Source organism: Mammaliicoccus sp. K-M42, assembly GCF_022386375.1.
Taxonomy (GTDB): domain Bacteria; phylum Bacillota; class Bacilli; order Staphylococcales; family Staphylococcaceae; genus Mammaliicoccus; species Mammaliicoccus fleurettii.
In genome coordinates, this window is record NZ_JAJNIS010000011.1 from 1 (window position 1) to 57,671 (window position 57,671).

The 57,671-nt window shown below is 31.4% G+C and carries 56 protein-coding genes (1 of these 56 running past the window's edge); 40 read left to right on the forward strand and 16 right to left on the reverse strand.

Annotated elements, in window-relative coordinates; genetic code table 11:
- Positions 1 to 663 precede the first annotated feature (663 nt).
- From LQ668_RS07455 to LQ668_RS07470, 4 genes are all read left to right on the forward strand, one after another.
- Positions 664 to 1,992 carry an amino acid permease gene (locus LQ668_RS07455; RefSeq protein ID WP_237687662.1) on the forward strand — a complete coding sequence of 443 codons (1,329 nt, stop codon included), beginning with the start codon at positions 664 to 666 and terminating at the stop codon, positions 1,990 to 1,992.
- Positions 1,976 to 2,881 carry a homocysteine S-methyltransferase gene (gene mmuM / locus LQ668_RS07460; RefSeq protein WP_107510140.1) on the forward strand — a complete coding sequence of 302 codons (906 nt, stop codon included), beginning with the start codon at positions 1,976 to 1,978 and terminating at the stop codon, positions 2,879 to 2,881. Before LQ668_RS07455 ends, mmuM begins: the two co-directional genes overlap by 17 nt.
- A 196-nt stretch (positions 2,882 to 3,077) precedes the next feature.
- Complete coding sequence (gene pruA / locus LQ668_RS07465) at positions 3,078 to 4,628, forward strand: L-glutamate gamma-semialdehyde dehydrogenase (protein ID WP_078358396.1); 1,551 nt, start codon at positions 3,078 to 3,080, stop codon at positions 4,626 to 4,628.
- A 177-nt stretch (positions 4,629 to 4,805) separates the two neighbouring features.
- The gene (locus tag LQ668_RS07470) at positions 4,806 to 6,017 is read left to right on the forward strand and encodes a CynX/NimT family MFS transporter (RefSeq protein ID WP_174221862.1); all 1,212 of its coding nucleotides are present in this window, start codon (positions 4,806 to 4,808) and stop codon (positions 6,015 to 6,017) included.
- Positions 6,018 to 6,367: 350 nt separating this feature from the next.
- On the opposite strand, the gene LQ668_RS07475 is transcribed toward LQ668_RS07470, so the two are convergent.
- Positions 6,368 to 7,372, reverse strand: a complete 1,005-nt coding sequence (locus LQ668_RS07475; RefSeq protein ID WP_107510139.1) for an LLM class flavin-dependent oxidoreductase — start codon at positions 7,370 to 7,372, stop codon at positions 6,368 to 6,370.
- 281 nt (positions 7,373 to 7,653) lie between these two features.
- Between LQ668_RS07475 and LQ668_RS07480 the strand changes: the two genes are divergently transcribed.
- The 5 genes from LQ668_RS07480 to LQ668_RS07500 are packed head-to-tail and all read left to right on the forward strand — an operon-like array spanning position 7,654 to position 12,822.
- Positions 7,654 to 9,738, forward strand: coding sequence for a BglG family transcription antiterminator (locus tag LQ668_RS07480; protein WP_160149110.1), 2,085 nt, complete (start codon positions 7,654 to 7,656; stop codon positions 9,736 to 9,738).
- The gene (locus LQ668_RS07485) at positions 9,735 to 10,040 is read left to right on the forward strand and encodes a PTS sugar transporter subunit IIB (RefSeq protein ID WP_078358058.1); all 306 of its coding nucleotides are present in this window, start codon (positions 9,735 to 9,737) and stop codon (positions 10,038 to 10,040) included. The genes LQ668_RS07480 and LQ668_RS07485 overlap by 4 nt, the downstream gene beginning before the upstream one ends.
- 15 nt (positions 10,041 to 10,055) lie before the next feature.
- The gene (locus LQ668_RS07490; RefSeq protein ID WP_239775956.1) at positions 10,056 to 11,345 is read left to right on the forward strand and encodes a PTS sugar transporter subunit IIC; all 1,290 of its coding nucleotides are present in this window, start codon (positions 10,056 to 10,058) and stop codon (positions 11,343 to 11,345) included.
- A gap of 14 nt (positions 11,346 to 11,359) precedes the next feature.
- Complete coding sequence (locus LQ668_RS07495) at positions 11,360 to 12,217, forward strand: class II fructose-bisphosphate aldolase (protein WP_078358060.1); 858 nt, start codon at positions 11,360 to 11,362, stop codon at positions 12,215 to 12,217.
- Entirely contained in the window at positions 12,214 to 12,822 is a 609-nt protein-coding gene (locus LQ668_RS07500; RefSeq protein ID WP_107509460.1) for an AAA family ATPase, read from the forward strand. The genes LQ668_RS07495 and LQ668_RS07500 overlap by 4 nt, the downstream gene beginning before the upstream one ends.
- 48 nt (positions 12,823 to 12,870) lie before the next feature.
- Here the strand turns inward: LQ668_RS07500 and LQ668_RS07505 are convergent, their stop codons facing one another.
- The 3 genes from LQ668_RS07505 to LQ668_RS07515 all read right to left on the reverse strand — a co-directional run bounded on the left by LQ668_RS07505 (position 12,871) and on the right by LQ668_RS07515 (position 15,587).
- Positions 12,871 to 13,521, reverse strand: a complete 651-nt coding sequence (locus LQ668_RS07505; RefSeq protein ID WP_107509459.1) for an SDR family oxidoreductase — start codon at positions 13,519 to 13,521, stop codon at positions 12,871 to 12,873.
- Between the two features lie 113 nt (positions 13,522 to 13,634).
- The gene (locus LQ668_RS07510) at positions 13,635 to 14,003 is read right to left on the reverse strand and encodes a transcriptional regulator, SarA/Rot family (RefSeq protein ID WP_078358063.1); all 369 of its coding nucleotides are present in this window, start codon (positions 14,001 to 14,003) and stop codon (positions 13,635 to 13,637) included.
- Between the two features lie 750 nt (positions 14,004 to 14,753).
- Entirely contained in the window at positions 14,754 to 15,587 is an 834-nt protein-coding gene (locus LQ668_RS07515) for an aldo/keto reductase (RefSeq protein WP_107509458.1), read from the reverse strand.
- 181 nt (positions 15,588 to 15,768) lie between these two features.
- On the opposite strand from LQ668_RS07515, the gene panD reads away from it, so the two are divergent.
- The 7 genes from panD (at position 15,769) to LQ668_RS07550 (ending at position 23,870) form a co-directional block, all read left to right on the forward strand.
- Positions 15,769 to 16,152, forward strand: a complete 384-nt coding sequence (panD, locus tag LQ668_RS07520; protein WP_078358065.1) for an aspartate 1-decarboxylase — start codon at positions 15,769 to 15,771, stop codon at positions 16,150 to 16,152.
- Positions 16,153 to 16,164: 12 nt separating this feature from the next.
- Positions 16,165 to 16,524 (forward strand): DUF1304 domain-containing protein, encoded by a 360-nt coding sequence (locus tag LQ668_RS07525; protein ID WP_107509457.1) that lies wholly within the window; start codon positions 16,165 to 16,167, stop codon positions 16,522 to 16,524.
- A gap of 185 nt (positions 16,525 to 16,709) precedes the next feature.
- Positions 16,710 to 19,121, forward strand: a complete 2,412-nt coding sequence (locus LQ668_RS07530) for an MMPL family transporter (protein WP_107509456.1) — start codon at positions 16,710 to 16,712, stop codon at positions 19,119 to 19,121.
- Between the two features lie 501 nt (positions 19,122 to 19,622).
- Positions 19,623 to 20,672, forward strand: coding sequence for a MupG family TIM beta-alpha barrel fold protein (locus LQ668_RS07535; protein WP_107509455.1), 1,050 nt, complete (start codon positions 19,623 to 19,625; stop codon positions 20,670 to 20,672).
- A complete protein-coding gene (gene murQ, locus LQ668_RS07540) occupies positions 20,673 to 21,557 on the forward strand; it encodes an N-acetylmuramic acid 6-phosphate etherase (protein WP_107509454.1) in 885 nt (294 codons plus the stop codon). It abuts the gene before it with no gap.
- 19 nt (positions 21,558 to 21,576) lie between these two features.
- Positions 21,577 to 23,013 (forward strand): PTS transporter subunit EIIC, encoded by a 1,437-nt coding sequence (locus LQ668_RS07545; protein ID WP_107509453.1) that lies wholly within the window; start codon positions 21,577 to 21,579, stop codon positions 23,011 to 23,013.
- A 5-nt stretch (positions 23,014 to 23,018) separates the two neighbouring features.
- Positions 23,019 to 23,870 carry a MurR/RpiR family transcriptional regulator gene (locus tag LQ668_RS07550; protein ID WP_107509452.1) on the forward strand — a complete coding sequence of 284 codons (852 nt, stop codon included), beginning with the start codon at positions 23,019 to 23,021 and terminating at the stop codon, positions 23,868 to 23,870.
- 108 nt (positions 23,871 to 23,978) lie between these two features.
- On the opposite strand, the gene LQ668_RS07555 is transcribed toward LQ668_RS07550, so the two are convergent.
- On the reverse strand, positions 23,979 to 24,935 hold the full coding sequence (locus LQ668_RS07555; protein WP_107509451.1) for an ornithine cyclodeaminase family protein: 957 nt from the start codon (positions 24,933 to 24,935) through the stop codon (positions 23,979 to 23,981).
- A 114-nt stretch (positions 24,936 to 25,049) separates the two neighbouring features.
- Here LQ668_RS07555 and LQ668_RS07560 point away from each other — a divergent pair, with 114 nt between their 5' ends.
- The 3 genes from LQ668_RS07560 (at position 25,050) to LQ668_RS07570 (ending at position 27,029) form a co-directional block, all read left to right on the forward strand.
- Positions 25,050 to 25,469 (forward strand): HTH domain-containing protein, encoded by a 420-nt coding sequence (locus tag LQ668_RS07560; protein WP_078358073.1) that lies wholly within the window; start codon positions 25,050 to 25,052, stop codon positions 25,467 to 25,469.
- A gap of 55 nt (positions 25,470 to 25,524) precedes the next feature.
- Complete coding sequence (locus LQ668_RS07565) at positions 25,525 to 25,821, forward strand: hypothetical protein (protein WP_078358074.1); 297 nt, start codon at positions 25,525 to 25,527, stop codon at positions 25,819 to 25,821.
- A 245-nt stretch (positions 25,822 to 26,066) separates the two neighbouring features.
- Positions 26,067 to 27,029 (forward strand): LCP family protein, encoded by a 963-nt coding sequence (locus tag LQ668_RS07570; protein ID WP_078358075.1) that lies wholly within the window; start codon positions 26,067 to 26,069, stop codon positions 27,027 to 27,029.
- A gap of 53 nt (positions 27,030 to 27,082) precedes the next feature.
- Here the strand turns inward: LQ668_RS07570 and LQ668_RS07575 are convergent, their stop codons facing one another.
- Complete coding sequence (locus LQ668_RS07575; RefSeq protein WP_107509450.1) at positions 27,083 to 29,263, reverse strand: AraC family transcriptional regulator; 2,181 nt, start codon at positions 29,261 to 29,263, stop codon at positions 27,083 to 27,085.
- A 262-nt stretch (positions 29,264 to 29,525) separates the two neighbouring features.
- Here LQ668_RS07575 and LQ668_RS07580 point away from each other — a divergent pair, with 262 nt between their 5' ends.
- Positions 29,526 to 29,855 (forward strand): MarR family transcriptional regulator, encoded by a 330-nt coding sequence (locus LQ668_RS07580; protein WP_078358077.1) that lies wholly within the window; start codon positions 29,526 to 29,528, stop codon positions 29,853 to 29,855.
- A gap of 566 nt (positions 29,856 to 30,421) precedes the next feature.
- Here LQ668_RS07580 and LQ668_RS07585 read toward each other — a convergent pair.
- Together LQ668_RS07585 and LQ668_RS07590 are read right to left on the reverse strand one after the other, a co-directional pair.
- Positions 30,422 to 30,637 carry a DUF2922 domain-containing protein gene (locus tag LQ668_RS07585; RefSeq protein WP_078358078.1) on the reverse strand — a complete coding sequence of 72 codons (216 nt, stop codon included), beginning with the start codon at positions 30,635 to 30,637 and terminating at the stop codon, positions 30,422 to 30,424.
- Positions 30,638 to 30,669: 32 nt separating this feature from the next.
- Complete coding sequence (locus LQ668_RS07590; protein WP_078358079.1) at positions 30,670 to 30,879, reverse strand: DUF1659 domain-containing protein; 210 nt, start codon at positions 30,877 to 30,879, stop codon at positions 30,670 to 30,672.
- A 136-nt stretch (positions 30,880 to 31,015) separates the two neighbouring features.
- Here LQ668_RS07590 and LQ668_RS07595 point away from each other — a divergent pair, with 136 nt between their 5' ends.
- Genes LQ668_RS07595 through LQ668_RS07630 form a run of 8 tightly spaced genes read left to right on the forward strand, consistent with a single transcriptional unit; the run spans position 31,016 to position 37,477 of the window.
- On the forward strand, positions 31,016 to 31,567 hold the full coding sequence (locus tag LQ668_RS07595) for a tyrosine-type recombinase/integrase (protein ID WP_107509449.1): 552 nt from the start codon (positions 31,016 to 31,018) through the stop codon (positions 31,565 to 31,567).
- An 18-nt stretch (positions 31,568 to 31,585) separates the two neighbouring features.
- The gene (locus LQ668_RS07600) at positions 31,586 to 33,985 is read left to right on the forward strand and encodes a DUF4040 family protein (RefSeq protein WP_239775957.1); all 2,400 of its coding nucleotides are present in this window, start codon (positions 31,586 to 31,588) and stop codon (positions 33,983 to 33,985) included.
- Positions 33,972 to 34,397: a monovalent cation/H+ antiporter subunit B gene (locus LQ668_RS07605; protein ID WP_078358082.1), complete on the forward strand. Its 426-nt coding sequence runs from the start codon at positions 33,972 to 33,974 to the stop codon at positions 34,395 to 34,397. Before LQ668_RS07600 ends, LQ668_RS07605 begins: the two co-directional genes overlap by 14 nt.
- Positions 34,394 to 34,741 carry a Na(+)/H(+) antiporter subunit C gene (locus tag LQ668_RS07610; RefSeq protein ID WP_078358083.1) on the forward strand — a complete coding sequence of 116 codons (348 nt, stop codon included), beginning with the start codon at positions 34,394 to 34,396 and terminating at the stop codon, positions 34,739 to 34,741. Before LQ668_RS07605 ends, LQ668_RS07610 begins: the two co-directional genes overlap by 4 nt.
- Positions 34,734 to 36,230: a Na+/H+ antiporter subunit D gene (locus LQ668_RS07615; RefSeq protein ID WP_078358084.1), complete on the forward strand. Its 1,497-nt coding sequence runs from the start codon at positions 34,734 to 34,736 to the stop codon at positions 36,228 to 36,230. Before LQ668_RS07610 ends, LQ668_RS07615 begins: the two co-directional genes overlap by 8 nt.
- A 2-nt stretch (positions 36,231 to 36,232) precedes the next feature.
- Positions 36,233 to 36,715: a Na+/H+ antiporter subunit E gene (locus tag LQ668_RS07620; RefSeq protein WP_078358085.1), complete on the forward strand. Its 483-nt coding sequence runs from the start codon at positions 36,233 to 36,235 to the stop codon at positions 36,713 to 36,715.
- Positions 36,715 to 37,008 carry a monovalent cation/H+ antiporter complex subunit F gene (locus LQ668_RS07625; protein ID WP_078358086.1) on the forward strand — a complete coding sequence of 98 codons (294 nt, stop codon included), beginning with the start codon at positions 36,715 to 36,717 and terminating at the stop codon, positions 37,006 to 37,008. Before LQ668_RS07620 ends, LQ668_RS07625 begins: the two co-directional genes overlap by 1 nt.
- Entirely contained in the window at positions 36,986 to 37,477 is a 492-nt protein-coding gene (locus tag LQ668_RS07630) for a Na+/H+ antiporter subunit G (RefSeq protein WP_078358087.1), read from the forward strand. The genes LQ668_RS07625 and LQ668_RS07630 overlap by 23 nt, the downstream gene beginning before the upstream one ends.
- A 502-nt stretch (positions 37,478 to 37,979) precedes the next feature.
- Here LQ668_RS07630 and mntC read toward each other — a convergent pair.
- From mntC to LQ668_RS07645, 3 genes are read right to left on the reverse strand one after another with little or no spacing between them, the layout of a single operon-like run.
- Complete coding sequence (mntC, locus tag LQ668_RS07635) at positions 37,980 to 38,897, reverse strand: manganese ABC transporter substrate-binding lipoprotein MntC (RefSeq protein WP_107509447.1); 918 nt, start codon at positions 38,895 to 38,897, stop codon at positions 37,980 to 37,982.
- A 10-nt stretch (positions 38,898 to 38,907) separates the two neighbouring features.
- Positions 38,908 to 39,732 (reverse strand): metal ABC transporter permease, encoded by an 825-nt coding sequence (locus LQ668_RS07640; protein ID WP_107509446.1) that lies wholly within the window; start codon positions 39,730 to 39,732, stop codon positions 38,908 to 38,910.
- Positions 39,729 to 40,442: a metal ABC transporter ATP-binding protein gene (locus LQ668_RS07645; protein ID WP_078358089.1), complete on the reverse strand. Its 714-nt coding sequence runs from the start codon at positions 40,440 to 40,442 to the stop codon at positions 39,729 to 39,731. Before LQ668_RS07645 ends, LQ668_RS07640 begins: the two co-directional genes overlap by 4 nt.
- A 145-nt stretch (positions 40,443 to 40,587) precedes the next feature.
- Between LQ668_RS07645 and LQ668_RS07650 the strand changes: the two genes are divergently transcribed.
- Positions 40,588 to 41,235: a metal-dependent transcriptional regulator gene (locus LQ668_RS07650; protein ID WP_107509445.1), complete on the forward strand. Its 648-nt coding sequence runs from the start codon at positions 40,588 to 40,590 to the stop codon at positions 41,233 to 41,235.
- A 41-nt stretch (positions 41,236 to 41,276) separates the two neighbouring features.
- Here the strand turns inward: LQ668_RS07650 and LQ668_RS07655 are convergent, their stop codons facing one another.
- Entirely contained in the window at positions 41,277 to 42,026 is a 750-nt protein-coding gene (locus tag LQ668_RS07655) for a M50 family metallopeptidase (protein ID WP_107509444.1), read from the reverse strand.
- Between the two features lie 81 nt (positions 42,027 to 42,107).
- The gene (gene pbp4, locus LQ668_RS07660; protein ID WP_107509443.1) at positions 42,108 to 43,481 is read right to left on the reverse strand and encodes a penicillin-binding protein PBP4; all 1,374 of its coding nucleotides are present in this window, start codon (positions 43,479 to 43,481) and stop codon (positions 42,108 to 42,110) included.
- A 190-nt stretch (positions 43,482 to 43,671) separates the two neighbouring features.
- Here pbp4 and LQ668_RS07665 point away from each other — a divergent pair, with 190 nt between their 5' ends.
- From LQ668_RS07665 to LQ668_RS07710, 10 genes are all read left to right on the forward strand, one after another.
- The gene (locus LQ668_RS07665; protein WP_107509442.1) at positions 43,672 to 45,393 is read left to right on the forward strand and encodes an ABC transporter ATP-binding protein; all 1,722 of its coding nucleotides are present in this window, start codon (positions 43,672 to 43,674) and stop codon (positions 45,391 to 45,393) included.
- Between the two features lie 471 nt (positions 45,394 to 45,864).
- Positions 45,865 to 47,463, forward strand: a complete 1,599-nt coding sequence (locus LQ668_RS07670; protein ID WP_107509441.1) for an L-lactate permease — start codon at positions 45,865 to 45,867, stop codon at positions 47,461 to 47,463.
- A gap of 22 nt (positions 47,464 to 47,485) precedes the next feature.
- Complete coding sequence (locus tag LQ668_RS07675) at positions 47,486 to 48,439, forward strand: L-lactate dehydrogenase (protein ID WP_203153807.1); 954 nt, start codon at positions 47,486 to 47,488, stop codon at positions 48,437 to 48,439.
- Positions 48,440 to 48,599: 160 nt separating this feature from the next.
- The gene (locus tag LQ668_RS07680) at positions 48,600 to 49,436 is read left to right on the forward strand and encodes a YitT family protein (protein WP_078358096.1); all 837 of its coding nucleotides are present in this window, start codon (positions 48,600 to 48,602) and stop codon (positions 49,434 to 49,436) included.
- Between the two features lie 214 nt (positions 49,437 to 49,650).
- Positions 49,651 to 50,454, forward strand: a complete 804-nt coding sequence (locus LQ668_RS07685; protein ID WP_115337129.1) for an ABC transporter ATP-binding protein — start codon at positions 49,651 to 49,653, stop codon at positions 50,452 to 50,454.
- Between the two features lie 15 nt (positions 50,455 to 50,469).
- Positions 50,470 to 51,474 (forward strand): FecCD family ABC transporter permease, encoded by a 1,005-nt coding sequence (locus tag LQ668_RS07690; protein ID WP_078358098.1) that lies wholly within the window; start codon positions 50,470 to 50,472, stop codon positions 51,472 to 51,474.
- Positions 51,471 to 52,487 carry a FecCD family ABC transporter permease gene (locus tag LQ668_RS07695; RefSeq protein WP_078358099.1) on the forward strand — a complete coding sequence of 339 codons (1,017 nt, stop codon included), beginning with the start codon at positions 51,471 to 51,473 and terminating at the stop codon, positions 52,485 to 52,487. Before LQ668_RS07690 ends, LQ668_RS07695 begins: the two co-directional genes overlap by 4 nt.
- Before the next feature lie 208 nt (positions 52,488 to 52,695).
- Entirely contained in the window at positions 52,696 to 53,235 is a 540-nt protein-coding gene (amaP, locus tag LQ668_RS07700) for an alkaline shock response membrane anchor protein AmaP (protein ID WP_239700419.1), read from the forward strand.
- Between the two features lie 23 nt (positions 53,236 to 53,258).
- Positions 53,259 to 53,483 (forward strand): DUF2273 domain-containing protein, encoded by a 225-nt coding sequence (locus LQ668_RS07705; protein WP_025906323.1) that lies wholly within the window; start codon positions 53,259 to 53,261, stop codon positions 53,481 to 53,483.
- A 61-nt stretch (positions 53,484 to 53,544) separates the two neighbouring features.
- Positions 53,545 to 54,057 carry an Asp23/Gls24 family envelope stress response protein gene (locus LQ668_RS07710; RefSeq protein ID WP_107509439.1) on the forward strand — a complete coding sequence of 171 codons (513 nt, stop codon included), beginning with the start codon at positions 53,545 to 53,547 and terminating at the stop codon, positions 54,055 to 54,057.
- Between the two features lie 43 nt (positions 54,058 to 54,100).
- On the opposite strand, the gene LQ668_RS07715 is transcribed toward LQ668_RS07710, so the two are convergent.
- A complete protein-coding gene (locus tag LQ668_RS07715) occupies positions 54,101 to 55,258 on the reverse strand; it encodes an MFS transporter (RefSeq protein ID WP_107509438.1) in 1,158 nt (385 codons plus the stop codon).
- Between the two features lie 360 nt (positions 55,259 to 55,618).
- Here LQ668_RS07715 and LQ668_RS07720 point away from each other — a divergent pair, with 360 nt between their 5' ends.
- The gene (locus LQ668_RS07720; RefSeq protein WP_078358103.1) at positions 55,619 to 56,977 is read left to right on the forward strand and encodes a YjiH family protein; all 1,359 of its coding nucleotides are present in this window, start codon (positions 55,619 to 55,621) and stop codon (positions 56,975 to 56,977) included.
- A gap of 59 nt (positions 56,978 to 57,036) precedes the next feature.
- Here the strand turns inward: LQ668_RS07720 and LQ668_RS07725 are convergent, their stop codons facing one another.
- On the reverse strand, positions 57,037 to 57,363 hold the full coding sequence (locus tag LQ668_RS07725; RefSeq protein ID WP_078358104.1) for a heme oxygenase: 327 nt from the start codon (positions 57,361 to 57,363) through the stop codon (positions 57,037 to 57,039).
- Between the two features lie 11 nt (positions 57,364 to 57,374).
- On the reverse strand, positions 57,375 to 57,671 hold the 3' end of the coding sequence (locus LQ668_RS07730; RefSeq protein WP_107509933.1) for an SDR family NAD(P)-dependent oxidoreductase. It continues 426 nt past the right edge of the window; only the last 297 of its 723 coding nucleotides appear in the window; its start codon lies off the right edge, out of view — the gene reads right to left on this strand; its stop codon occupies positions 57,375 to 57,377.

The following is a 57,671-nucleotide window of genomic DNA, read 5'->3' on the forward strand; positions in this document are numbered from 1 at the left end:
CGCTCTCTTCTCATAAAAAGACCACCTACTTTCTTAATTTTAACAATACTTCTCTTTAAAGAAGTTGTCCAATTAAGTGTAGACGGTCCAAATCTACAACTTGGCTGAACTCTTAGATTAACTCCTAACTTAATCTACAACTTGGTCAATCTCTTAGATTAACTGCTGACTTAATCTACAACTTGGTCAATCTCTTAGATTAACTGCTGACTTAATCTACAACTTGGTCAATCTCTTAGATTAACTCCCGACTTAATCTACAACATGGTCGAACTCTTCGATTAACTTCCGACTTAATCTACAACTAGGCCGAACTCTTAGATTAACTTCCGACTTAATCTACAACTTATCTCATTTTTTCAAAAAACTTATTTATGTCCCACTTCCTCTTAGTTGTAGGGTATCTATATTCACACTAGTCGAAAAAAGTGTAAGTAAGGCTGTCCATATTCACACAAGTCGGAAGAAGTGTAAGCAAGGCCATCTATATTCACACAACGTATGAGAAGTGTAACTAAGGACACTTATATCCCAACTTCTTCCAATATATATTATTTACAGAAAATTTTAAGTTGACTGAATTATTCGAAAGATATAGAATTAAAGATATTTTTAATTCTAGAGAGAAGGTTTATCGTGTCTAATCAATCGTACAAACGGGATATGAAGCAACGTCATATCATGTTATTAAGTTTTGGTGGTGTAATTGGAACGGGTTTATTTTTAAGTTCTGGGTATACTTTGCAACAAGCTGGTCCTTTGGGGACTATGTTATCTTATGTAGTTGGTGCGATTTTGGTATATCTTGTGATGTTATGTCTAGGTCAATTAGCTATTGAACATCCTGTTACAGGAGGATTTCATGTATACGCTTCTAAATACATTCATCCTTCTATTGGCTATATCGTCGCTTGGTTTTATTGGTTAACTTGGACTGTGGCACTTGGATCTGAGTTTACTGCTGTTGGTATTTTAATGGGTAAGTGGCTGCCTGATGTACCTGTATACATATTTTCAAGTATTGCTATCATACTTGTACTTGCTTTTAACATAGTGTCGACTAAGTTTTATGCTGAAGTTGAATTTTATTTTTCTTTAGTAAAAGTGTTAGCTATTATTGTTTTCATTGGTTTAGGTGCACTAACTTTATTTGGGCTCATTCAATACGGTGGTTATAATGGGCTAGAAACGATTAAATCTAGATATACGAATCCTAGTTTCCCTAATGGATTAGGTGCAGTATTTTTAACGATGTTAGCTGTCAATTATGCATTTAGTGGTACTGAACTTATTGGAATTGCTGCTGGTGAAACTAAAAATCCTAAAGAAGTCATACCTAAAGCGATTAATGCAACTTTATGGAGACTTATTATTTTCTTTATAGGAACGATGGTTATTATTTCTATTTTAATTCCAAGTTATCAAGGTAAATCTTTAGAAAGTCCTTTTGTCGTTATTTTTCAAAATATGGGTATTCCATATGCCGGGGACATAATGAATTTGGTAATTATTACGGCATTATTATCTGCTGCTAATTCAGGGCTATATGCTGCAAGTAGAATGGTATGGAGTTTGTCTAATGAAGGTATGTTTCCAAATTATTTTAAAAAGCTAAATAAACATCAAATGCCAATACGCGCTACAATATTCAGTATGTGTGGAGGATTGTTAGCATTATTCTCAAGTATTTATGCAGCAGACTCATTATACATCGTGCTTGTATCAATTGCTGGATTGGCTGTTGTAATTGTATGGATGAGCATATGTTTATCTTATTTTAATGCTAAACGCTTAAATAAACATTTAAAAATACATCAAAGTGTACCGATAATTGGCTTTATCTTATGTTTGATTTCATGTGTAGGGATGGTTTTTGATCCTAACCAATCACCAGCATTATACTTTGGAATACCATTTGCAATAATTGCTATTATTTTTTACTTTGTAAAATATCATAAAAAGGATGGTCAGGATATTGAGACTTCTAGATAAATTAAATCAGAAAACAGCATTAGTGTTAGATGGAGGATTGGCGACAACATTAGAAGGATATGGATGTGATTTGAATTCTTCGTTATGGTCTAGTGAAGTACTTATAAATCAACCAGATAAAGTAATGCAAGCTCATCAAGCATTTACTGATGCAGGTGCTGATATCGTTTTGACGAGTACGTATCAAGCAAGTTTTGCTACATTTAAAGCAATTGGTAAAGAAACTTCAGAAATAGAACAATTATTTGAAATTGCAGTAAAAAATATTAAAGAAGCTGTAACAGATGATCAAGTTGTAGTCGGAAGTTTAGGTCCTTATGGTGCATATTTAAGTGATGGTTCTGAATATACAGGGCAATATGAAATTTCAGTTGATGAATACATACAATTTCACGAAGAACGTATTAACGCTTTAATTAATAGAGGCATATACGATTTCGTATTTGAAACAGTACCTAATTTTAATGAGATTAAAGCAATAGTTGAATATATCATTCCAAACTATAATGATCATAATACTTTCTGGATTTCATGTACAGTTGATAATGAAGGTAACTTATCAGATGGTACTGAATTTGAAAAAGTATGTCAGTATATCGTACAACACATTGGGCGCGTGCCCGTATTCGGTATTAATTGTTCAAGTATTAATAGTGTAGAGAAAGCAATTAATAAAGGATTGCTCGAATTGCCACAAGTAATCGCTTTATACCCAAATGGTGGTAAAACGTTCGATCCAATAGAAAAAGTTTGGATTGGTAAAGGAGAGAATGCGTTACTTGTTCAAAAAACAAAAGAATGGATCGCGCAAGGTGTTCAAATTATAGGAGGTTGTTGCGAAACAACACCCGAAGACATTAAACAAATACATGAAGCAATAGAAAGATGAGTATGTTTTTCTAACGATCAAGACTCGTAAAACAAGCTCGTTAGAACTCTTTAAACTTCTGTCATCTGACCTTTATTTCAATATATAATTCTTTATGAAAGCCCTTTACTTGATAAAATTGGAAATAGAATAGTAAAATGTTCTATAAGAGGTATTTGACCTCTTATTAGGTTTATATATTTAGGAGGTATGAAGGATGGTAGTAGAATTTCACAATGAACCTGCAACAGATTTTACAGATCAAGAGAATCAACAGGCTTTTAAGGATGCTTTAAAAAAAGTTAAAGCTGAATTTGGGAAAGAAATTCCTCTCGTTATTAATGGAGAGAAAATTTTTACAGATGACAAATATGAATCTGTAGATCCAGCTAATCATCAACAAGTACTAGGAACAATTTCTAAAGCTTCTAAAGAACAAGTAGATCAAGCTATGGAAGCGGCTAAAGAAGCTTATAAGACTTGGAGAAAATGGACTCCTAAAGAAAGAGCTGAATTATTAATTAGAGTTTCTGCTATTATTCGTAGAAGAAAACATGAACTATCTGCTTTAATGGTATATGAAGCAGGTAAGCCATGGAATGAAGCAGATGGAGATACAAATGAAGGAATAGATTTCATTGAATATTATGCACGTTCTATGATGGAATTAGCTCATGGTAAGCAAGTCTTTGATAGAGAAGGCGAGCATAATCAATATATTTATAAACCAATGGGACCTGGTGTTACGATTCCACCTTGGAACTTCCCATTTGCAATTATGACTGGTACAACAGTTGCGCCTATTATTGCAGGTAATACTGTATTGTTAAAACCAGCAGAAGATACACCTTTAATCGCGTACAAACTTATTGAAATTTTAGAAGAAGCGGGACTTCCAAAAGGTGTCGTTAACTTTGTACCGGGTGACCCTAAAGAAATAGGAGACTATTTAGTAGATCATAAAGATACACACTTTGTAACATTTACTGGTTCAAGAGCTACAGGTACACGTATCTTTGAAAGAGCTGCTAAAGTTCAAGAAGGACAGAACTTCTTGAAACGTGTCATTGCTGAAATGGGTGGTAAAGATGCGATTGTTGTCGATGAAAATATCGATACTGATTTAGCTGCTCAAGCAATTGTAGATTCAGCATTTGGCTTCTCTGGACAAAAGTGTTCAGCTTGTTCTAGAGCAATAGTGCATAAAGATGTCTATGATGAAGTTCTTGAGAAATCAATCAAATTAACAAAAGAACTTTCAATTAAACATACTGAAGGCGGTTCTGATGTTTATATGGGACCTGTTATTAACCAAAAACAATTCGACAAAATTAAAAATTATATCGAAATTGGTAGTAAAGAAGGTAAGCTTGAAGTCGGAGGTAAAACGGACGATAGCAAAGGATTCTTTGTTCATCCAACTATCATTTCTGATTTGAAATCTAGCGACCAAATTATGCAAGAGGAAATTTTTGGACCAGTTGTTGGCTTCACAAAATGTGACAACTTTGAAGAATTGTTAGAAGTTGCAAATGATACTGACTATGGTTTAACAGGTGCAGTTATTACAAATAATCGTGAGCATTGGAGACAAGCATGTGAAGATTATGATGTTGGTAACTTATACTTGAATAGAGGTTGTACTTCAGCAGTAGTTGGGTATCACCCATTTGGTGGTTTCAAAATGTCCGGAACAGACGCTAAGACAGGTAGCCCGGATTATATGCTTAACTTCTTAGAGCAAAAAATTCTATCTGAACAATTTTAATCTATAAATAAAATATTAAACAACAAAGAGCAGTCAGATACTGTTATTACAATGTTTGAGGCTGAGACAATTAATTTGTCCAGTCTCTTTTTGTATACGTAAATAATTTAAATCTATTAATTCAATTATTTTCATGTAGTATTGTAATTATAAAAGATAATCACGGCGGTGAAAAAATTGGAAAATAATATTAAGAAATATAAATTTAAAGATATATGGTTGATTTTATTTGGCATGATATTTGTAGCATCTACATTAAGAGCACCATTAACCTCAGTTGGACCAGTAATAGAATTGATTAAATCAGATTTAGAAATAAGTAATAGTCTAGCAGGATTTTTAACAACAATTCCATTAATATTGTTTGGGTTCGTTTCGCCAATGGTATCTAAAATCGTTACGAAATTAACGATGCCTAGTACCATTCTTTATGCGTTAGTGATACTTTTAATAGGTTTGTTATTGCGTGTCTCAGGAGATATAGGATTATTTATAATAGGAACAATTCTGTTAGGTGTAGCTATCGCATTTGGAAATGTTTGCTTACCAAGTTACGTAAAATGGAGGTTCCCATTACAAATAGGATTATTTACTGGCGTATATAGTGCAACAATGAATTTCACAGCTGGGTTAGGTGGGGGATTAAGTTATCCACTATCTGAAATAACACCATTAGGATTCCGATTATCACTATCATTCTGGGTTGTTTTAACTATATTAGCCATTATATTTTGGATACCACAAGTTAAAAGTGGAAAACAACAAGAAGTACAAGCAACTAAAGAAATGCAAAATAAAGTTCAAGGACCGAAAGTCAGAATGTCTACATCTAAATTAGCTTGGGTTGTAGCATTAACAATGGCAATGCAATCAATGGTATTTTATACAGTTATAGCATGGATGCCAACCATTCTAATAGACAAAGGATTGTCACCAACAGCAGCAGGCTATTTATTAATGTTAAATCAATTTTCACAAGTACCAATGACGTTTATATTCCCAATAATCGCATCAAAAATGCAAAACCAAAAATTACTCGTTACGATAGTAAGTATGTTGTTTATACTAGGATTTAGTTTATTATTTAGTCAATCATACATAGTATTAATCGTTGGAATTATAATAGCAGGATTTGGAATGGGAGCAGGATTTAGCTTATGCATGACCTTCTTTTCAATTCGAGCAAGAACAAACGCAGGCAGTATGTCCTTATCAGGATTTGGACAATCAGTCGGTTACTTTATCGCAGCAATAGGACCATTCTTAATAGGATTTTTACATGATTTATTAGGAGGATGGGATATCGGTATCATTTCATTAATTATAATATCAGTCTTATTCTATATCTTCGCATTACAAGCAGCTAATGATCAGTATGTAGAGGATTAGATGGAAGTAGTTTAAGGTCACTCAATAGAGGTGACCTTTTTTATTTTTTAAAATGTAAGATGGAAGTACAAGTCTTAGGGACATAATTCCGAAAAATGTCCGTAAGAAGGGTGCTAAGGGACAAAATTCTGAGAAATGTCCGTAAGAAGTAGTATCTAAGGAGCACAATTCAGAATTCTGCCAGTTAGCGCAATCTAAGGAGCACAATTCAGAATTATGCCAGTTAGCGCAATCTAAGGAGCAAAATTCGGAATTCTGCCAGTAAGAACAGTCTAAGGAGCACAATCCAGAATTCTGCCAGTTAGCCCTCACTGGAACTAATATAAATCCAACTCTCTATAACAATTTCTTTAACTGTCACTCAACATTTCTTCTGCGATTAGTTGATAGGATCTTTTTTTATCTTCAAAGTTATATATATTTGTAATGATCATAAATTCATTTGTTTGATAGAATTCTGCTAGTTTGTGTAGCTCTGTTTTGACTGTTGTTGGTGAACCGACTATACATCTTTTTCTATTTTCTTCTATTTGTTCTAATTCTTCTTTTGTGTATTCTTCAATATTTATTTCTTCTCGTGGTTGTACTTTTGTGCCTAATCCTTTTCCTACGTTTAATAACCATTTGTCTTGTGTGATTGCGAGTTCTTCTGCTTTTTCGTCGGTTTCTGCACAGACTACAAATATACAAATGATTGTTGTCGGTTCTTTATGATTTACTGATGGTACGAAATCTTTATTATAGCGTTTCATAGCTATTTTACCGTATTTAGGATTGATGAAATGTCCGAATACAAATCCAATACCTAGTTGTGCTGCATTTTTCGCTCCATTTTCAGTAAGTCCTAATAACCACATTGCTGGTGGGTTATCTATTCGTGGTCCTGCTTTTACGAGTCTATATTCGTGATTTCTAGATAGTGTGTTGTGCAAGAATCCTTGTAAATCTGATACTTGTCTATAAAAGTCTTCTTTAGGTTTAATATGATTATCTGTTAATGCTTTTTGAGTGATAGGAGAACCACCGGGTGAATTGCCAAACCCTAAGTCGATACGATTAGGGTACAAAGCTGATAATGTTTTAGCATTTTCTGCGATTTTATATGGGCTATATTGTGGCAGTAATATACCACCAGATCCGATTCGAATTTTATGAGTAGAAGCGGCGATTTGTGTCATTAAGATCTCAGGAGAAGAACTTGCTAAACCGCTTGTATTATGATGTTCTGCTACCCAATATCGATAGTATCCAAGCGATTCAGTCCATTTAGCTAATTTAATTGTATTTTGTAGCGTTTCTTCAGGATTACTGCCTTTGGATATTGGCGCTTGATCTAATACACTTATTTTTAACATGATGCTCCTCCTTAAAATTTATATCTCATATTTATTATAAGTATATCTTATCTTTCAAAATATAATGATATTTTGCTTGGGACTTATTTTTTGAATCTTGTGAATAAATTAATAATGAACTTAATTATATATTGGAAAGACGCTGTTTACAGTAAAAGTATTCAGTGTCTTTTTGTTATTGTGTAAAGCGCTTACATTTTTTCCGTTTTTAATTAGAATATAAAAATACTAACAATTGTTAAAGGATAAATTTACAATATTAACTAAGGGAGATGTTAAAAATGTTAAAAAGTCGGCCGATGAATATTTTGAATATTTTTCTTAATAGTAAAGAAAGCGTTTCTGCAAAAGAACTTAGTATCATGTTCAACAAAACGGAACGAACTATTAGAAATGATTTAAAGGATATAAATGAGTTTCTAATAACAAATCAATTTTTTGAAATTAATAACAACAGTGGTTTGTTTATATTAAATTTATCAAACTCAGAACGTACTAAATTAAAAGAAATTGTTTCAGGTGAAGTTGAAGAGCAAATTTACAATCCTGCGTATAGAAAAGAATACATTATAAGTCATGCTTTATCAGATGATTCCTATAAAAAAATTTATGAATTGTGTGAGGAATTGCAGATTTCTAAAAGTACTATGGATAAGGATATGAAACAAGTTCGTATGGACTTAAACAAATTTAATTTGAAGATCGTTTCTAATGTTTCTACAGGTTTATCTATTGAAGGAAACGAAAGAGATATACGAACATTCCTTTATGATTACTTAGTTAAAAAAATAACTGAAGATAAAGTTACAATTGACAATTTATTTGACAGTTATAGTCCTTTGATTCATTACATTGACTCAAAAAATATAGAAAATATTAAAGATACTTATACTAAAATTATTTCCATTGAACAAAATGATATTAAACTATCAGCGATCATATTAACAGCTATTTGGATATCTCGTATTAGTCATAACCATATATTAGCAACAGAAAAAGATGACAAGAGAAAACAATTAAGCATAATAAATATTTTTATTGATGAAGTTATAAATTGGAAAGCACTAGATGTTAGTTTAGGTGAATTTAATTATATTAATAATAGACTTGATGTTTTAATTGGAGGAAAGAAACAAGTTACAGATGATAAACACGAAGCACTGTCTCAACTAATTAGTCTTAAATTAATTGAGTATGTAGAGCATGAATTGTCTATTGATTTTACAGGCTATCAAAGTTATTTATTTGAAGGACTAAATAAACATATCTCGGGATTGATTAGCCGTTTGCAACAAGGTATTCAAATATATAATCCTTTGAAAGAAAATATTAAAAATAGCCACAATAAGTTTTTTAATACAATAAAAAAATATTCAATGAATCGTTTAAATAGATATATAGAACTGGATTTTACAGAAGATGAAATAGCATTTATAACTGTTTATTTTTCTACTGCATACTTTAAATACGTTCAACAAAATAAACACTATTTTAATGCTGTAATTGTTTGTAGTTTTGGTATTGCTACGAGCAACTTATTGGCTGAAATTTTAAAGTCACATTTTAATGTGAATATAATAAAAATTCTTGCATCAAATGAAGAAGATTTTATAAAAAATGATGATGTAGATATTGTGTTTACGACTATTGATGCAGATTTTGATAAACCTACTTGTTATGTTAATGCCATAGTTAACGAAACAGATATAAAGAAAATAGAAGCATTTTTAGAACAACACGCATACTTATCTAGAAATAATGAAAAGTTTAAGCGTAATGAAGTTTCATTATTTAAAGACTTATCTATTTGGTTAGAAGATAAGGGCATGAAATTAAATGAGCAGGATTATAAAGATATTAAAAACTTATTTGAAATAAATAATTTTAATTTCAATGATAAAGAGGTGCAGCCTATGTTAAATGAAGTATTGGAAAATCATCATGTTCTTTTAGATGAAACGTGCTCTGATTGGAAGAATGCGATTAAGATGGTTTCCAAACCATTACTTGATGACGGAATTATCACATCTCAATATCAAGATGCAATGATTAATTCAGTTGAAGAATACGGTCCATATATTGTAATTGGTAAGCATATAGCGTTAGCACATGCTAGACCAGAAGAAGGTGCTAACGCATTAGGTGTTAGTATTGCAACACTAAATCCTAATATAGAGTTTGGAAATGAAATAAATGATCCGGTTAAAATTATATTTTGTTTATCAGCAACTGATTCATTTTCACATTTAAATATTATGAAAAGTATCGTATCACTTGTGAGAAATGAAGAAAAAGTAGACAAATTACTGAGTTTTAAGGATAAAGATGAATTTATAAATTATTTATTAGAGGAGGAATTAGCATGAGTAAACTAAATATACTTTTTGTTTGTGGAGCAGGATTAGGAAGTAGTTTTGCATGTCAAATGGCAGCTGAAGATGTATTAAACAAGTTAGGTGTAGATGCAAATCTAGATCACGATACAATTTCATCTGCTGTATCAAGAAATGCTGAAATCATAATAACGGGAGAAAATTTTAAGTCGCAGTTTAATAATTTTTCAATAGATGAAGATGTAACTTCAATTGTTTATTTAAAGAATATTGTATCTACAGATGAAATAGAAGAAAAGCTTTCACCAGTTCTTAAAGAAAAAGGGATCATTTAATAAGGAAGTGATGCTATGCAAATTATAAACTTTATTATACAAAATATTTTGACACAAGCAGCAATAATTGTGGCTTTAATTGCAATGTTAGGTTTAATATTACAGAAAAAATCAACTGGGCAAATTATATCAGGATCGTTTAAAACATTGTTAGGTTTTCAAGTATTAACTGCAGGTTCGGCTATTATTGTTGGAAGTTTAACATATTTCGGCAAGATATTTTCTGAAGGATTCCAAATGGAAGGTATTGTACCTTCCATTGAAGCAATAAATGGACAAGCAATGGGAGATTTAGGATTAGGTCGAGAAATAGCATTTACATTTTTAGCTATTTTTATATTTAATATTTTAATAACACGTTTCACACCATGGAAATATATATTTTTAACTGGTCAAGCTTTATTATGGATGGCTACTATGACTACGATTGGTGGATACTTTGCAGGTTTAAGAGGATTTCCTCTAATTGTTGTAGGAGGATTGATTGGTGGTGTGTTTGCAACAATGATGCCTGCAATAGCTCAACCGTTTGTAAGGAAAATAGTAGGTGGTGACAACATTGCTTTAGGACATTTTTGTACTCTTGGTTACGTGTTTGAAGCAGGTGTTGGGTATGTATTTGGTAAAAGAGGAGAAAATAGAAAATCAGTTGAAGATTTAAAATTACCAAAGAATTTTGAGTTTTTACAAGACACATATTTATCACTGATGGTCGTTATGGCACCTTTATTTTTAGTAACGGTATTATTTGCAGGCGAGGACTTTGCTTCAAAATTATCAGGTGATACACATTATGTGATGTATGCTTTCATGCAATCAATTCAGTTTGTAGTTGGAGTCTATGTATTACTAGCTGGTGTTAGATTACTTCTTGGAGAAATTGTACCAGCATTTAAAGGTATTGCAATGAAATTAGTTCCAGATGCAAAGCCTGCGTTAGATTGTCCTGTGCTTTTCCCATTTTCACCAAATGCTGTAATAATCGGTTTTATAACAACAACGATTGGTACAGTCATTGCGATGTTCTTCTTCCCAACTTTAGGGTTAGCCATGATAATACCTGGAATATTGACTAACTTTTTTGCAGGAGGCATTGCAGGTATATTTGGTAATTTAACTGGTGGATTAAGAGGCGCAATTATAGGTGGTATTGCACATGGTTTATTCATTACTTTACTACCAGCACTTTTAGTTACAGTGCTTAGCAATATGGGATTTGTTAACGCCACTGCAACAGATGTTGATACTGTAGCGGCAGCACTATTTTATGCATGGATTATTGGACCATTAATGAAAGCATTTTAAAGGGAGAGAAAAATATGTATATTAATTTAAAAGAAGCAACTGAAAAAGCAGAACGTTTAAATTGTACGATAGGTGCTTTCAATGCACATAATTTAGAAATGTTGCCAAGTATGATAGATGCAGCTAAAGAAGCAGGTAGCCCAATCATTATACAAACAAGTGTTGATACTGCAAAGTATATTGGATATAAGACATTGGTTACTGTAACTAAAAGTATAGCTAATTCAGAAATGGTTGATGTTGTGCTTCATTTGGACCATGCTAAAGATTTTAATGATATAAAAAATGCGATAGATGCAGGTTATTCGTCTGTTATGTTTGATGGTTCATCATTACCATTAAAAGAAAATATAATGAAGACAAAAGCCGTAGTAGATTATGCACATAAAAGAGGGACATCAGTTGAAGCTGAACTCGGAATAATCGGGGGTACTGAAGAAGGAATAACAATTGATGGTTCTGAAGTAAAATATACAGATCCTTATGATGCTAAATATTTTGCAGAAGCTACTAATGTAGATGCATTAGCTGTAGCAATAGGTACAAATCATGGACAATTTAAATCTAAAACAAATGTTAATATTCCATTGTTAGCTGAAATTAATGAGATTGTGGAAACACCTCTTGTAGTACACGGTGGTACAGGTGTTAAAGAAGAAGACGTGCCTGAATTAATAGATAATGGAATAAGAAAATTCAACGTAGGTACAGAATTGCTTGTAACTTGGACAGAAACAGCAAAAAAATATTTTGGTGAAACAAAAGTGAATAAATCATTAAGACATAATATTATCCCATGTAATGAAGCGGTGAAAAATATTGTTGCACATAAGATTAATTTATTCATGAATAAAGAACGCGTTAAAATATGATCGATAATCAAAAAAGATTTATAATTATATTGGCTGGTCCTCCAGGTACCGGAAAAACATATTTAGCTAATCAAATAATCGAACAGGATTCTAAATGGCATTTATTATCTTATGATGATATTAAAGAAATGTATTTCGATAAGTATGGTTTCAACAACATAATTGAAAAAAATAACCTTGGAAATGAAGCATGGGAATATTATTATAAAAAACTAGATAACTATTTAAAAAAATCAACAAAAATAATAATTGATTATCCATTTAGTTATAAGCAAGAGAACAAACTGAAAGAAATGATTAGTAAATATAATTATAAACCGATTACGTTAACATTATATGGTGATATGGAAATATTATTTCATAGACAAAAAGAAAGAGATTTAAAGGACTCCAGGCATATTGGACATATACTAACAAGTTATCATAAAGGAAATAAGCATCAACAACCAGATGACTTAGATGATTTTACAACATTTAAAGAACGCTGCGAAAATAGAAAATATGACGAATTTCATATAGGTGAGTATAAAAAAATAGACGTAACAAATTTTGAGAATATCGATGTTCAAGAAATAGTAAACTGGGTTTACAGTAAAATAAAATAATAAAACACCGCGAAGGAAGGAACATTCCTACTTCGTGGTGTTTTGGTGTTAATTGCTGTATTTTTCTACGGCTTGTTGAATAGGTGTCTTACCTTTTGTAAGCTCTAATATTTTATGGGAAGTGTTTGGTTGGTTAAGTAATTCTACAATTACATTTGCGACATCATCTCTTGGGATTTCATCGTAGCTGATTGCGTAACCAAGCGTTATTTGTCCATTTGCTTCATCGTTAGTAAGCGTGCCTGGACGAAGAATTGTCCAGTCTAATGCAGATTGTGCTAATTCTACATCGGCTTGTCTTTTCATTTTCATATAGAATTCGAAGCTTTCAGATATATTCATACCTCTACCAGCATCTGGAAATGCAGACACGAGTATAAAGCGTTTGATACCAGCTTGTTCAGCAGCTTCAATCATTTTTGTAACGCCGTCTCCATCAACTGCTTTTGTGAGTTCGACACCAGCACCACCAGCACCTGCAGTAAATATTAATGCATCAATACCTTGAAATTTAGAAGCGTATTCTGATAGGTCTGTTTTTATAATATCTGCTAGTTCCGTTTTCACGCCAAGTTGATTGAGTTCTGGAGCTTGTTCCTCTTTACGTATAAATCCAATAGGTTCATCACCGCGTTCAGCTAGCGTTTTTCCGAGATGTTTTCCAATATTTCCGTTCGCGCCAATAATTGCTACTTTCATATTTGAACTTCCTCTCTAATAGAAAATGTTTACTATTAAAGCGTATATAAGAAAAGGTTTATTTTCAATTAAATAGATTTATTGTTGAAATCTATTTCTTATTTCATTGATATTTATAAAAGTGTTTTGTCATCTTCTGAATTGACCTTACGTAAATGATCGATTGTGATTTCTTTGCAAGTACGTAATGTATTATTAATTGCTTCATAATCAATATTTTTCAATATAATAGAACGTTCATCTAAAGGATCTCTTACTTTTTTAAAGTAATTTAATTCTTCGAGCGTTTTAATTGCACCAGTTAGTTCAGAAGAAGATGGTTCAAACATTAGTTTTCGAAGCTTTCTAACGTATATTTCATCCTCATTCATTTGTTCTATATAATATAAAGTAAGAATGTCCATTCTTTTTAGTTGTGTTTTATCAAAGATGTTGTTGAAAATGTCTTTTTTTAATAGTTCGTAATGCATAATCTTTTCCATAATATCCTCCTGGTTATTTAATTTTTTCAAAATGTATATATCTTTGTTGTTAGCTTATTGATTAAAATAAAGTATTCCAAATTTTAAGCATTTGTTGAAGGTTTATTGGGAAAAATATATTTCTCCTAAATAATACCAAATTATTAACTAGTAAAGCAATATAATAAGTAAAAAATCATATGTATTTTATTAAAATAATAAATTGCAATAATAATTGTATAATACAAATAAATTTATAATTTGCTTGTGTATAACAGAAAAATCAAAAAAATGGAAAAAGAAATGGGGACATAAATAAGTTTTTTTGAAAAAATGAGATGAGTTGTAGATTAAGTATGGAGCTAAGCGAAGAGTTCGACCAAGTTGTAGATTAAGTCAGCAGTTAATCGAAGAGATTGACCAATTTGTAGATTAAGTATGGTGTTAATCTAAGAGTTCAACCAAGTTGTAGATTAAGTTTGGAGTTAATCTAAGAGTTCAACCAAGTTGTAGATTAATTAGATAGTTAATCTAAGACATCCTCAAAATCTACACCGAACAATGAAAGGCTGGGACAATTAATTTGTCCCAGCCACTTATATCGTCAAAGCTTATATTATTTTAAAAGATTACTATAAAAGTAGTTATCAGAGATGGCATCCATATTCACATAACATAAGAGAAGTGCAAGCAAGGATATCCATACTCACACAACGTAAGAGAAGTGCAACTAATGATCGTCTTAATCAAGGTTTCACGCTTTTCAATAACTTAACCGTTAAATTCTGCTGGGTTTGGTCCTATGCGTTTGTTTTCGTTAAGTGCATCTAATCTCTTGATTTGATCATCGTTTAAACTGAAGTTAAAGACTTCGAAGTTTTCTTCGATGCGTGATGGTGTTACTGATTTTGGTATTGTGATAACGTCATGGTCGATGTTCCAACGTATGATGACTTGTGCTGGTGATTTATTTATTTCTTTAGCAATACGATTTACTGTTTCGTCTTGTAGAATTTCTGCATTCATAAGTGGTGACCATGATTCCATTTTTATATTGTGTTTGCTTAAATAGTTTCTTAGTTCTGTTTGTGTTAAGTATGGGTGAAATTCTACTTGGTTCAATACTGGTTTAACATTAGCTTGATTGATTAGAATTTCTAAGTGATCGATATTGAAGTTACTTACGCCAATATTTTTAACTAATTGTAGATTATATAAGTTTTCCATACCTTCCCAAGTGTTCAATAGTAAATCTAAATCTGTACCTGGCCAATGCATTAAATATAAATCTAAATAATCTAGACCTAGTAAGTTTAATGATTTTTCATATGCTTTTTGTACATTGTCTTTTCCATAATCATCTATCCATATTTTAGATGTGATAAATAAATCTTCTCTTGTAATATTAGCTGCTTTTATACCTTCAGCAATACCTTCGCCGACTTTTACTTCATTTCCATATATAAATGCTGCGTCGATACTTCTATATCCAGATTGAATAGCGTGTTTGACTGCATCTTTAGCTACGTCGTTATTTTCTACTCTAAAAACACCTAAACCTACGCTTGGCATACTATTTCCATTATGAAACTTTGTGTAATTCATATTCAAAACTCCTTTTTATTAATGTATAGATTAGTATAATGCTATATAGAGTGAAAGGTAAGTACGCACTATTTTGTTCTATAGGCACTAAAAAGTAATATTAAGATTTAATAGTTGACGGATTATAAAATCATTGTATGATAATAACGAGTATATAAATATAAATATGGAGATGAATACGATGATTAGAACTATGATGAACGGGAAGATTCATCGTGCTAGAGTAACTGAAGCCAATTTAAATTATGTAGGTAGCATTACGATAGATGCAGATATTTTAGATGCAGTAGATATTTTGCCAAATGAGAAAGTAGCTATAGTTAATAACAATAATGGTGCGCGCCTTGAAACTTATGTTATTGAAGGTGAACGTGGCAGTGGCAAAATTTGCTTAAATGGTGCTGCAGCAAGATTAGTTCAAGTAGATGATATTGTTATTATTATGAATTATGTTCAAGTTACTGATGAAGAAGCAAAAACGCATGCACCAAAAGTAGCTGTTATGAACGAGAAGAACGAGATTATTGAAATGATACATGAAAAAGAAAATCAAATTGTTCTTTAAAGGAGACTTGTTATGCATATACTAGCAACTATTTTTGTAGTTATTGTTGCAATTGAACATTTGTATATTATGTATTTAGAAACGATTGCGACAGATTCTAAAAAAACATCACAAACTTTCAATTTAAAGCAACAAGTATTAAAAGATAAAAATATTCAAGTCCTTCTGAAAAATCAAGGTATATATAATGGCTTGTTAGCTATAGCTTTGTTTTACGGGGCATTTTTATCATCAAACCCGAAAGAATTTGTAGCTTTATTGTTAATATTCATTATTGTAGCAGCAGTATATGGCAGTCTTACAAGTTCGAAATCCATTATATTAAAGCAAGGTGGACCTGCAATAATCGCCTTAATTCTATTATTATTATAAAAAATTAGAATCCTAAATGTGAACGTTTAGTAAACGGCTTTTCTACATTATTTAAAAAGTGTAGACAAAGTATACACATTTAGGATTTTATCTCTTTTTAGAAGCATCTTGAAATGATACTATAAGCGTTATGTTGTATACACTGTATGCATAAACTATAGAGTAGATTTTAGGGAGGAAATATTTTGGCTAATTTTTTATTTAAATTAGGTTCATCCATTGCTAAACATAAATGGTTAACAATTATTATATGGGTTGTTGTTTTGGCGGGCATTATCACACCATTAGCAATTAATAAACCCACTTTCGATAATGACATTACAATGAATGGTATTAAGTCAATCGATACGAACGATAAGATTGAAAAGGAATTTAATCAAGATAGTGAAAAGGCAAATGTACGAGTTGTCTTTAAAAGTGATGATAAAAAAGGTATTACAGACAAAAAAGCAATGAAAGAAATTCAAGATGCGTTAAAAGATGCTAAAGATAAAGATGATGATATAAAAGAAATTACCGATCCTTATAAAAATAAACAAATAAATAAAGATCAAACAACTGCTTTTGCAGATATCAATTATAAAGTTTCTCAAACATCTATAAAATCTGATTCTGTAGATAAAGTGAAAGATGCTATGAAACCTTTAGACGATGAAGGCATACAGACAGAACTTACAGGTAACGCTTTAAACGCAAGTACTGAAATTGGAGGTAGCTCTGAAGCAATTGGTATTATTATTGCTTTCGTAGTATTACTTGTAACATTCGGATCATTAATTGCTGCAGGAATGCCTATAATTAGTGCACTAGTTGGATTAGGTTCTAGTATAGGGGCAATCGCGTTACTAACATATTCATTTGATATTCCGAACGTTACGCTTTCACTAGCTGTAATGATAGGACTCGCATTAGGAATTGATTATGCACTGTTTATATTATTTAGATATAGACAAATTATTAAAACTGAGCAAAATCATGTTAAAGCAATCGGCTTATCATTAGGAACAGCAGGTAGTGCTGTTATTTTTGCGGGGGTAACAGTTGTTATTGCGGTATGTGGACTTGGATTAGTCGGCATTGATTTCTTATCTATAATGGGATATGCATCTGCATTAAGTGTTGTATTTGCAGTATTAAGTTCAATTACATTACTTCCAGCAGTAATCAGTGTGTTCCATAAACAAATACATCCAAAGAAACGTAAAATTCATTCTAATGAGAGTTTAGATACTCCGTGGTCTAAATTTGTAGTAGGGAAACCGTGGATTGCTATACTCGTTGGACTAGTAATATTACTAGCAGCCGCACTTCCAGTTACGCATATGAGATTAGGTATACCCGATAATGGTATGAAACCTGATACTTCAACTGAGAAAAAAGCATATGATATTATTTCTGATGATTTTGGAGAAGGTTTCAATGGACCAGTCGTAATGCTTGTAGATACTTCAGATAAAAAAGATGATCAACAAGCGTTACAAAAAGATTTACAAGGATTAATGAAAGATGTTAAAGATATTAAAAATGTTGAAACAGTTACACCACCTCAACTAAATAAAGATCAAGATTATGCACTTGTTACAGTACTTCCTGAAAAAGGACCAAATGCAGAATCAACATATGATCTAGTACACGATTTGAGAGATTATAATTCAGACTCTAAAGATAAGTATGACTTAAGTACTGAAATATCAGGACAAAGTGTTATTAATATAGACATGTCAGAAAAACTTAACGAAGCAATACCATTATTTGCTGGTGTAATTATATTATTAGCATTCGTATTATTAATGGTAGTATTTAGATCTATCATCATTCCACTTAAAGCAGTACTAGGATTCGTATTATCACTTGCTGCAACGTTAGGATTTACGACGCTTGTTATGCAAGATGGATTTATGAGTGGATTATTCGGAGTAGATACAACAGGACCGTTGCTAGCATTCTTACCCGTAATCACGATAGGGTTGCTGTTTGGTTTGGCAATGGACTATGAAGTATTCTTAATGTCTAGAATCCATGAAGAATATGTACGTACAATGAACAATACAAAATCTATTAAAGTAGGACTAAAAGAAAGTGGACCTGTAATAGTAGCAGCAGCATTAATTATGTTCAGTGTATTTATAGGTTTCGTATTCCAAGATGATGTAATGATTAAATCTATGGGTATAGCATTAGCATTTGGTGTGTTATTCGATGCCTTTGTTGTAAGAATGACAATTATACCAGCACTAACAAAATTATTTGGCAGAGCATCATGGTACTTACCAAACTGGTTAAACACAATTTTACCTAAAATAGACATTGAAGGACACGCACTAAGTGAAAATAATAGCGTTGAACAAACTACAGAAAACAAAAATGTAAGTACAATTGAAGTCAGTCCAAAAACTAAAGACTTATACGATAATATAGATTCAGCTTCAAAAGATGAAGTGTTATATAAAGCATTAAGTCAGTACAACAATAAAATAGAAGAACAACAACATTCAGAAACTGACAATGAAAATATAATGAGCATACTGAATCAACAAAGTAAGAATATCGAACAAGTTAACCACTTAATAGAACGTATGATTAATAAAGATAAATAATCATATGAAAATAAAAAAACTTCCATTAGATATAATTCTGATGGAAGTTTTTTTATTTTATAGTGAGAGGCAAATATAGGTTAAGAGAATAAGGGATTAAGAGATTAAGGAATAAGGGACACAATTCCGAGAAATGTCCGAAAGAGGTGTTGTAAGGGACAAAATTCCGAGAAATGTCCGTAAGAGCTGCTGTCTAAGGAGCACAATTCGTAATTCTGCCAGTAAGAACAATCTAAGGAGCACAATTCAGAATTCTGCCAGTAAGAACAGTCTAAGGAGCATAATTCAGAATTCTGCCAGTAAGAAGAATCTAAGGAGCACAATTCAGAATTCTGCTAGTAAGCGCAGTCTAAGAAGCACAATTCAGAATTATGCATCTAAGATTCCTATATAAACGCTCAGTTGTAATATCGTTCCGATTACTGATAATATTTATATAAATATTGAAATTAAATTCCAAAAATGAGATAATGTAAACGATTCCAAAAAGGATGTGTTGATATGTTAGGTTTTTCAGTATATTTAGGTGAATCTTTTGATCGTTCTTATATTGAAACAATGCTAGATAAGGGTTTTCGTTATGTGTTTACGTCTCTTCAAATTCCTGAAGAGGACTCAAGTCAATATTTTGATAAGTTAAAGGAATTGAAGCGTCTTGTAGGAAATAAAGCTGAAATTATAGCTGATGCAAGTCCTCATGCTTTTTCCAATCTTGGTTTGTCTTATAAAGAACCGGTGATTTTAAGTGAAATAGGCATAGATTATATTAGATTAGATATTTCATTAGAACTTTCGGATATTATTTCTTTATTAGATAAAGTGAAAATTGTCTGCAATGCTAGTACAGATGCTATTGATTTACTTAATCAATTACAATCTCAAAATGTTGATATGACTCGCATTATGGTTGCACATAATTACTATCCTCGTCCTGAAACTGGTTTGGATAAACAATTCTTTATAAATAAAAACGAAGAGTTGAAGGTATCTTTTCCAGATGTTTCAGTAATGGCATTTGTTCCTGGAACAACTTTAAGAGGTCCGGTATATCAAGGTTTACCTACATTAGAAGACCATAGAAAAGTCCATCCTCTAGTTGCTGCTAAAGAATTATTAGCACTAGGTGTAGATGATATTTGTATAGGGGATACGCATATCAATCAATCAACAATTAATCAGTTCAACACTTTCTTTAATAAAGGAATCGTGTCACTTCAAGTGCAATCCGAAACAAAGCATTTAGATTATTTTATTGGGAGAATTTTTCATAATAGGAAAGATAAAGCTAGAGATGTGATTAGAGCGGAAGAAGCAAGGCAAACTTTTAAAGATGAAGTAATGCCTGAAAACACGGTTGCAAGAAAAAGGGGTGCCATTACTTTAGATAATGTAAAGTATGGTCGATATATGAATGAGTTACAAATTGTGAATAAGAGTTTAAATAGTAATAAAGCAGTAAATGTTATTGGTCATGTATGCGAACAAGATTTGGCATGCATAGACTTGATTGATGCGGGAACTGCATTTCAGTTTGTTGAGGGGGAAGAATAAATGGATATTAGTCGTTTAACGACAGAAACAAGAAACGAGCATTCTTCAAAGTTAGATACTTTAACACCAGCCCAATTCGTTGAAGTAATGAACAATGAAGATCAAAAAGTTGCCCAGTTTATTAAAGAAGAAAATACAGCTATAGCTAATCTTATAACACAAGTTATAAAGAGCTTAAACAATGGTGGAAGATTAATTTATATGGGAGCTGGAACAAGCGGAAGATTAGGTGTTCTAGATGCTGCAGAATGTGTACCAACTTTTGGAGTGACACCTGATGTTGTAATTGGCTTAATTGCAGGTGGTCAAAAGGCGATGACAGTGGCTGTTGAAGGTGCAGAAGATGATGAGGGTCTTGGAGAACAAGATTTAAAAGACTTAAAAATTAATGAGCACGATACAGTAATTGGCATAGCTGCTAGTGGGCGAACACCATACGTAATCGGTGGATTAAAATATGCTCAAAAAATAAATGTGCCTACAGGTTGTGTTACATGTAATAAAGAATCTGAAGTAGGAAGACACGCTGACTTCCCCGTACAAGTAGATGTTGGTCCAGAAGTATTAACAGGGTCTACGAGACTTAAAGCTGGAACTGCACAAAAATTGATTCTTAACATGATTTCAACTGGTGCCATGGTTGGTATAGGAAAAGTGTATGAAAATTTAATGATTGATGTAAAACCAACTAATAAGAAGTTAAAACAACGTGCAATTAATATGATCCAAGAAGTATTAGATTGTACAGATGAAGAAAGTAGTAAACTATTTCAAGATAGCGGAGAACAAGTGAAAGTTGCTATTGTGATGGGGATGCATCATATAACTAAGGACGAAGCAATTGAAAAATTAGCACAAGCTAAGGGGTTTGTAAGAAATACGTAAACAAAGGGGTGTGTAGGTTATGTCAAAAGAAAGAGATATTGCACAAGACATATTGAAAGAAGTCGGGGGAAGAGATAACTTAGACAAAGTTATTCATTGTATGACACGTGTCAGAATGAATATCGTTGACTATAGTAAAGTAGATGTTGAAGGACTAAAGAATATTAAAGGTGTTATGGGTGTTGTAGAAGATGACATGCTTCAAGTGGTTATTGGACCGGGAACTGTTAATAAAGTAGCAAATGAAATGAGTTCAATAATTGGGGTACCTTTAGGGGAAGAGATTAAACATAAAGCATCAAATAAAGAACAAGTTGAAAAAGAAGCGGATTTATTTAAACAAAATATAAATAAAAAGAATCAAACGCCGTTTAAAAAAGTATTAAGATCTATCGCGAATATATTTGTACCATTAATACCTGCTTTCGTTGGTGCAGGTTTAATAGGCGGAATTGCAGCAGTACTTTCAAACATGTTAGCTGCAGGAACAATAGATGGTGCTTCATGGGAACAATTTGTTTTAGTATTTGATATTATTAAAAATGGTATTTTCGCATACTTAGTTATCTATGTTGGTATCAATGCAGCTAGAGAGTTCGGTGCTACACCTGGACTTGGTGGTGTAATCGGTGGTACTACAATGCTAACTGGTATGGATCCAGAAAGTCCGATAAAGAACATTTTCAACGGTGAACCATTAGCAGCAGGACAAGGCGGTGTAATCGGTGTTATTATCGCTGTTTGGATATTATCAATAATAGAAAAGAAACTACACAAAATCGTCCCAAGTGCTGTAGATATTATTGTTACACCAACTGTTACGCTATTTATAATGGGTCTTGCTACGATTTTCATAATCATGCCAATAGCTGGATTTATTTCTAACGGTTTGTTAGGTATTATTGATTGGGTGCTTAATATAGGTGGAGCATTTAGTGGATTTGTATTAGGTGCAACATTCTTACCACTTGTAATGTTTGGATTACATCAAGTCTTAACACCTATTCATATTGAAATGATTAATCAATCTGGAGCTACTTATCTGTTACCAATATTAGCAATGGCAGGTGCAGGACAAGTAGGTGCTGCGTTTGCATTATGGTTTAAATGTAGAAAAAATAAAAAAATTATTAATTTATTAAAAGGTGCTTTACCAGTAGGTATTTTAGGAATTGGTGAACCATTAATTTATGGTGTTACGTTACCATTAGGTAGACCATTTATTACTGCTTGTATAGGTGGCGGTATAGGTGGAGCTGTCATCGGTGGCATTGGTCAGATTGGTGCAACAGCAATTGGACCAAGTGGTGTATCATTGATTCCTTTAATTTCTGATAATATGTATTTAGGGTATATTGCAGGATTATTAGCAGCTTATCTAGGAGGATTTGTTGCAACATTCTTATTTGGCACAAATAAAGAAATGACTGCACCACAAGAATTGGAAGAGGACTAATTTATATGGAACATCAACATTTACTCATATTTATAAAAGAACAAATGTCTCATTTAACAAAACATGAAAAACGAATTGCTGAATATTTCATAAATCATCCTGAAAAGACGATTAATTTAAGTGCTAAAGAACTAGGGAAACTAACAAATACAAGTGCAGCTTCCGTTATTAGATGTACACATAAATTGGACTTTAAAGGTTTCACAGATTTGAAATTAGCAATTTCTAGATACTTGCCTCAACATGAACAAAGTATTTATCAAGAAATTAAACAAGATGAAACGGTCGATTCAATAAGTAAGAAGTTGATCACAAGAGCTTCACATACACTTGAAATGACAGAAAACAATATTTCTAATGAAAGTATTAATCAAATTGTTGATCAATTATATAATACACATACAATTATAGTATTTGGCATAGGTGCTTCTAGTTTAGTGGCACAAGATTTATACCAAAAATTCACAAGAATAGGTAAGCAAGTTATCCATTCACTAGATACACATTTTTTAGCCACAGCTATCGCTTCACATAGTAAAAGCTGTGTATTAATTGGAATTTCAAATTCAGGTGAGAACAAAGAGACCATTTCATTAGCTAAAGTTGCTAAAAAATATGGCGTACAAACTGTTGTGCTTACACAATCAGAAAAATCTACATTAGCTAAAACATCTGACTTTTATTTAATACACGATGCAAGCTCAGAAAAGAGTTTGAGGCTTGCAGCTACAAGTTCTCTTATTTCTCAGCTTATGACAATAGATATACTGTTTTATAGTTATCTATCTAGAAATTATGACGACCATGTAGTGACAATGAGTAAAACAAGAGATGCAGTTGAATTATATTTAGAATAAAAATTTCATCAAAAAAAGCGCCCATTCCGTTTGATATTATCTTGCGGAGTGGGCGCTTTTTAATTTCTAATTTATAAAAGTAATATATGGATTCTTTATCTATAAAATCTAAGACAGCAACTTCTTAAATACGCCAACGCCAACTGCTAAATCGAAATGGGCAGCACCGACTGATTTAAATATCGTAATTTCATGTTCATCAGTTCGGCCATCTATGTTGCCTAATGCTAGTTGTTGTAAATCACTGTATGCATGATCAAAACTAAAGAGACCATCTTTTTCAGCTTGAATAAATTCTCCTGCTTCTGTTTTTGCGCCATCTATATCATCAAAAACTATTTTAGATGACTGTTCTATCGCTTTAATATCAATTTCACGCATTGAAGGTTGATAAGAACCAACACCGTTAATATGTGCACCTTGTTTCAAATCTATAGCGTCAAATACCGATTCATTTGAACGTGTTGCACAGTTTATAATGTCGCTTTGCTTTACTAATTCTTGGACATCTTTAACGACATTGATTTCTGCATTAATTCCAAATTTGATTAGTTTTTCTTTAAAAATTTCTGCTTTTTCATTTGTTCTATTATATAGATATATGTGTTCAATATTTCTTACTTCAAGTATTCCTAAAACTTGTTCAAAAGCCATTCCACCAGTACCAATAACACCAAGTACTCGGCTATCTTTACGACTTAAGTAATGAGTTGCGATACCACTTAAAGCACCAGTTCTTAACCTTGTTAAGTAACTTGCATCAATTAATGCTTTATGTTGACCAGTTTCTAATTCAGTAATTAAAATTTTTCCTTGAGTTGTCGGTAAATTTAATTTTGGATTATCTGGAAAAATAGAAATGATTTTATTTGTTCCGAGCTTTTCTTTTAAATCTAAACATGGCATATAAAGCATTGCGTTATGTGTATCAGGAAGCTCCATAACTGTTCGATGTTCAACTAAAATTTGGCCTTGTTCTAATTTCGGGAATAAGTCCTGAGTATCTCGTATAGCATCTGCTATTAAGTATTGCTTTTCAATTTCAGAATCCGATAATATATGCATATGTAACCGCACCTTTCTTAATATTAGTGTAATTACAACATATCATGTTATAGATATCATTGCTTATTTTTTCTGTTTTGGGGTATATAAAATAGTAAAGAAGGAAGTGATATGATGGCTAAAATAGATAAAAAAAATTATGCTGAAAGAATACAAAATGTCTCAAATAAATATGAGATAGGTGATAAACAATTAAGGAAACTATTGAATCTACCAAAAGAAAAGTATGAATTATTGTTACAAGGCAATCAAGGTGTACTAACTGACAAACAAAGAAATGAGATTGATAAAAGACTAAATTACTTTGATTCAATTGGTGAGAATAAAGATGCATTAAAATATAGTAAGTACTATATTGAAAAAACGTTAAAAAAAGAGTATAATTTAACTAATAAATCTATTGCCAAATTATGTAATGTAAAAAAGAAAACAATAAATAGATTATTAAAAAATAAAAAAATTGATCGTAAGGAAGAAAGAAATCTCATATTAAATATTCTTCAACTCTATGAAACTTTAAAAACAGTCAACTAAGTGGTTATCATAATATTTCATATTTTTTAGAATTAAAGAAAGTTAGAGTGGAATTATGAAACAAGTTGAAATTATAAGAATCTTAGATGATACGACATTTGTTATTAATGCAGGAACCAATAAAGGTATTGAACCAGGTTATTTTATTGATGTTTTGAAGACGGATAAATCGTATAATTATATTGCCAAAGTAGAAGAAGTTTATCCAGATTTATCTCTATGTAAAAGATATGGAGAACAGCGATTATTTTATGGAGACATTGTTAGAATCAGATATCCTGACGATAATCAAATAACGACTAAAGTCATTAAATCTAAAACTAGTAAAAAAAGACGTAAAAAGAGAGGATGAGATCGCCGAATCTCATCCTCTTTCCCGTTTAATATGTCTAAAAAATTTAAAACAAGTAACGTTGTAGATTTACAAAAATACTTTATCATAGAATGTATAGATTTTCCAGAAATAAGTGGGTTGATTTAGTATAAATTTACAATCTTTTGGATTTGCATTTAAATTGTGCACATAATTAATTTGATATTGGCAAAGATTGAAAAATAAATGTATAATAAAGAAAAAATAGAATGGACTGAGCACACGTGGCAAATCAATATGAGCGTTCGACGAAAAAACCAAAGTCTGCAGCGTTTAAAATAGTAACGACAATCGTCATTATTTTATTACTTCTGTTCTTAATTGCTTTGGCATTTTTTGTATATAAATTTTTTGCATTAGGTAATTCAATACATAATCCATTAGACAGAGATAAATCAGAGTTAAGAAAGAAAGCTGTGGATGTAAATGGAGATCCAATATCCATTGCTTTATTCGGAGTAGATTCAGATTCTACAAGAGCAGCTCAAGGTGGCGGGGAAAGATCAGATTCAATCGTTTTATTATCAATTAACCCTGATAAGAAAAAGACTGTTATGGTAAGTATTCCACGAGATACAAGAGCAGAAATAGTTGGTCAAGATTCTGTTGAAAAGATTAACCATGCGTATGCATATGGTGGTCCGAAAATGGCTATTAACTCATTAGAGAAACTTATGAATGTACCAGTTGACCATTATGCATCAATTAATATGGATGGTGTTGAAGAATTAGTCGATCAAGCTGGTGGCGTAACTGTTACAAGTAATGCGACATTTACAGTTAAAGGAAATTCATATGTTAAAGGTCAAAAATATAAACTAGATGGAAAAGAAGCATTAGCATTTATTAGAAGTAGAAAAGAAGATGGTGCTGGTGGTGACTTTGGAAGACAAGAACGTCAACAACTTGTTATTCAAGCTTTAGCAAATGAATTAGTTAGTGTTGGTTCATTACCAAAAATCAATCAGATCTTTGATACATTAGGTGATAATGTTCAAACAGATTTAAAGATTTCTCAAATCAACAGCTTAAGATCTAAATATAGTGATGCATTAGATAATGTAGATAGAAACCAATTAGAAGGCCAAGATACAATTTTAGATGACGGATTATATTACTTCGTACCTAGTGATTCTAGTAAAAAAGAAGTAGTAGATAATTACCGTTCTAACTTAGAATTAGATTAATAAAAAAGTAGAAATTCTTCCAAGAAGAATTTCTACTTTTTTTATATTGTTAATTATCCTTGATTTTGAACAATTAACAATTTGATACCATTTGTTTTTATATAATATGTTTCGTCTATATTATTACTATTGTAGTCTGCCATTTCTATGTCGGGTGAGCAATATCTATCTAACAAAACGGTGTTCAAATAATCTAAATTACCATGATTGTGGTCTAATTTCCTTATTGCTTTAAATATATTACCGTTATCTTGATCAAAAGTAATCTTAGTAACTCTAAATTTCTCGAAAGGGATATCTCTATAAGACAAAATAACACTTATATTATTTTGGTAATTTATATCATGAGGATGATAGAGCTCATAATTGTACAATAAGAAAAAGATTTTGTTATGTATTTCAAATTTAACGTAATTCGGTCCTTCATAAAAGTGTTGTTCGTTAAAATGGCTCAATATAGTTAATAAGTAATTTGTTGGACTTTTGCAATGATATTTTAAATATAAAGAAAGTGGTTGCTCTATTGATGCATATTTAGCTGATGATTCTTCCATTAACCAGAACCCTATACCGGAAATATAATTAGTAATATTTAATAAATGTTTCAACATTATTGAAACATTAAAATAAAAGTCACTACTTGTGTATGTATCACCATTTAAAATATTCCATTCTAAAGGTATAACTTCTTTATTAAATGATTTTAAATATGACATATTTTGAATGAGTTTTTCTGTATATTCGTTTGTGATTTTTATAATATCATAATGACTCATTTCATCTAGTTTATATAGACTATTAAAGTTGTAACTTAAAGCAAAACCATCTATTTCATTAAAATGACAGACTTCCATATTCATATCCTCATATGTATTCTCAAAAGGATTTGGTGCATTGATCATAATCTTAATGTCATTAAGTCTATCTTTTGTTTCTCTTATTTGTTGTCTGATTTGATAAACATCGGCATAGTTTATATCAAAGAATATTTCTCCATTTTTATTATAAAAATAATTATGTATCGTATCTATTAGTTCATGCCAGTTTGTTTTAAATTTAGTATCGTTTAAATCAATATCGTATAATTTTATAGATGGAATAATTCGAGTATCTGAAAACATACTTAAACAAAAACCTAAATTTTGTTTATAAATTTCTTTATGTTCATCATTGAAAAATTTCTTCACTGAACAGTGAATGATGATAATAGGTGTTTGAGTCATTTTTTCTACATTTTCTAAAATTTCACCTAGAAAAGGTGAGTAGAAATCATAAACATCGCCTATATGTAAATATGTCTTATGATTGGCTCTTAATGTTTTAAGTGGACCATCATTAAAAGACATTTTTTTATACTCATGTACGAACGATCTATTTTGCATCATTTTTTGCAATTTAGAAATGAGTAAATCTTTATAATCATTAGAAATATTTTCATTTTCTTTATTAATTTTGTGTTTTTTATATTGTAATCTATATTGGTTTGGTGTTACATGAAATTGTTCCTTAAACTGTCGATTAAAATTGTGATAACTGGAGAAACCGTGACTATTAGCAATTTGTTCAACCTTAAATTGACTGAACAATAAAGCATATGTTGCTTGGAATAATCTCGTTTCTTTTAAATACTGAATAAATGTCGTTCCCATTTGTTTCGAGAATTCTCGTGATAAATGTTCTGGAGAAATATAGAACTGGCTTGCTACACTATTGAGTGAAAGTCTTTCATGATAATGCTGGTCAATATATTGTTTAACTTTATATATAAGGCTACTTAACTTGATTTCGATTTGTCCATAGTTTTTAGTATCAACTTTAAATCGTTCATACAAAATTTTATAAATTTCTACCACATAATGACTACGTCTAATTTTTACGTTGTTTAAATCTGCTAATATAGCTCTAATAAACAAATCTTTAATTTGGTGTTTAAATCTATCTAATTCATTGGTTTTTGTAGTTCTAGGAATGTTAAAGACGAAAGCTTCCTCTCCACTTAAACTTTCCATCATTGAGTAACTAATATGAAGAATAGCAACTAAACCATTATTAATAATAGGTAAATAGTTATCATTATCCTGTAAATAGAATAATTCACCGACATTAAAAGTATAGCTCGTATGATTTAAAGTTAAATCCGTTTTTCCTTCTAAAATAAAACATAGTGCACCAAATCCTGGTTTTTTAGGATTAATAATGCTTTCTTTATGTAAAGTAATCTCGTAATTATACAAATAACCACCTCATGGAAAGACAAAAATTGGAATATAACATCAAATATCGTCATATTTTAAATGTTTATACTATCATAATATCAAAAAAAGTAATTATATGTTACCTGATTCGTTGAAAAAGATAAGTTGTATTATAATAAATCAAATATTCTAATCGATTTAATCAAAATATGAATTTAAAACGGGTTACAATAATAATTAATGAAATTTATGTATTGCGAACTATTAAAAATCGGGAGAATTTAAAACAGGAGGGTTTGAAGTGGCAGAAATATTTAACAAAACAATTCAAGAAATGATAGATTATGAAAATAAAATAACAAATTTAAAAAATGATAAACGCTTATCGCTAGTTGAATTTATTATATTAGAAGAAATATTCAGAGCTAAAGAAATCACGATAAAAGAAATACTAAACGGTAAATTAACAGAACTCGAAACGAGACCTTCAAATATAGGTACAAACTTAGCAAAGTTGTATAGAAAAGGTTTAATAGATAAATATAGAAGTGATCTTGATGAAAGAAAAGTATATTACTTCATGGATGAAAAGCATAAAGAGAACTATAAAGCACTCGTTCAAGATATTTAACAAAAATAAGAATTCTCAAATCAAGAGAGCTAATCCATATTTTTCGGATTAGCTCTCTTTTCTTTATTTATAAAATCTACGATTTTGTTCGTGCATTTGCCAGAGGGTATGGTTCGAGCCTGTAGTCTCTCACTCATACTATTCCCTCGGGCGTCAGCACTTCACAAAATCGTTCTCAATATCTATTTTCACAAAATCTTGCGATTTTGTAGTGCATTTGCCAGAGGGTATGGTTCGAGCCTGTAGTCTCTCACACATACTATTCCCTCGGGCATCAGCACTTTACAAAATCGTTCTCAATATCTATTTTCATAAAAAAATAAAGCACTTTCGTATAATTTAATTGATCATGACAAAAACTAAATTAACGAGGTGCTTTATGTATAAAAATCTTTCACACATCTTCCTATATGTGTGAATATAGGTACCCATGCTTACACATCTTCTGATATTTGTGAATATGACTACACATGCTTACCCATCTTCCGACTTGTGTAAAAATAAATGACCAAATACTAAAAGGCTGAGACAATTAATTTGTCTCAGCCACTTTTTTTGTATATAGATTATTTAATTAAAGGGCGAGTATTACGCTCTATATATTGCGCTGAATGGATTGAAACTAATTCTCCTTTTGATAAATTAAATAAGTTTAGTTTCATGATTTTATTCATAGCTTGCTCTACAAATTCTTTTGTTAAATCTGCTTTTGGATTTTGAATTTGGAGTGTAAATGTTTTTTCAGTTGATGTCTTAAATGTTAATTCTAATACTCTTCTCATGTTTTCACCTCCTAACTTATTATCAGATAGTATTAATTTTCTATCTGAATTGTTTTGACGATATAAGCATCTTTGAACTTTTCGTCGCTTAATGTTTCGATGATAGCTTTAAAAGTTTTAACTTGTTCAGGAGTAACGTTTAAATTAATTGCATTAAATTTTCGTTGAACAGTTTTCACTTTAGAGGCTTCGTCTAAATATTGATGTAATAATATGATGTTAATGTCTTTAACTGTTTCCATAATTAATACCTCCTTTCAACTTATATATCGAAATATCTTTGTAAAAACGACAAAAAAAGGTAAAAATTTCTTTCATGTTACTCAAATATATATTATTATTAATATGTACCTTAATTAGGAAGGATGGACAAATTGCATGCAACAAGTATCTCCAATTAAGAATAAAGACGATATAAGAGCAATGTATGAAGTGCTTAAATCACATAGTGAAAGAGATTATTTATTGTTTAGCTTGGCTATTCATACTGGAATGAAAGTTAATCAATTATTGACTTTAACTGTTCAGGATTTATTAGATGAGGATAATGATATTAAATATAATTGGATTAATGATGAGAAGGATTTAATAAGAGTGGTCATTCCTCTTCATTTAAGATCGAGTTTGTCATCTTTTATAAGGGAAGAAGGGCTTAAGAGAGACGACTTTGTATTTATGTCCATCAAAACAAAAAAACAATTATCGAGACAACAAGCTTATAGAATTATTCATGTGGCTGCTGAAGAGGTAGGGCTCAAGAATATTGGGTTATACTCGTTAAGAAAAACTTTTGCATATCATGCTTTCAAATCCGGGATTTCTGTATCTATTATTCAAAAGTATCTTGGACATCAATCTTTACTAGAGACACTAAAATTTATTGACGTAACGACTATTAAAAAAGAAACGACAATAGAACTTAATATATAGAGAGAAAGGAGTTAGTGTATGGCTTTAGTATGTCTGTTTTTAATGATTATAGTTGTAATGTCAATTGTACTTATGACTATGAATACAAAGTTTAGTCGATTTGCAGGTTGGCTAAGTTTAATTGCTCCAGTACTTAGTTCCATATATTTTCTTAGCCAAATTAGGAATGTTTATACTGGAAATATAGTTACTTATTTTCAAGAATGGATACCTATCATTGATGTTAATTTAGATTTTCGACTTGATGGCTTATCTTTAATTTTTGCACTTCTTATTTCATTAATTGGTGCAGGTGTTTTCCTTTATGCCATTTATTACTTATCTCATGAAAAAGATAACCTTCCAAGATTTTATACGTATTTATTAATGTTTATGCTCGCAATGTTGGGCGTAGTACTTTCTAATAATACAATTTTGTTATATACATTTTGGGAATTGACGAGTATTTCTTCATTCTTACTTATTTCATATTGGTATCAACGTGGGAAAAGTCAAGAAGGTGCTTTGAAATCATTTTTAATCACTGTTTTTGGTGGAATGGCTATGTTAGTAGGTTTAATTCTGCTAAATAGCATTACGGGTACGAATACAATTACTGAACAAGTGGGTATGGTTGATAAAATATTTGAATCACCATGGTTTGTACTTGCAGTCATTTTAATCTTACTCGGAGCATTTACGAAGTCAGCACAGTTTCCATTCCATATTTGGTTACCGGATGCTATGGAAGCACCAACGCCAGTAAGTGCTTATTTACATTCAGCAACAATGGTTAAAGCAGGACTTTATTTATTATTAAGATTCACACCAATTATTGGTCAAAGTGAATGGGTTGTTTATACAGTTGTTACAGTTGGGTTAGTTACTTTATTGGTAGGATCTTTCTTTGCAGTAAATAAGAAAGACTTAAAAGCAATGCTAGCTTATTCTACAATCAGTCAGCTCGGTATGATTATGACGATGATTGGTTTAGGATTACTTGCTTTAAACAGTGATTTTAAAGCGGATAATGAAATCTTTTTAGCAAGTTTGTTTGCAGCATTATTCCATTTAATTAATCACGCTATTTTCAAAAGTGTTCTATTTATGGGTGTTGGCATTATTGACCATGAAACAGGCACAAGAGATGTTAAAAAGCTAGGTGGATTACGAAAAATTATGCCAATAACAGCAGTTGTTATGACGATAAGTGCACTGTCTATGGCTGGTATTCCATTGTTTAATGGTTTTTTAAGTAAAGAAGCATTTTTTACTAGTTTAGTGGAAACAGGACATACTGAAATATTTAATCAAGTAATCTCCATTGTAATGATATCAGCTGGATTTATAGGCAGCATTTTTACATTTGTTTATTGTATTAAGTTAATTAAAGAACCATTCTTTGGACAAATAAAAAAAGAACAATTACCTAAAGTACCTCGTCATGATGGCGGTGGATTGTTAATTGCACCATTTATAATCGTGTTGTTTGTACCGACAATATTCTTTGTTCCTAATTTATTAGGAGAATATTTAATTGGACCAGCGTTAAGAGATATATTCCAAGATGGTCAAGTTATGAATCATTTACCTCATATTAGTGCATGGCATGGTTTCACAGTAGAATTATTCTTAACATTAGGTATTTATATCTGTGGTACATTACTTGTGCTATTTCCTAAATGGGATGTTATATATAGTAAGTTTTCTAAACAACTTGAAATTAATACGCTTTATACACAAGGTATGAGTTTATTAGATAGAGTAAGTACGTTCTCAATTCAAAGTATAATGAACAATAAATTGAATCAATACTTGCACATTATATATATTATATTCTTTGTCATAATGGGATACGGTATTTATCAAGTAGGTATTTACGATATAGCTTATTATCATATTACAGATGCTTCAACATTTGAAATTATTATTTTAATTAATATCGTGATAACTGCGACAGCATTAATGTTTATTCGTGAAAGAATGACGATGACTATCTTAAACGGTGTAATAGGATATTCAATAGCAGTGGTATTTATATTTATGAAAGCACCAGATTTAGCACTTACACAATTAGTAATTGAAACGATCACAACAGTGTTATTTTTATTAGTATTTTACCATTTGCCAAACGTACAAAAGGATAATCCTCATGTGTTAAGTGAAGTATTTAAATTAACGATTTCTTTATTAATGGCAGTCTTTGTCGTAATCTTCGTTATAATGATGCAACAAGATAGTTTATTCGACAAAATTTCATTTTATTATGAGCATGCCGACGAATTAGCAGGCGTTAAAAATATAGTGAACGGTATACTCGGAGACTTTAGAGCACTCGATACAATGTTAGAAGGTATTGTTATTTTGATTGCTGGTTTAGGTATATTCACTTTAGTTAAATTTAAGATAAGAAAGGGTGATCCTAATGAAAGAAAATGATGTGGTATTAGAAACGATATCCAAAATAGCCATTTTTATTATTTTGACGTTTGGATTTTATATTTTTCTTGCAGGTCATGATAACCCTGGTGGAGGATTTATAGGTGGACTTGTTTTTAGTTCAGCCTTTATCTTAATGTTTTTAGCTTTTGATGTTGAAACAGTTGTCCAATCAATGCCTTTGGATTTTAGAGCAGTGACGATTATCGGTTGTTTAATCTCTATCGGAACTGGTATTATACCAATATTTTTTGGTCATCCAATGTTAACTCACGAAGACGGTTATGTCACATTACCGCTATTAGGTGAAATTCATATATCAAGTGTTACACTATTTGAGCTAGGTATACTACTCACTGTAGTTGGAGCTGTTGTAACAATCATGCTTGCGATTAGTGGTGATAACAGTTGAATTTAATACTTGTAATTATAATAGGTGTACTGACCTTTGTAGGAACATATATGATTTTATCTAAGAACTTAATTCGAATTGTTATCGGGACAGCAATTTATACACACGTAGCAAACTTAATGATTTTATCAATGAGCGAATTTGGTGGGAAGAATGTCCCTCTTATAAATGGAGAAGGTAAAGATTATGTAGATCCTTTACCACAAGCGCTAATATTGACTGCAATCGTTATAGGTTTTGCTATTACAGCATTTTTACTTGTTTTAGTATATAGAACATTTAAGTTAACGAAAGTGAACAGAATAGAGGCGTTACGCGGTGAGGATGAAGATGTAGATGAATAATTTAATATTAATACCATTACTCGTTCCTTTAATTACTGGGTTAATACTGTTCTTCTTTAAAGAACGTTTAACGTTAACTAGACGTATCGCGATATCGAGTTTAACAATTACAACATTAATAACTGCTTGGATGTTAATAGAAGTTAGTTTAAATAAAGCGTTAGTAATTAATTTTGGGGACTGGCAACCACCATTTGGAATACAATTCGTAGGTGATGAACTCGGGCTATTGTTCACGACTGTTTCTTGTTTTGTTGTGACAGTTATTATTTATTTTGGTTTTGGTAAACGAGAAAGAATAGCAAATAAATATTTTTTACCATCTTTTATACTATTTTTACTAACTGGTGTTAATGGTAGTTTTCTTACAGCAGATATATTTAATTTGTATGTTATGTTTGAAATTATGCTCTTAGCCTCATTTGTATTACTAACACTGGGGCAATCTATTGAACAGTTGAGAGCTAGTATTATCTATGTTGTAATTAACGTCGTAAGCTCATGGTTCTTCTTGATGGGTGTTGCTTATTTATATGGTACGTTAGGTACTTTGAATTTTGGCCATATAGCTATGAGAGTGAGCGAAAGTAATCAACCAGCGACAGTTACTTTAGTGGCGATTATTATGATATTTGTATTTGGTGGTAAGGCTGCTCTTGTAATGTTTATGTGGTTGCCAAAAGCGTATGCTGCATTAAACACAGAACTAGCTGCGTTATTCGCAAGTCTTATGACTAAAGTTGGTGTATATGCGTTACTTAGAATAATGGTACTTATGTTTGATGAGAAGCCAGACGTTACACATTTTCTACTATATATAATGGCTATTATTACGATGATTATCGGTAGTATAGGTGTATTAGGATTTAAAGATATTAAAAAAATAGCTGCTTACCAAGTAATTTTGTCTATTGGTTTTGCAGTACTTGGTTTAAGTGCAAATAATAGTGACGGTATAACTGGCGCTATCTTCTATGTCAGCCATGATATGATAATCAAAACTTTACTATTCTTAATCATAGGTACGTTTGTATTATTAGCTGGAACGAGATATTATGACCAATTTGGTGGTCTCATTAAATATTATCCAAGTCTAGGCGTTATATTCTTTATAACTATACTATCTATCGGTGGTGTACCTCCATTTAGTGGATTTCCTGGGAAATTATTAATTATAAAAGGTGCTTTAGAGAATGGTTATACAATCGGTGTCATTGTGATGATTCTTTCAAGTGTAATCGCTATGTACAGCTTACTGAGAGTCTTCTTGGTGATGTATTTTGGAAGAGAAGGCATTCCACAAGCTGAGAGAGTTGTGCTATCTAAAAACAAACTTTATGCGATGGTTATATTGACTGTAGCAACAATTGTGTTGGGGATTGCTTCTCAATATGTTCTAGACATTTCAGAATTAGCTGCCCAATTTAATATAAATGAACAATCATATATTAAAGAAATTATTCCAAATGTAGAAGTGGAGGCGAAGTAATAATGGCACAACTATTATTAAATATTTTAATCGCCTTCTTATGGACTTTATTTCAAGATGAAGATACATTTCACTTATCAACTTTCATAGGTGGATATTTTATAGGGATATTTATTGTCTACTTGATGCATAGGTTTTTCGGTCATGTTTTCTATTTAAAAAAAGTATGGGTAATATTCAAATTTATTTGTGTTTACAACTATCAACTTGTAACTTCAAGTATGACAACTATAAACTATATTCTTTTCAAAACGAATAAAGTAAATCCAGGACTTGTAACTTACGAGACAACGTTGAAACATGATTGGGCTATTACATTGTTAACACTACTCATTATGTTAACGCCAGGATCAGTCGTGTTAAGACTCTCGCCTGATGGTAGGAGATTCTTTATTCATGCAATTGATGTTTCAGAAAAAGAAAAACAAATTCTAACTAAGCAAATTAAGAAATATGAGAAACTAATCTGGGAGGTGCTTAAATAATGTCATTTATCATTTTAACAATTATAAATACAGCACTTGTTATTTATGGTATTTCCATTGTTATAGTACTTTTTAGAACGATAATTGGACCAACTACAGCAGATAGAGTTATTGCTTTTGATGCAATTGGCGCGATATTAGTTTCAGTTGTGGGTGTATTGAGTATTGTTTTTGATACATTTAGCTACTTAGAAGCAAGTCTTATTATTGCGATACTTTCCTTCTTGAGTACAGTAGGTATTTCACGTTTCATAGAAGGGGGTCGTGTCTTTGAATCTAAGCGAGATCGTTAGTCTAATTGCTGCTTTATCTATATTGCTTGGTTCAATTGCAGCTTTAATAAGTGCAATTGGTATTGTTAGGTTTAGAGATACATTTCTTAGAAGTCATGCTGCAACTAAAAGCTCAACTTTATCAGTATTGCTTACATTAACAGGTGTATTTATCTATTTCTTAGTAACACAAGACTATTTCAGTGTTCGTACATTATTGACAATATTATTCTTATATTTAACATCACCAGTAGCAGGTCATATGATTATTAGATCAGCATACAATTCTGGTTCATATATGTATATGAAAGAGTTTACGAAAAAAGGAACATCATTAAACTTTAGATATGATCGAAAAGAAACTAAAAAAGATCGTAGAAAAAGAGCTGAAAAAAGACAGTTAATGAATGAAGCATTTTCTAAAAATGATAAAGAAACATTTAGCAAATATAAACAAGTTATGAAAAAAGATGACAAAACTTTAAAATAGCAAAAAGGTTGAGACAATTAATTTATTTTATAGTGTCGACAAAGTCGTGGACTTTGCCGACATTTTTTTATGAAACGTGTCCATAAGAAAAAAGATCTTGAGATTTTCAATGAGAAAAGTGTGAAAAAAAGACTGAATTTATCAAGTTTGGCTCGTCTAGATAAATAGAGGCGTTGAATTTATCAAGTTTAGTTCGTCTAGATAAATAGAAGCGTTGAATTTATCAAGTTTGGCTCGTCTAGATAAATAGAGGCATTCAATTTATCAAGTTTGGCTCGTCTAGATAAATAGAGGCATTCAATTTATCAAGTTTGGTTCGTCTAGATAAATAGAAGCGTTCAATTTATCAAGTTTGGTTCGTCTAGATAAATTCAAGTAACTTTATTTACTTTCCAACGAAAAACTGTCGACAATAAGGTTGTTATTCTCTTTCTCATGAAAGGTGTCCATAAAAAAGTCTGAGACAATTAATTTGTCTCAGACTTTTTTATAAATTCAATAACTATTTCATACTATTGTGTATTGCTTTGGCGTTGTGTTCCATCATATTGTAGTATGAATTTCCTTTAGAGTCTTTTTTACCTATAGAATCTGTAAAGACTTCTTCTTTAATCTCAAGGTTCGTTTCTTCAGCTAATGTTTGCATACTTTTCTTATCTACACTTGTTTCTACGATTAATGATGATAGATGATTGTTTTTAACAAAATTAATGGCTTGTTTCATTTGATCTGGAGTACCCTGTTTTTCTGTATTAATTTCCCATATGTAACCTGGTTTTATATGATACGTTTTTGCAAAATATTTAAATGCACCTTCACTTGTAATGAATGCTCGTTTGTTCTCATCTATATCATTAAATTCATTTTTCATTTTGCTATGTAATTTATTAAGTTTATTTGTATAATTATCTGCATTCGATTTATAATCTTTACTATATTTTCCATCTATTTTACTCAGATGTTTTTCGATAGTATTTACATATTTAATACCATTTTCAATACTTAACCAAGCGTGAGGATCGACTTTGTTTTTATCTCCTTCTCCACCTTTTAAGTAAATAGGTTTTACATCTTCTGTAGCTTGTATAACATTTTTGTCAGATATTTTTTTGCCAGCTTGTTCTAAAGCTTTTTCAAACCAACCATTTCCACTTTCAAGATTAAAGCCATTATATATGATAACATCGGCATCTGTAAGTTCTTTAACGTCTTGTGGTTTGATTTCATATTCATGTGGATCTTGACCAATGGGAACGATACTTGTGACTTTTGCGTTTGATTTAGTTACTTCTTTAGTCATATCAGCAAGTATAGAATTTGTAGTGACGACTTTTAAATGTTTATCATTTTTAGACGAAGATTGACTACATGCACTCAATAATAAGATGACAGCTATGAGTGAAAACAATAATTTTTTCATAATGTACTCCTTATATAAATTTTAATTTAAGTTTATGTATGGCGAACGTAATAATATAAACTAAACAACATACTAATACGATACAAGCGCCACTAGGTAAGTTGTATAGGTAACTAATATACATGGCACAGGCCGCACATATTGCACTAATTGTACTTGCAACAATCATCATTGCTTTTAATGATTTAGTAATTAAAAATGCAGTAGAGCTAGGTGTGATTAGCAATGCAACAACTAAAATAATTCCTACCGTTTGTAAGCTCGCTACAGTAACAAGTGCTAACAACATCATGACAAAGTAATGAATTAATTTAATATTCAATCCACTCATTTTCGCCGCTATTGGATCAAAAGTTGATAAGTGGAGTGGTTTATAAAATATAATGACACAAGCAATCACGATAATACTTACAATGCTCGTTGTATAAAAAGCATTTGAAGTTACTGCTAAAATGTTTCCGAATAGTATATGGTACAAATCTGTAGAGGAATTGATTTGGCTAATGATTATAATACCTAGGGAAAAGAAAGTAGTGAAAATAATACCTATTGCAGCATCATTTTTTGTCTTCGAATGTTGTGAAATATATCCTATTAGTAAACTCGTTAACATGCCTGATACTAAGGCACCTATAAACATTGGAATATTAAATACATAGCTGAGTGCGACACCAGGTAGAACAGCATGGCTCATGGCATCACCCATTAGAGATAAACCTCTTAATATAATAAGACTTCCTACAACCCCGCAAACAATCCCAACTATGATGGCAGTGATTAGAGCTCTACTTAAAAAGTTATATTGAAAGAGTGATGAGATAAATTCGTTAATCATAATGTTACGCCTTCCTTTAAAAATACTTCTTTAATGTTTTCATCAGATAAAGCTTCTGTAGCAGAACCAAAGAATTTTACTGATCGATTGAGGAGGAGGATTCTATCGAAATACGCTTTGGCTTTGTGGATATCATGATGAACAATTAAAATCAGTTTACCTTCTGATCTTAGTCTTCGTAATATTTGAATCATGATTTCTTCACTTTTAAAGTCGATTCCAACGAAAGGCTCATCTAGACACAATAAATCACTATCTTTCATTAAAGCTTTTGCTAAGAGAACACGTTGTAATTGTCCACCACTTAATTGATTTAATGTCTTATCTTTTAAATCAGTTAGTTGCAAATCAGATAATAATTGGTCTCTTTTTATATAAGCTTCATTTGCCATCGGTCTAAACCATCCAGAAGTTTGGTAATAGCCAGTTATTAAGCTGTCTTTAACTGTAATAGGAAAATCTAAATCTAGTTGATTTCTTTGGGGAATGTAAGTTAATTGAGTGAGTTGTTGCTTAATAGGTTTATCATTCCAAAAAGCAAAGCCAGTTGCTTTGAATTCGCCTAAAATTGATTTGATAAACGATGATTTTCCAGCGCCATTTGGCCCCATAATGCCTATTAGCTCTCCTGATGATTGAATTGTTAAGTTAATATCATGCAATATGTGCTGTTGACCTATAAATAAATTCATATTCTTAACCTGTAACATGTTATCACCTTTTTCTAAAAATAAGTTTAGGCTAACCTAAACTATATTTAGATTATATTATAAAATTAGGCGAAGTCAAGAGATAGCTTGTAAAAATAAATCATGGTACAATAAAAATATGATAATAAAAGCGAGGTCAGAGCAGATGTTGACTGAAGAACAAGAAGATTATTTAAAAGCAATTTTTGGATTAAATGGAACGACAGATTATGTATCAAATAAAAACTTAGCTCAAGATTTAGGTATTAAACCGTCATCAGTAAGTGAAATGATGCTGCGTTTAAAAAAAGACGATTATGTAGATATCCGTCCATATAAAGGTGTGAAATTAACACAAAAAGGATTAGACCATACTGCGAATATCATTAAAAGGCATAGACTAATTGAAAGATTTTTAATAGAAGAGTTAGAGTATTCGTGGGATGAAGTACATGAAGAGGCTGAAATTTTAGAGCATCGAGTATCTGATCGTTTCATAGAAAAGATAGATAAGTTGATGGGGTATCCTAAGACGTGTCCACATGGTGGAATAATTCCAAGAGAGAATCAAATTGAAGAATTATATAATACTTCATTGAATGAATTTGAAGTAGGTGACGATGTTATCATTAAACGTGTAATGGACTATGTGAATTTATTAGATTATTTAAGTAATCAAGACTTGAATATAGGTAATATCGTTACAATAAGTAATAAAGATAGCTTAAATCAAATTATAGAACTAAAGTTAAATAATAAAATTATTATGATTAGCGAAACAAATGCATCATATTTGTTTGGAATAAAAAAATAACCAATAAAAAATCGAAAAACTCGATTCTTTATTGGCTTTTTTTATGACCATAAAATATTAAAAGTATACATAACTGCATATACGTTTATTGCAATCCAAATAACACTAAAGACAATAGTAGGGATTTTAGTTAGTTGCTTTAATTGGCTGCCATCCCATTCTTGGATTGATCGTGTGAAAGTTAATAAGAATATCGTGATGCTTGATTGAGCAACTTCGCCTAGCAATGTACCTAAGCCCAAGTGATATATATAAGTGGTGATTTGGCCAAAGTCATGTATATTTGGTGCTGATATGACTTCGTATAATGCAGCAGCTATGACAACTAGTATGATAGTTGGTATAAACTTTTTAGATGTAAGCATAACATAGTATAAAAACATTAAAAGAAGGATAATTAAGAATATTGGTCCAAACGTATGATGTTTAAGCCAAACACCTAAAATAAGCATAATAGATGGCATAATATAACCGAACAATGTTGTTATAACTTGATTTAATCGCGATTTAGAACCCGTGATAGCATAACCTTGTCTACCTGTTTCTGTTCGTTCTTTTCTACGCCATACAACAACTAAATCTTTCGGTTTACCACCGGAAAGTTTATTTGCAATCACATGGCCCATTTCATGAATTAAAATAGGGAAATATCCTAAAATAATATCAATCAAACTTAATATAGGCTGTTGTCTTCTATGATGAACAAATACATATATTAGCGCGATGATCGTAATCGTAACTAATGATATATTGATTGGTTCTGATAAAAAATTCGGTAAAAAATGAATCAAAAATACGTCACCTCGAATAAAATAGTTTAATACTATTCTACACTAAAGTGACGTATTTGTTGTCGGGCTTAAGGCTTAATGTTATTTATTATTTTTCTTACGTTTTAATAACCAAGTTAATAATAACAATATTCCTAAAATAAGTAATATTGAAGCGGTCATGATGATAGGTCTATTATCTTCGCTTGTAACTTTTTCTTTTGTTTGATTAAATTTATGTTTGCTAGGTGACTCCACATTGACTGTTGGTGGACCATAGCTATCATTTAAGAAAGTACGTTTATAATCGATATGGGCTTTACCATCCTCAAGAACAACTTTATAATCTACACCTTTTTGCACAACGTCATAAAGATCTTCTGAAACATAATAAGTTTTACCGTTTATTTTTTGTTTGCCTTTAGATAATACTTTTTTCCATTCATATTCATTGAATGATTTTTCCATTAAGCTGTTACCCATCATATTACGTTCTTTTTCACCACCAACGCTATTATAGTCACCAGCTCCAAGAATGATTTGATTGATTCTTAAACCATCTCTTTTAGTTGAGAGACTATGGTTATAGTCGGCTGTATCACTTGAACCTGTTTTTAGACCGTCCGTGCCTTTTAATGACATATCCGCACCTTCAAGTGAGTGGTTATAAGTATAATAAGTAACGTTTTGAACAGTCGGTGCTACTAATTTTGTATATTCTAAAATATCAGGATACTGCTTTACAAGATGCTGTGCTAGAATTGCGAAATCTCTAGATGTAGAATAATTATCTTCATCTGATTGGTAACGCTTAGCTTTATATTCTAATAATAAATTATTTGATGCGCCATTAGAATTGTAGAACTTTGTATGTTTCATGCCTATTTTTTTAGCAGTTTCATTCATGTAATCAACAAAGTCAGAGTCTAAATCTTTCTTTTGTTGTTTAGAAGCTGTATTTTTATTTGAGTCTTTATCTTTTTTATCTATCTTTTTTGCAGAAGCTAAATTTTCAGCTTTCATAGTCTCTCTACCTAAAATCATCGCGCCGGCATTTGAAGAGTTAGAAACTGTAATTTGCATTAACTCTGAAATAGTATATACATCACCTGGATATAATTTTGTATTACTTAGTTCAGGTAACGTTGATAAACGGTATTCTTCGTTTGTCATTTTAACTTTTGCATTTTTGTCTAATTTACCGCTGTTGATTGCTTTTTCAGTTAAGTATAATGTCATCAACTTAGACATACTAGCAGGAAACCATTTAGCATCTATCTTATATTCATACATAATTTGACCAGTTTCAGAACTGTAATTAATTGCGCCTTCTGGTTCATATATTTCTCCAAGTGAATATCCATTTTCGTTGGCAACAGTTGTTGGAGACTTTGCGTTATCAGCAGCAGATGCATTTTGAGTTACTGGAATGCTCAATATTAGTAGTGCAAAAAATATTAATAGACTTTTTTTCATTAATAAGACCTCTTTATTTATTTTTAAAATTAACTATATCATTCTAACATAAATTAAATAACTTCCGTATAACAAGATAACAAATGAATATTAATTTTTTGTAAAATTAGTTTTCTATAATTAGTATGTATATACCATTTTGCTGTAAAATACAAATATAATCATTATATTTATTGAAGAGGTAGTTAAAATGAAAAATGAAAATCCGTTGATATATTTACTAAAAAAAGTAGATTGGCCTAAACAAATGGTGTTTTGGGCAATGTTTCTATCTATACTAGGCAGTCTAAGTGGTTTACTTGTACCATTATTTACCGGGAAATTAGTGGATACATTTAATGCAGAAAATTTAGATTTACGCATGGTATGGCTATTTATAGGGATATTCTTAGCTAATGCTGTTTTGAGCGGTATAGGTACGTATTTATTAAGTAAAATTGGTGAGAAAACTATTTACTCTATTAGAGCAAAGCTTTGGCAACATCTCATCAACTTAAAAATGAGTTTTTTTGATAAGAATGAAAGTGGCCAATTAATGAGTCGTATTACTGATGATACGAATGTAATTAATTTATTTATTTCTGAAAAGGCGCCAAGCGTATTACCTTCTTTATTAACGCTGATTGGTTCTATTGTTATGTTGTTCATTCTCGATTGGCAAATGACACTCATTACTTTTATTATTTTACCGATTTTTATAGGCATCATGATTCCACTAGGGAAGAAAATGGGCAAAATTTCTAAAGAAACACAAACTGAAATTGCTAAATTTAGTGGATTGCTGGGTAGAGTATTAACTGAAATGAAGTTAGTGAAAGTAACAACTTCAGAAACAAACGAATTAGAAAAGACGAAAGTAACTTTATTAAGTATATATAATTTAGGTTTGAAAGAAGCTAAAATAAGAGCGATTATATCACCATTATCAGGAATTATAATGACGGTTACCGTCGCTATAATATTAGGATTTGGTGGAATAAGAGTATCAAGTGGCGCAATTACAGCAGGAACTTTAGTTGCGATGATTTTCTATGTTATACAATTATCAGCACCAATTTTAAGTTTCTCAATGTTCATTACGGACTATAAAAAAGCAGTTGGGGCAAGCGAAAGAATATATGAAATATATCAAGAAGAAATCGAAAAAATTGGGATAGATTCAAATCGTCCTGTAGCCGACCATCAAGACATAACATTCAAAAATGTTTCATTTGGATATGAAGATAATCTCGTTATTAAAGATTTATCATTATCTATCCATTCTGGAGAAGTTACAGCATTTGTAGGACCATCAGGATCAGGGAAAAGTACATTGTTCAGTTTAATTGAAAGATTGTATCCACTAGAGCACGGGGAAATATTATATGGTAACGAGTCTATACAAGATATATCTTTGAAATATTGGAGACAGAAAATTGGATATGTCATGCAATCTAATGCAATGATGTCAGGTACGATAAGAGATAATCTTACATATGGAATTAATGAAGCGGTAACTGATGAAACACTTATACATTATACAAAAATGGCACGTTGTTATGACTTTATAATGGAATTTCCACAAGGATTTGAAACAGAAATAGGAGAAAGAGGTACTAAATTATCAGGAGGACAGAGACAGCGAATAGATATAGCAAGAAGTTTCATTAAGAACCCTGATATTTTACTATTAGACGAAGCAACAGCTAATTTAGATAGTGAAAGTGAATATTATATTCAACAAGCATTGAATGAACTTATGAAAGATAGAACTACGATAGTAATAGCACATAGACTAGCAACAATAAAGAAAGCAAGTCAAATAATTTTCTTAGATAAAGGAGAAATTACCGGTGCAGGTACACATAGTGAGTTAATAACAACACACGATAAGTATAGACATTTCGTAAATACGCAAAGCCTAACGGAATAAAAATATAAAATTAAGAATGTAATAGAACTTGGTATATGAGAACAACTAAAAATCACAAAATAGAGTCTAGACAATAAATTGTCTAGGCTCTATTTTGCGAGTGGAGAAAGATACGGTGTGGGAAAGAACTTGGTTGTGGAGTTTAGATTGGGCTAACTAGCAGAATTCCGAATAGTGCTGCTTAGACACTAGTTCTTACGGACATTACTCAGAATTATGTCCCTAACACAATATTAAGTAGAAAATTAATTTTCAAATCAGTGACAATAATGTAAACGCAACCATTCAAGTAGATAAAGAGTTTGTAAAAAATCGTAAAAATCTATATAAAATTTATCGTGAATATTTCACATAATATGCGCTAAAGCTATTGACCCAGGGTTTTGGAGATGTTATATTTATATTGTGAAAAACATCACAAATATAAAAGATGCGCATCTTAAAAAATAAAAAAGAAAGAAGTTGTTCGTTGTGTTATTAAATAATATTAATCCATTAGATAATGTAACTTTATCAGCACTTGTCGCTAGTATACCGATTATATTATTTTTATTATGTTTAACAGTTTTTAAAATGAAAGGTATATATGCATCAATTACAACACTTGTCGTAACTTTATTAATTGCATTTTTTATATTTGATTTACCAAAAACTGTAGCTGTTGGTGCTGTAACTGAAGGGTTTTTCCAAGGTATTCTTCCTATTGGTTATATTGTTGTAATGGCGGTATGGCTATATAAAGTTTCTATTGGTACAGGTCAATTCAGCATTATTCAAGATAGTATTTCTGGGATATCTCAAGATCAGCGTATACAATTACTATTAATTGGATTTAGTTTTAATGCATTTTTAGAAGGTGCTGCTGGTTTTGGTGTTCCGATTGCAATTTGTAGTGTGCTATTAATTCAAATTGGATTTAGACCGTTACAAGCTGCAATGTTATGTTTAATTGCAAATGGTGCTGCTGGTGCTTTTGGTGCAATTGGTATACCAGTTGGAATAGTGGATAGTTTAGGTTTACATGGTAATATTACGGCATTAGAAGTTTCTCAAATATCAACACTTACATTGCCTATTATGAATTTCTTTATTCCTTTCTTATTAATTATGATTTTAGATGGATTAAAAGGTGTTAAAGAAATTTTACCGATGATATTAGTTGTAAGTTCAACTTATACAGTTTTACAAGTACTCATTACTTATTTCCAAGGTCCAGAACTTGCTGATATTATTCCACCATTATTATCAATGGTTGCATTAGCAATATTCTCAAAATTTTATCAACCTAAAAATATTTATAGAGTTACTGATCAAAAAGTTATGCAACCGAAAAAGCATTCTGTTAAAACGATCTTATATGCATGGAGCCCGTTCTATATATTAACTATTTTTGTCATGATATGGAGTGCGCCATTCTTCAAAGGATTGTTTGCAGAAGAGGGTTTATTATCATCATTAGTATGGAACATTAGTATTCCTGGAACATTAAATGAAATTACAAATAAATTAATTACATTAAAAATAGACATATTTAGTGCAACAGGTACTGCGATTTTAATATCTATTATCATTACAATTCTAATATCTAAACATTTTAAATTTAGTGAAGCGTTTAAATTATTAGGCTTAACAATTAAAGAATTATGGCTACCAATTTTGACGATATGTTTCATTTTAGCGATTGCTAAAATTACTACTTACGGTGGTTTAACAGGTGCTATGGGACAAGGTATTGCGAAAGCTGGTAGTGTATTCCCATTACTTTCACCTGTATTAGGTTGGATTGGCGTATTTATGACAGGATCTGTTGTTAATAACAATACGTTGTTTGCACCAATTCAAGCAACTGTAGCAAGTCAAATTGGCACAAGTGGCCCATTACTAGTTGCAGCAAATACTGCTGGTGGTGTAGCAGCTAAACTTATTTCACCACAGTCAATAGCAATTGCAACAGCAGCAGTAGGTGAAGTTGGTAAAGAGTCAGAATTACTCAAAATGACTTTGAAATATAGTATAGGATTTTTAATATTCATATGTGTGTGGACATTCATATTAGCGATGATTTTATAATAATAAACAGGGAGCGGTTATAATGAAACAATTTAAAGGAAACAAAGTTGTATTAGTAGGAAATGGTGCAGTAGGTTCTAGTTATGCATTCTCAATGATCAATCAAGGTATTTGTGATGAATTTGTCATCATAGATTTAGATAAGAAGAAAGTAAATGGAGATGTTATGGATTTAAACCATGGAACAATTTATGGTCCTTCTCCAGTCAAAGTAAAAGCAGGCGAATATAAGGATTGTAATGATGCTGATTTAGTCGTGATTTGTGCGGGTGCGGCTCAAAAACCTGGTGAAACAAGATTGGATTTAGTAGCAAAAAATATGAAAATCTTTAAAGCTATAGTCGATGAAGTTATGAGTTCTGGATTTGATGGAATCTTCTTAATTGCTACAAATCCAGTAGACATCTTAACTTATGCAACAATGAAATTCTCTGGTTTGCCAAAAGAACGCGTTATCGGTTCAGGTACAATTCTTGATACAGCAAGATTCAGATATTTATTAAGCGAAGAATTTGATGTAGCACCACAAAGCGTACATGCAAATATTATTGGAGAACACGGAGATTCTGAGCTACCTGTATGGTCACACGCAAATATTGCAGGTAAGCCATTAAGATCTATAATAGAAAAAGATGAAACACGTAAACATAGAATAGAAGAAATTTTTGTTCAAACTAGAGATGCAGCTTATGAAATTATTGAAGCAAAAGGTGCAACATACTATGGAGTTGCAATGGGGCTTATGCGTATTACTAAAGCAATTTTAAACAATCAAGATGTAGTGTTAACTGTTTCTGGATATCTAGAAGGTGAATATGGACATGAAGGTGTTTATATCGGTGTACCAGCTTTAATTAATAGATCTGGTATTAAAGAAATAATCGAAATGCCTTTAAACGAAGAGGAAAAAGCATTATTTGATAACTCTGTTAAAGTACTAAAAGATATACAAGCACCATTCGAAGTACAATTTTAATATAAAAATTTATCCTTGCAGGAGTGGGACGACGAAATCTTTTTATAAAACTAGATTTCTATCCCACTCCCTTTTTGTATTTGAAATAGGCATGTTGAGGGGATTTGCTGATTATGGTAGTATCTATATGTCTGCTGAAAAATAAAAAGGAGGTAAGGTCATGAAAAATAGATTATTACGAGATATGATATTAATACTAGTAGGATCATTCATATTTGCTACTGGGGTAAATGCCTTTATTATATCAGCTAATTTAGGTGAAGGTGGCGTAACCGGGGTTTCTTTGATTCTACTTTATGCTTATGATATTTCACCAGCGTGGTCAACGTTTATACTAAACGCTATTTTAATCGCGTTAGGGTATAAATTTTTAAGTAAGAGAAGTACAATTTATACAATAATAGCGGTTATTGCAATATCGGTATTTTTAGGTCTGACAGGTTCATGGGTTGTTGAGACACACGAAATATTAATTAACACAATCTTTGGCGGATTTATGGTCGGTCTAGGTATTGGTTTAATAGTGTTATCTGGCGGAACAACTGCTGGAACAACAATCCTAGCAAGAATAGCTCATAAATATTTAGATGTTAATACATCATATGCTCTTCTATTCTTTGACCTTATCGTAGTCATGTTCTCACTAACTGTAATGCCGTTAGAAAAAGCATTACTAACAGTGATATCTTTATACGTTGGTACTAAAGTTATGGACTTTGTTATTGAAGGTTTAAACCCTAAAAAAGCCGTAACCATTATATCTCAAAATCCTGATCAAATTGCTAAAATGATAGATGAGCAAATTGGAAGAGGATGTACGATTTTAAATGGTAGAGGATATTATTCGAAAAAAGATACGGATGTTTTGTATGTAGTAATTGCTAAAACGCAACTTTCTAGAACTAAACGTATGATCAAGAAATTCGACGAAAATGCATTTGTAGTTGTCCATGATGTGAGGGACGTACTCGGAAATGGTTTCCTTGTGGATGAATAATTTAAAAAAACAAGCTAAGAAAAAGGGGATTCTTAGCTTGTTTTTATTTGTCTCAAAAGTGAATATAACGTGAAAATATTCATTAAATGATAGAAAAAGACCCCATTAAATGTTATAATACATAGATATGAATGATGATAATGATTATCATTTACAAAAAAATACAAATAAGCATAATAAATAGAGTCTATTTTTAATAGAAAGAGGGTTCTTTATGAATCGTTTAACGGGAGAAGCCATTTCAATAGGTTATGGTGAAAAATTAATAGTTAATGATTTAAACTTAGAAATACCTGATGGTAAAGTAACTTCTATAATCGGTCCAAATGGCTGTGGTAAATCAACTTTACTTAAAGCATTAAGCCGTATTTTAAATGTACAAACTGGAGAAGTTTTACTTGATGGAAAGAACTTACATTCAACTTCTACAAAAGAAATTGCTAAAAAAATTGCGATATTACCTCAGTCTCCTGATGTTGCAGATGGATTAACAGTTGGTGAACTGGTTTCTTATGGACGATTTCCTCATCAAAAAGGTTTTGGTAGATTATCTAAACAAGATAAAGAGGAAATAGAGTGGGCTTTAAACGTTACCGGAACTCATGATTTTAAATATAGAGCAATAAATGATTTAAGTGGTGGTCAAAGACAAAGAGTATGGATTGCTATGGCGCTTGCTCAAAAAACAGATATCATTTTCTTAGATGAGCCAACAACATATTTAGATATTTCACATCAACTTGAAATTCTAGAACTTGTTCAAGAATTAAATAGAGAACAAGGTTGTACGATTATCATGGTTTTACATGATATCAACCAAGCAATACGTTTTTCTGACCATTTAATAGCTATGAAATCTGGAGAAATAGTTGCTCAAGGTCAAACAGAAGAAGTGTTAACAAACGAGATTTTAGAAGAAGTGTTTAACATTGATGCTGAACTTTCAACAGATCCTAGAACTGGTAAGCCAATGCTTGTAACATATAATTTACTATGTAAACATTACACAAAGTTATAAAAGGATGGCAGCCTGATGACTCAATCAAAAACAATTAAAGAAAATCGCTATCCTATTATTTTAACAGTTACAATTATTTTACTTGTAGCTGTTTTACTTCTGTCATTTTTATTCGGAGCAAAAACAACTTCGATTCAAATGGTTTATGATGCAATTTTCAACTATAATCCTCAAATAGAGGAACATAATATTTTAAGAGAAATACGAATTCCAAGAGAAATTGGAGCAGTTATTGTCGGAATGGCACTGGCAGTATCTGGAGCTGTAATGCAGGGGGTTACACGTAATGGCTTAGCTGATCCTGGCTTATTAGGACTTAACGCTGGAGCAAGTATGATGCTTGCACTAACTTTAGCAGTAATACCAAGTGCAGGGTACTTTACACTTATGCTTGCAGGATTTGTTGGAGCTGGAATTGGTGGGGTACTTGTAATGAGTGTCGGTTCATCTAAACGTGGTGGATTTAGTCCAATGAGACTTGTACTTGCAGGTGCTGCAGTATCTGCGCTATTGACTGCTGCAAGTGAAGGAATCGCATTAATATTTAAATTAAATCAAACATTAACATTTTGGAGTGTTGGTGGTGTAAGTGGTACAACGTGGAAACAACTTATGATTTCAACGCCGATAGTTGTTGTTATTTTAATAGTGTTAATTATGATGAGTAGACAACTTACAATACTTAGTTTAGGTGATACACTTTCAAAAGGTTTGGGACAAAATAGTACTGTTGTTAGGTATACGAGTTTAATTGCTACAATATTATTAGCAGGTATAGCTGTATCTATTGTAGGTCAAATTGCTTTTGTAGGCTTAATGGTTCCTCATATTGTTAGATTTATGATAGGGACAGATTATAAACGCGTTATCCCTTTATCAGCAGTATTAGGTGGATTTATTCTTCTATTTGCAGATATGATTGCGAGAATGTTAGGAGAAGCACCAATTGGAGCAGTTATTTCAATTATTGGTGTACCGTTCTTCCTTTATCTTGTAAGAAGGGACGGTAAAATATTATGATACATCCTAAAATAATTCGAAAACAACGCATAACTTTTACCATTTTAGTAGTCGTACTCATCGCATCAATGGGATTTGCGATGACAACTGGCGAATTTAAGATGTCATTTGTCCAATTTTTCAAAACAATTTTAGGTCAAGGTAACGAACTAGATACTATGATTTTGTATGAATTTAGAATGCCAAGAATGCTTATTACAATCTTAGCAGGAGCAAGCTTAGCATTGAGTGGTGCAATACTTCAAAGTATTACAAAGAACCCACTAGCAGAGCCTGGTATATTGGGTATTAATGCAGGAAGCGGCTTTATGATTACATTGTTTTTAGTAGTTGGTACTATCAAAGCAGGCGATTTTGTATATGTATTACCACTTGTAAGTATGCTAGGTGGTTTAGCTACAGCTATGGTAATATTCATCTTTAGTCATAAAAAAGGTGAAGGAATAAACCCAGTGAGAATGGTATTAATCGGTGTGGGTTTATCAACTGCATTAAGTGGGGCATCTATTACAATCATGTCTACTTTTGACCAAGATCAAATGGAATTTATAGCAAGATGGTTTGCAGGTAATATATGGGGAGACGAATGGCCATTCGTGTTTGCATTTGTACCTTGGTTAGCAATCGTTATGCCATTCTTGTTTTATAAAGCGAATGTATTAAATGTCTTAAGCACAAACGAACAAGTTTCAGTTGCTTTCGGTATTAATAATAATAAAGAAAGAATCCTTCTCGTATTCTTAGCTGTTGTGTTATCATCTGCAGCAGTTTCAGTAGCAGGGGGAATTGGCTTCGTAGGATTAATGGGGCCACATATTGCTAGAAGTATAGTAGGACCAAGACATCAACTATACTTACCAATAGCCGTGTTAAACGGTGCAATATTGTTAGTCGTAGCAGATACAATTGGTAAAATTGTATTGGAGCCTAATGGACTACCAGCAGGAATTATCGTTGCAATAGTTGGAGCACCATATTTCTTATATTTAATGCAAAAATCAACACATATATAAAATGCTTTCAATCTGAATTAATTCGGATTGAAAGCATTTTTTATTTTTGAATATAGTATACTAGTATACTGTACAGACTTAAAAAATCCAGTTTCAAATAAAATTTTAACTAAAAATATAAATTAAATATAAAATATTGTTTCCGAAATCATTTTAGGGGTATAACTATGAGTAGTAATAGAACTTTACATAGGAGGTGCAGTTGCCAGTGAGAAGATTAAAGAATTTTTTCCTAGGCTTGTTCATAATAGTAGTTGTAGGCACGCTTCTTTTTATGTACTTGGATATTAGCCAAATTAAGAGCTATCAACAACAGTTATTAAAATATAATTGGTTTGAACCTACATTGATTGCTTGTGCTGGCGTATTAATATTCTTTGGTTTACTAATGTTCTTTGCGACATTTAAACCAACACATAAGAAACCAGGCTTACACCGTGACTACGAGGATGGTCACATATATATTACGAGAAATTCAGTTGAAAAATGTGTTTATCGTACAATTCAAAAATACGATCAAGTTCGTCAACCAAATGTTGTTGCTAAACTTTATAACAAGAAGAACAAATCTTATGCAACAGTTAAAGCTGATTTCTTTGTAGTTTCAGAGACAGGTGGTATTCAAACATTAACTGATCGTATCAAATCGGATATTAAAGAAAATGTTGAACATTTCTCTGAAATACCAGTGAAAAATATCGAGATTAATGTAAGAGATCAGAAAACGAGTGATACAAGAGTGTTATAAGACAAGGATAGGAGGTTCCGGTTATGCCAAATGAAAATCAAGATCCGAATCAATTCATTAATTTTATTAAAGAATATAAATGGAGAATTATTGGTTTTATAGCGATGTTAATTTTAGCAGTTTTATTTTTAACTATTGGTTTTTGGAAAACAGTTTTAATTCTTGTCCTATGTTTAATAGGTGTGGGGCTAGGGTATATTAAAGACTGTACACAGCAGTTTTTAAATTTCCTTAACAGAATTAGTTAGACTGCTAAATATATAAATAAAAAAATTAAAACAAATTATAAACTAAGGGAGAGAATTTATTATGGCAAACGTAGACAACAACAAAGCAAAAAGCAGTTACAATGAACAAACTGGTGTAAACGAACAAGAACGTGAAGTTCAGCAACAACAAGCTCAAGCTCAAGAACCACAATTTTCAAATACATTATCTTTCTCAGATGAAGTAGTAGAAAAAATTGCTGGAATTGCTGCAAGAGAAGTTAAAGGTATTTTAGATATGAAAGGCGGATTTGCATCTAGCTTTACTGACCGTTTTACTTCTGGAAATAACGTAACACAAGGTGTAACTGTTGAAGTAGGAGAAAAACAAGCAGCTGTAGACTTAAAAGTTATTTTAGAATATGGTGAATCAGCTCCTAGAATCTTCAAAAAAGTGTCAGACTTAGTTAAAGAACAAGTTAAACATATGACTGGCCTTGAAGTTGTTGAAGTTAACATGCATGTTGATGATGTAATGAGTAAAAAAGAATACGAACAAAAAAACGCATCTTCTAATGAAGAAAACCAATCACAAAATGGTAAAGAATTACAATAATAGATATAAAAAAAGCGACCGGAAATTTTTCGGTCGCTTTTTATTATACTTGTTGTGATTTAGGTTTCTTTTTAAGTGTTAAGCAAATTAAAAATGCGATAAAGCTTAATACAGCTGCTACATATAAGCTTGACACGACATTAAAGTAAGATACAAAAATGCCTCCTAATAATGAACCTGCCCCAATTCCTGCATTTAAACTAGACATGTTCCAACTCATAGCAGCACTAGTATCTCCTTCTATTTGAGAGATAATACCTATTTGAATTGGTGGATTCGATCCCCATTGAACGATATTCCATAAGAATACACCTACTAGAGTAATAATTAATATAGGTAAAAATGATTGGAAAATAAGCATTAATACTGTGTAAGTGCTTAATGAAATTAACAACCATTTCTTGCTTCCTAATGAGTCTGTAATATATCCTCCTAATGATGTTCCAAGAATTGCACCAAGTCCCGCAACGAGCAATACAATGGAAACAATATTTAAGTCATATCCATAAATTGATAATAATGGACTGATATATGTTACGACAACATAATTAGCTGCAAGTATTAAGAAAGTGATACTTAAATATTTAACAATTTCAAGTTTGTCAATAATCTTATAGCCTTGATTTTGTTGAGATGATTCAACTGTATCTATTTTATTACTTGCTACATTAAATGCGATTAATATAATAGCTGCAACCCCGACAAGTGATATAAATACAAATGACATTCTCCAACCTACTAGGTCACCAATTTTTGTACCTAGTGGAACACCTAATACATTGGCGGCACTGAAACCTGTATACACGAGTCCGATCATTTTGCCTCGTTCACTTGGGTTAGAATATACGACAGTTAATGATAAAATCTTAACAACTATAATAGCTGCAGCGGCAGAAGATAATATTCTACCTAAAACTAATATTGTAAAATTAGGTGAGAAAGCGATGATACAGTTTCCTAATATGAAAATAGCCATGCTTACTAATAAGACGGTCTTTGGTGATATGTTCTTTGTGACTTTAACAAGTATTGGTCCACTTATCGCGAACGTTAATGCATAAACTGTTACGAGTTGGCCAACTATTGCTTCAGATACATTTAAATCTTTACTCATTAAAGTAAGAATCCCCGCAATCATCAATTCAACCATTCCTACGACAAATACGCTTAACATAAATGTGATTAATCGAGCTTTCGACATCATATAACTCCTTCTCTTTGACATATAATCATGATTATAACAGTGTGATTTGTAAAAATACAGATAAAATTTAATACCCGAACAATCGTAATGTCTGTACATATTTTATGTATAAAATTAATTGAAAAAGTGATAATCATCAATATATCATACGGATAATATTCAATTGATTGAATATTTAAAAATATTAAAGTTAAGATTTACAAAATTTTATTGCGTATTATTATCTCATTTCGCTTTTATTTTTCTAAAAATTAATGACAGCGCTTACATAAAAATATATAATAAAATTAGGGATGAATAGTATTGAATATTTATTAATTATTGTGTATAGTTAGTCTTGCGAAAAGGAGAGAAAGTATGAAACAATCGAGTGTTTTAGTGGGAAGGTTAAAATTTATAATATTATCATTATTAGGGATTTACCTCTTTTTAGTTCCAATAACAGTAACAGACGATAAAGGTAATCCAGAGACTAGTTTACCTGTTGCATTTTTAGCAAATACCGTTTTAGGTTGGATAGGGGATTATGCAGGATTAATTATTATGCTCTTAATATGTTTTTCTGCAGTGATGACATTAATTTATTCTACTGTATTTAGTAGTTCTACTAAGAGATCTATAACTAATGAGCTATTTAATGTGAATTGGATATGGGTTGTAATACGCATAATAGGTGCTATATTTGCCATTTGTATATATTTCGATTTTGGACCGGGCATTGTAGTGAACGAAAATACAGGTTTAATGGTTTATAATGATTTATTACCAACTTTACTAGCTGTATTTTTCTTTGCAGGTCTATTCCTTCCATTGTTGATGGACTTTGGTTTATTAGAATTTTTAGGACCAATGTTTGCACCTGTCATGAGACCAGTGTTTAAATTACCAGGAAGATCTACAGTTGATAACCTTGCATCTTTTATTGGCGATGGAACAGTTGGTGTTATGATTACAAGTCAGCAATACGAACAAGGGTTTTATACTAGAAGAGAAGCTACTGTAATAGCAACGACATTTTCAGTTGTGTCTATTACATTTGCGATTGTTATTGCTCAAACAATCGGTTTAATGGATTATTTCTTCCAGTTTTATTTATCAGTTATTATAGCTTGTATTGTTGCAGCATTTATAATGCCTAGAATTTGGCCGTTGAAGCAAATTCCTGATCAATATTCTGATGGAAGTACTGAACAATTAAACGAAAAAATACCTAAGACTCATAATCCTATTACATGGGGATTTGAACAAGCAACAGAAAAAGCAGTTAAATCACCAGGAGTAAAACAATTCTTTGTTAATGGTGTTAAGACAGTTTTAGATATGTGGTTAGCTGTACTGCCTGTTGTAATGACAATTGGTACTTTAGCAACAATTGTTGCAGAATATACACCAACATTCAGTATTCTTGGAGCACCGTTTGTTCCATTACTAGAATTAATGCAAATTCCATATGCTAAAGAAGCATCTGAAACATTATTAATCGGTTTTGCAGATATGTTCTTGCCATCACTACTCATTAGTGATGTACCAAGTGATATGACAAGATTTATTGTAGGTGCGTTAAGTATTTCTCAATTAATTTATTTATCTGAAGTAGGGGGCGTAATACTTGGTTCTAAAATACCAGTTAGCCTAGGGAAACTCTTTATGATTTATATTATACGTACAATAATTGCTCTTCCAATTATTGTTATACTAGCGCATATATTCTTTTAATAAAAATGTCGACAAAGTTTTAGACTTTGTCGACATTTTTTTATTCACATCAGTACTTTTTATTTTGGTTCGATAGTTGTTTCTACTTTTGCAATAGCAATCTCTGATCCTAACATTGGTGATTCACCTTTGTCTTTATTAGAATCGCCATCACGATTATGTGCTTGTTTGAAAGCATCACTATTTTTCCAAACTTCAAAGTCTTCTAATTCTTCCCACCACATGTTTACGTGTAATTCGTCGTTCTCTTCTATATCTTGCATATTCCAAGTTTCTACTTTAATGAAACCTTTCATTTCTTGCAAAGCGCCACCTTTAGTAAACATTGGTGCTAATTTTTCTGCATAACCTTTTTTTATTTTAATTCTGTTTGTTACTACATACATATTAATCGCTCCTATTCCTTTGGTGTAGGGTTTGTTGCCCAAATTTGTGCTGTCTTCATAAATGTTCTTGGTTGTAATTTCAATTGTGCTATTACAACGTCTGCTACATCTTCAGGGTGTGTCATTGTATCTTCTTGTAATTGAGTTTCACCTATCAAATCAGTAAGAACGGCTGATGGTGTTAAATAAGACACGCGAATATTATGCTTTCTCATTTCTTGCATAATACCTTCAGTCATTCCAATTACAGCATACTTAGTAGCAGAGTAAACACTGCTTGTAGCATTTGCTTTTAATCCAGACATAGA

What these genes read in the sequence shown, in the direction of transcription:
- LQ668_RS07455 (WP_237687662.1), top strand. Translation starts at nt 664, where the DNA reads ATGAAGCAACGTCATATCATGTTATTAAGTTTTGGTGGTGTAATTGGA.
- pruA (WP_078358396.1), top strand. Translation starts at nt 3,078, where the DNA reads ATGGTAGTAGAATTTCACAATGAACCTGCAACAGATTTTACAGATCAA.
- LQ668_RS07475 (WP_107510139.1), bottom strand. Translation starts at nt 7,372, where the DNA reads ATGTTAAAAATAAGTGTATTAGATCAAGCGCCAATATCCAAAGGCAGT.
- LQ668_RS07480 (WP_160149110.1), top strand. Translation starts at nt 7,654, where the DNA reads ATGTTAAAAAGTCGGCCGATGAATATTTTGAATATTTTTCTTAATAGT.
- LQ668_RS07485 (WP_078358058.1), top strand. Translation starts at nt 9,735, where the DNA reads ATGAGTAAACTAAATATACTTTTTGTTTGTGGAGCAGGATTAGGAAGT.
- LQ668_RS07490 (WP_239775956.1), top strand. Translation starts at nt 10,056, where the DNA reads ATGCAAATTATAAACTTTATTATACAAAATATTTTGACACAAGCAGCA.
- LQ668_RS07495 (WP_078358060.1), top strand. Translation starts at nt 11,360, where the DNA reads ATGTATATTAATTTAAAAGAAGCAACTGAAAAAGCAGAACGTTTAAAT.
- LQ668_RS07500 (WP_107509460.1), top strand. Translation starts at nt 12,214, where the DNA reads ATGATCGATAATCAAAAAAGATTTATAATTATATTGGCTGGTCCTCCA.
- LQ668_RS07505 (WP_107509459.1), bottom strand. Translation starts at nt 13,521, where the DNA reads ATGAAAGTAGCAATTATTGGCGCGAACGGAAATATTGGAAAACATCTC.
- LQ668_RS07510 (WP_078358063.1), bottom strand. Translation starts at nt 14,003, where the DNA reads ATGGAAAAGATTATGCATTACGAACTATTAAAAAAAGACATTTTCAAC.
- LQ668_RS07515 (WP_107509458.1), bottom strand. Translation starts at nt 15,587, where the DNA reads ATGAATTACACAAAGTTTCATAATGGAAATAGTATGCCAAGCGTAGGT.
- panD (WP_078358065.1), top strand. Translation starts at nt 15,769, where the DNA reads ATGATTAGAACTATGATGAACGGGAAGATTCATCGTGCTAGAGTAACT.
- LQ668_RS07525 (WP_107509457.1), top strand. Translation starts at nt 16,165, where the DNA reads ATGCATATACTAGCAACTATTTTTGTAGTTATTGTTGCAATTGAACAT.
- LQ668_RS07535 (WP_107509455.1), top strand. Translation starts at nt 19,623, where the DNA reads ATGTTAGGTTTTTCAGTATATTTAGGTGAATCTTTTGATCGTTCTTAT.
- murQ (WP_107509454.1), top strand. Translation starts at nt 20,673, where the DNA reads ATGGATATTAGTCGTTTAACGACAGAAACAAGAAACGAGCATTCTTCA.
- LQ668_RS07545 (WP_107509453.1), top strand. Translation starts at nt 21,577, where the DNA reads ATGTCAAAAGAAAGAGATATTGCACAAGACATATTGAAAGAAGTCGGG.
- LQ668_RS07550 (WP_107509452.1), top strand. Translation starts at nt 23,019, where the DNA reads ATGGAACATCAACATTTACTCATATTTATAAAAGAACAAATGTCTCAT.
- LQ668_RS07555 (WP_107509451.1), bottom strand. Translation starts at nt 24,935, where the DNA reads ATGCATATATTATCGGATTCTGAAATTGAAAAGCAATACTTAATAGCA.
- LQ668_RS07560 (WP_078358073.1), top strand. Translation starts at nt 25,050, where the DNA reads ATGGCTAAAATAGATAAAAAAAATTATGCTGAAAGAATACAAAATGTC.
- LQ668_RS07565 (WP_078358074.1), top strand. Translation starts at nt 25,525, where the DNA reads ATGAAACAAGTTGAAATTATAAGAATCTTAGATGATACGACATTTGTT.
- LQ668_RS07585 (WP_078358078.1), bottom strand. Translation starts at nt 30,637, where the DNA reads ATGAGAAGAGTATTAGAATTAACATTTAAGACATCAACTGAAAAAACA.
- LQ668_RS07590 (WP_078358079.1), bottom strand. Translation starts at nt 30,879, where the DNA reads ATGGAAACAGTTAAAGACATTAACATCATATTATTACATCAATATTTA.
- LQ668_RS07595 (WP_107509449.1), top strand. Translation starts at nt 31,016, where the DNA reads ATGCAACAAGTATCTCCAATTAAGAATAAAGACGATATAAGAGCAATG.
- LQ668_RS07600 (WP_239775957.1), top strand. Translation starts at nt 31,586, where the DNA reads ATGGCTTTAGTATGTCTGTTTTTAATGATTATAGTTGTAATGTCAATT.
- LQ668_RS07605 (WP_078358082.1), top strand. Translation starts at nt 33,972, where the DNA reads ATGAAAGAAAATGATGTGGTATTAGAAACGATATCCAAAATAGCCATT.
- LQ668_RS07615 (WP_078358084.1), top strand. Translation starts at nt 34,734, where the DNA reads ATGAATAATTTAATATTAATACCATTACTCGTTCCTTTAATTACTGGG.
- LQ668_RS07620 (WP_078358085.1), top strand. Translation starts at nt 36,233, where the DNA reads ATGGCACAACTATTATTAAATATTTTAATCGCCTTCTTATGGACTTTA.
- LQ668_RS07625 (WP_078358086.1), top strand. Translation starts at nt 36,715, where the DNA reads ATGTCATTTATCATTTTAACAATTATAAATACAGCACTTGTTATTTAT.
- mntC (WP_107509447.1), bottom strand. Translation starts at nt 38,897, where the DNA reads ATGAAAAAATTATTGTTTTCACTCATAGCTGTCATCTTATTATTGAGT.
- LQ668_RS07640 (WP_107509446.1), bottom strand. Translation starts at nt 39,732, where the DNA reads ATGATTAACGAATTTATCTCATCACTCTTTCAATATAACTTTTTAAGT.
- LQ668_RS07645 (WP_078358089.1), bottom strand. Translation starts at nt 40,442, where the DNA reads ATGTTACAGGTTAAGAATATGAATTTATTTATAGGTCAACAGCACATA.
- LQ668_RS07650 (WP_107509445.1), top strand. Translation starts at nt 40,588, where the DNA reads ATGTTGACTGAAGAACAAGAAGATTATTTAAAAGCAATTTTTGGATTA.
- pbp4 (WP_107509443.1), bottom strand. Translation starts at nt 43,481, where the DNA reads ATGAAAAAAAGTCTATTAATATTTTTTGCACTACTAATATTGAGCATT.
- LQ668_RS07665 (WP_107509442.1), top strand. Translation starts at nt 43,672, where the DNA reads ATGAAAAATGAAAATCCGTTGATATATTTACTAAAAAAAGTAGATTGG.
- LQ668_RS07675 (WP_203153807.1), top strand. Translation starts at nt 47,486, where the DNA reads ATGAAACAATTTAAAGGAAACAAAGTTGTATTAGTAGGAAATGGTGCA.
- LQ668_RS07680 (WP_078358096.1), top strand. Translation starts at nt 48,600, where the DNA reads ATGAAAAATAGATTATTACGAGATATGATATTAATACTAGTAGGATCA.
- LQ668_RS07685 (WP_115337129.1), top strand. Translation starts at nt 49,651, where the DNA reads ATGAATCGTTTAACGGGAGAAGCCATTTCAATAGGTTATGGTGAAAAA.
- LQ668_RS07690 (WP_078358098.1), top strand. Translation starts at nt 50,470, where the DNA reads ATGACTCAATCAAAAACAATTAAAGAAAATCGCTATCCTATTATTTTA.
- LQ668_RS07695 (WP_078358099.1), top strand. Translation starts at nt 51,471, where the DNA reads ATGATACATCCTAAAATAATTCGAAAACAACGCATAACTTTTACCATT.
- LQ668_RS07705 (WP_025906323.1), top strand. Translation starts at nt 53,259, where the DNA reads ATGCCAAATGAAAATCAAGATCCGAATCAATTCATTAATTTTATTAAA.
- LQ668_RS07710 (WP_107509439.1), top strand. Translation starts at nt 53,545, where the DNA reads ATGGCAAACGTAGACAACAACAAAGCAAAAAGCAGTTACAATGAACAA.
- LQ668_RS07715 (WP_107509438.1), bottom strand. Translation starts at nt 55,258, where the DNA reads ATGTCGAAAGCTCGATTAATCACATTTATGTTAAGCGTATTTGTCGTA.
- LQ668_RS07720 (WP_078358103.1), top strand. Translation starts at nt 55,619, where the DNA reads ATGAAACAATCGAGTGTTTTAGTGGGAAGGTTAAAATTTATAATATTA.
- LQ668_RS07725 (WP_078358104.1), bottom strand. Translation starts at nt 57,363, where the DNA reads ATGTATGTAGTAACAAACAGAATTAAAATAAAAAAAGGTTATGCAGAA.